The organism is Pseudomonas sp. 2 (genome assembly GCF_056627435.1).
The window spans coordinates 57672-114726 of record NZ_JBWXNG010000006.1 but is presented as its reverse complement, the minus strand read 5'-3'; the positions used below and the strand labels follow the sequence as shown (position 1 = coordinate 114726).

Here is a 57055-nt window from a genome sequence, read left to right as displayed (position 1 = left end):
AGTTTGAGGCGCTGGATGGCGCGTTTTTTCGGTTCAATCATGGTCAACCTTCCCGCTTTGGACGGTCCGCACTCCGCCGGTAATCATCGGCAACAGGGTCTTGGGCACCAGCAACACCAGCGCCAGGTGCACGACGACGAACGCGCCGATCGCCGCCATCGCGCCGAAATGCACGAAGCGCGCGAAGTCGTAGCCGCCGAACAGTGCAGTGAGCTCCTGCAGTTGAACCGGCTTCCAGATCGCCAGCCCTGATACGACGATCAGCACGCCCGCCGCCAGCACCAGCCAATACATCAAGCGCTGCACGGCGTTGTACACGCCCTTCTCGTGCTTGAGGCGAAAGCGCAGGGCGTCGAGCAGATCGCGCTTCACCGCCGTTGCGCTGACGGGCAACAGGTCGCGCTTGAAGTGTTTGCTCAACAGGCCGTACAGCACGTAGATCAGGCCGTTGATCACCAACAGCCACATCACCGCGAAATGCCAGGCCAGCGCCCCGCCGAGCCAGCCACCGAGGGTGAAATCCCGGGGGAAGGAAAAGCGAAACAAGGGCGAGGCGTTGTAGATGCCCCAGCCGCTCATGAACATGCAGACCATGCCAAAGGCGTTGATCCAGTGCGTGAGGCGGATGGGCCATGGGTGGATTCTGGTTTTTTTCATGTTTACCCCTTCACAGCGGAGCTGAGCTGGTATCAATCGCGGAATACGATGGTGCCTGACCGGACCTCTTCGCCAGCAAGCTGGCTCCCACAGGGTGCGGGGGCGTTCACAAAATCCGGAACAACCTCGCACCTGTGGGAGTCAGCTTGCTGGCGAATGCAGCGACGCGGTGCGACAGGTACACCGCAACACCTTACATCGGCGGCTGGAACCCGTCCTTGCCCACCGCAACACCCCGGGCGGTCTTGCCGTCTTCGGCCGGGAACACCACGACCTTGGCGCCTTTGACCAACTCATCGACCTTGCCCGCTTCGACATAGGCAATCGGCACGTCTTCCGGCACCACCAGCTGTTTCTCACCGCCCTTGTAGCTCACGCTCAGGGTACGGCCATTGGCGTTGGTCAGTTTGCCCACGGTGCCGTTGGTCATGGTACCGGTGCTGCCGTCGGCGTTCTGCCAGCCGTAGTGGCCCTCGCCGCTGCCTTTGAGGCTGGCTTCGAACACGGTGACTTCCAGCGCCTTGAGCGTGCCGTCAGCCTGGGGCGTGGCGGCCGAGCCGATGAAGCTGTCGGACTTGATCGAGGCGATGTCCGCCTTGGACACCAGGCGCACGCCGGTCTTGTCGGTCAGGCCGATGCTCTGGTGGGCGCCTGCGCGGGTGGTGAAGTTCAGGGTGTTGTTTTCGACGCTGTCGACCGTGCCGCGCAGCGGCTTGACCACCGGCATGTCGGCGGCCTGAGCCATGACCGCGGCGCTGAGCATCAGCAGGCCGAACGTGGTGGACAGTGCATGTTTGATCTTCATCGAAGCATTCCTTGAGACAGGTTTGAGAACGAAGGAGCGTTGCTGAGCACCATGGTTGACCGCCAACCGGCACTGGACCATGACCGGGGGATGACATTTTTGTCATTCGCTGTGCGCCTCGCCTTCGCCTGGTTCAATGACAAAAATGTAACCGACCGCGCACCGTCACTTGGTTAAACTCCAGGTTCGACGCGGCCTCGCGCCCTATTTCACGAGCAATTCCCTGCCATGCACATCCTGCTGATCGAAGACGACACCAAGACCGGCGAGTACCTGAAGAAAGGCCTGAGCGAGTCCGGCTACAAGGTCGACTGGGCGCAGCACGGCACCGACGGCCTGCACCTGGCGCTGGAGCAGCGCTACGACCTGCTGGTGCTGGATGTCATGCTGCCGGGTATCGACGGCTGGCAGATCATCGAGATTGTGCGGCGCAAGCAGGACGTGCCGGTGCTGTTTCTCACTGCCCGCGATCAGCTGCACGACCGCATTCGCGGGCTGGAACTGGGTGCCGACGACTATTTGATCAAGCCGTTTTCCTTCACCGAACTGCTGCTGCGCATCCGCACCATCCTGCGCCGAGGCGTGGTGCGCGAGGCCGATCACTTTCATCTGGCCGACCTGGAGCTGGACCTGCTGCGCCGCCGCGTCACTCGCCAGCAACAAGTCATCACCCTGACCAACAAGGAATTCGCCCTGCTGCATCTGCTGCTACGCCGCGAAGGCGATGTGCTGTCACGGGCGCAGATCGCCTCGGAAGTCTGGGACATGAATTTCGACAGCGACACCAACGTGGTGGACGTGGCGATCAAGCGCCTGCGCAGCAAGGTCGACCTGCCCTTTCCGGTCAAACTGATCCACACCGTGCGCGGCATCGGTTATGTCTGCGAGGTGCGGCCATGCGAGCCCGACGCCAGCCATCCCTGACCCTGCGCTCGACCCTGGCCTTTGCGGTGGTGGCGATGCTCGCCGTGGCCAGCGCCGGGATGTACCTGTACGAGACCATGAAAGCCTCGGTCATGACCCGCAGCGACCACGCGGTGCTGGCGCGGCTGGATCATTTTCGCAAACTCTTGCAGTACGACCTGACGCTGGAGACCCTGCGTGGCAGCCCGCAGTTGTTCGAAAACATGCTCGACAGCGAGGACGACATTTTCATCATCCAGGAGCCCGGCAAGCCTGCGGTGATCCTGGTCAACCCGCTCAAGGCGCCGCTGCCCGAAATGCCGGTGATCGGCGTCGATCAGCCCTTGAGCACCGACGACATGCGCAGCGCCAGCGTCGGCCCGGACGCCATCCCCATGCGCGCCGCCACGGCCCAGGCGATCTCCGGCGGCAAGTTGGTGCAGCTGACTGCCGCGCATCTGGCGGTCAAGGAAATGGCCACGCTGGCCAACTTTCGCAACCGTATCCTGTTTGCCGTGGCGCTGGCCTTTGCCTTGACTGCCCTGCTCGGCTACCTGCTGCTGCGCCGGGGCCTGCGCCCGCTGCGGCGCATGGCCGCCCACGCCACCGCCATCACCCCGGCGCGGCTGGACAGCCGCATGGACAGCCACGACACGCCGGTGGAACTGCAGCAATTGAGCGAGGCCTACAACGCCATGCTCGACCGGCTGGCCGACGGTTATCAGCGCCTGACCCAGTTTTCGGCAGACCTGGCCCATGAGATTCGCACGCCGGTGGGTTCGCTGATGGGGCACTGCCAGGTCGCGTTGCGCCAGCCGCGCAGCGCCGATGAATACCAGGCGCTGCTGGCGTCCAACCTGGAAGAGCTGGAACGCATCTCGAGGATGGTCGAAAGCATTCTGTTCCTCGCCCGCGCCGACGACGCCCAGGCGGCAGTGAATCGCCAGCCGCTGGATCTGCATGACGAGCTACAGCGGGTAACCGGGTATTTTGAGGGGCTGGCCGAAGAGCGGCAAATGACCCTGAACATCGCCGGTGACGGCCAGCTTGAGGCCGATCCGCTGCTGCTGCGCCGGGCCTTGAGCAATCTAGTGGCCAATGCGATTCGCTACGCCGATGAAGGCAGCCAGATCGATATCCGGGTGGTCGATGGGCGCGATCAGTGCCGCATCGAAGTGGAGAATCAGGGGCCGGTGCTCAGCGAGTCGGCCTTGAGCAAACTGTTCGACCGCTTCTACCGCGCCGACGCCTCGCGCCATCAACGCTCGGACTCCAACGGGCTGGGGTTGGCGATCGTCACGGCGATCATGCAGCTGCATGGGGGTGAGGCGACCGTCAGCCAGCCTGTCCCTGGCCGAATCTGTTTTGCCCTGGTTTTCAAAACCTCCGAAACCCCCTCGTAGCAGCACGGCTTGCCGGCAGCAGCGATCTTGAGGGCCACCCGCGGGCAAGCCCGGCTGCTACGAGATTTCCGGTGTGCCGGGAATCAGCAAACAACCGCGCCCTCGTAGCAGCACGGCTTGCCGGCGGCAGCGATCTGGTGGACGCCTCCTCCGGCAAGCCGGAGTGCTACGGGGCAGGTGTCGCGGCTCATCTTGTCGCTTGCAGCTTGCAGCTTGCCGCTGCTTTCACGCTTTCTTGTCGTGGGCGATCTGCAACTTGTAGAACGTCGCCGCGCCGCCTTCCGTCGCGTACCCGGTGTTGTCCTGGGTGTAGACCCCCGCCTTGAAATACAGCTGCTTGCCGTTCCAGCTCGGGTCCAGCTTGCTGCCCCACTGCATGTCGTAGGCGTTGACCGTCAGGTTGCCGGTGGGCGTGAGGTGGATGGTGTAGGTAAAGCGCTCCTTGAGCTTCACCCCAGTGGCGATCTGGATCACCTCAGGCTCTGAGGTCGGCGTCAGGCGAAACTTGGCGACGATGTTGCCGGTCGCGGTCTTCTCCTTGTACTGGTACTCAAGCTTGATCAAGGGCTCGGTGCTGCCGTAGCAGTGAATCTGGCCGATGACGATCTTGCCCGAAGAAGGCACCTGGTCGACCGTCAGGGCCGCGCGCAGGAAGTTGTCGGCCTGGTTGTAGGTCCAGTTGTGCACTGCGCCATTGGCGTAGGTCTCGCGCAGTTCGGTGCGCGGGTAGATGGCGTTGTCGGTCTTGGAACCGGTCACCGGTGCCCAGAAGAACAGCGTGTCGCCAGAACGGAAATACCCGTCCTGATAACCGCTGACCAGTTTGGCGGTGTCGACCGTGATGGCCGGCGTGCCGACGGGTACCGAAAGATTCCAGGTGGCGAGATCGATCATATTGCGCTCGTGGGTGCGACGTGCGCACCAGCAAAGGGAGGTGTCTGGAACAGTGCTTTGCGCGCTGTTTCCTGTCGCCTTTGCTATCGGCTGAAACGGTTGATCTTTAGCCCCCCTCCCCAGTCAAGAAACCGCCGGAATCACTCGAAAAACCCTATTGGCCATTATCTGGACATCATGTAATGCAAACGGAAAGTTGTGCATTTTTTGATCAAAGTGGCGCGAATTCGGCATTTGATTGGCGTCATTTTTTTGATGGATTTCTTCGGAATTTCTCCAAAATCCGCAGAAAACTCCGACAGCCGGTACGCCTGGATTCTCTGTAGGAGCGAATTCATTCGCGAAAATCGCTCAGGCGACAGAGATGCATCGTCTGTGCTGGCCATTCGCGAATAAATTCGCTCCTACAGGGACTCCACCTGTCTCGTTCATCCAATTTTCATTTGACGGCAGAACTTTGTTACTGGATATTAATAGTTAGCAAGCTAATAATACAGCGACTAATCATTCACAGCCTAACCAAAAGCTTTTTTCAATCGATCAACCAGTGGCACCTTCCATGACTCTAGACTCCCTGCAAATGCACATCACCGGCGGCGTGGTCGCAGCCTCCCGCCAATGGCGCCGGGTGTGTCAGACCACGCTGATGAACAGCGGCGTGTCCGAGGCCTGCGCGGGGCCCCTGCTGATGATCGCGCGTCTGGGTGAAGGCGTGCGTCAGGTCACCGTGGCCCAGGCCTGCGGCCTGGAAAGCCCGTCGCTGGTGCGCCTGCTCGATCAGTTGGGCAAGGCCAATCTGGTGCAGCGCACCGAAGACCCCACCGACCGCCGCGCCAAGGCCCTGAGCCTGACCGACGAAGGCCGTGCGCTGGCCAACTCCATCGAAGCCGAGCTGATCCGCCTGCGCCGCGAAGTCTTCGCCGACATCGACCCGGCCGACCTGGAAGCCACCCAACGGGTGTTCAAGGCCATCGCCCGGGCCACGTCGATCACGCCGGAGTCGTCATCTTGAGCGCACTGTTCAAAGGCTTTTTTCAAGGCGTACCGCCCTCGCGCGACTGGTTCTACGGCGTGCGTACCTTCGCCGCCTCGATGGTCGCGCTGTACCTGGCGCTGATCTTCGAACTGCCGCGCCCGTACTGGGCGATGGCCACGGTGTACATCGTTTCCAGCCCGTTCGTGGCGCCCACCAGCTCCAAAGCGCTGTATCGCGCGGCAGGCACCTTGCTCGGCGCCGCAGCCTCGGTGCTGGTGGTGCCGATGTTCGTGCAGACGCCGTTTCTGCTGGCAGTGGTCATTGCCCTGTGGACCGGCACCCTGCTCTTTCTGTCGCTGCACCTGCGCACCGCCAACAGCTACGCGCTGATGCTCGCCGGCTACACCATGCCGCTGATTTCCTTCCCGGTGGTGGACAACCCGCAGGCGGTGTTCGACATCGCCGTTTCGCGTACCGAAGAGATCTTCCTGGGCATCGTCTGCGCCGCGGTGATCGGCGCGATGTTCTGGCCGCGCCGGCTGGCGCCGGTACTGGTCGACTCCATGAGCAAATGGTTCAAGGACGCCTCGACCTACAGCGACCTGTTCCTCTCGCGCAGCGCCACGCCCGAGGCTGTCGGTGGGCTGCGTACATCGATGGTCGGCACCTTCAACACCCTGGAGCTGATGATCGGCCAGTTGCCCCACGAAGGCGCCCACCCGCAGACCATGCGCAACATCCGTGAACTGCGCGGGCGGATGATTCACCTGTTGCCGGTGATCGACGCGCTGGACGACGCACTCTGGGCACTGGAACGGCGCACCCCGGAACTGGTGGCCGACGTCGCGCCGCTGATCATCGAGTGCCGCGACTGGCTGGAAAAAACCGCAAACAGCGCCCCGGAGAAATACTGGCAGGCGCTGCACGCCGAACTTGATCGCCTGCAACCCACCGACGCGCAAGTGGACGACCGTCGCCAGTTGCTGCTGTCCACGGTGCTCTATCGCCTGCGCGAATTCATCGACCTGTGGCAGGACTGCCGCACGCTGCAACTGGCCATCGAAACCGACGACCACTCGCCGTGGCGAGCGGTGTATCGCCACTGGCGTCTGGGCCGACTGTCGCCGTACCTGGACAAGGGCATGATGCTGTACTCGGTGGCCACCTCGGTGGGCGCGATTATCGTCGCCTCGGTGCTGTGGATTCTGCTGGGCTGGCAGGACGGCGCCAGTGCCGTGGCGCTGGCGGCGGTGTCGTGCAGCTTCTTCGCCGCGATGGACGACCCGGCGCCGCAGATCTACCGGTTCTTCTTCTGGACCATGATGTCGGTGATCTTCGCCAGCCTCTATCTGTTCGTGGTGCTGCCCAACCTGCACGACTTCCCGATGCTGGTGCTGGCCTTCGCCGTGCCGTTCATCGTGGTCGGCACGCTGACCGTGCAACCGAAGTTCTATCTGGGCACGCTGCTGACCATCGTCAACACCTCGTCCTTCATCAGTATCCAGAGCGCCTACGACGCGGACTTCCTGAACTTCCTCAACTCGAACCTGGCGGGGCCTGCCGGGCTGGCCTTTGCGTTTGTCTGGACCCTGGTGGTGCGGCCGTTCGGCACCGAAGTGGCGTCCAAACGTCTGACCCGTTCGGCCTGGCGCGACATCGTCAGCCTGTGTGACGACGCCACCTTGGCCGAACACCGGCGCATGGGCGTGCGCATGCTCGACCGCCTGATGCAGCATCTGCCGCGCCTGACCATCACCGCCCAGGACACCAGTATCGCCGTGCGCGAAGTGCGCGTGGCGCTGAACATGCTCGATCTGCTGGCCTATATGCCGCGGGTGCAGGCCGTGCCGCATCAACTGTTGCGCCAGGTGATCACGGAAGTCGGTACGTATTTCCGCGCCTGCCTCAAGGCCGGTGAGCGTCTGCCCGCCCCCAAAGGCCTGTTGATGACCATGGACCGCGCCCGTCGCTCGCTGACCTTCGACTGGATGGGCGAGGACGAATCGCGCCTGCACCTGCTGCATGCCCTGAGCGGCCTGCGCCTGGCCCTGCTGCCGGGCGTGGAGATCGTCGACGTGCTCGCCGAGCAGGAAGAACAACCGCCGTACGGCATCGATGGAGCGCCATTGTGATTGGTGATCTGGACATCAGCGGGATTTTCCTGCCGACCTTTCTGGTGCTGATGGGCATCGCTTATGTGATTTTCCTGGTGGTCCACGCCGTGCTGTCGCGTGTCCACTTCTACCGCCTGGTCTGGCACCGGGCTTTGTTCAACGTCGGTCTGTACGCCCTGCTGCTCGGCGTTGTGGATACCCTCAGTCGCTACCTGATGAGCTGAAATGAAAAAACCTCTACTGACTTTGGGCCGAGTGGTCCTGACACTGCTGGTCGTCATCCTCGCCGCCGTCGTCGTCTGGCGCATGGTGATGTATTACATGTACGCGCCCTGGACCCGCGACGGCCACATCCGTGCCGACGTGATCCAGATCGCCCCGGACGTTTCCGGGCTGATCGAAAAGGTGGCGGTCACCGACAACCAGGCCATCAGCAAGGGCCAGGTGCTGTTCACCATCGACCAGGACCGTTTCCGTCTGGCGCTGCGCCAGGCCCAGGCGACCGTGGCCGAGCGCAAGGAAACCTGGGAGCAGGCCCAGCGCGAGAACAAGCGCAACCGTGGCCTGGGCAACCTGGTGGCCCGCGAGCAACTGGAAGAAAGCCAGTCCAAGGAAGCCCGCGCGCTGTCGGCGTTGAATGAAGCGCAGGTGGCGGTGGATGCCGCGCAACTGAACCTGAACCGCTCGGTGATCAGAAGCCCGGTCGATGGTTATCTGAACGACCGCGCCCCGCGTGATCGCGAGTTCGTCAGCGCCGGGCGCCCGGTGTTGTCGGTGGTGGACCGTGCGTCGTTCCACATCGATGGCTATTTCGAAGAAACCAAGCTGGACGGCATTCACATTGGCTCGAAGGTGGACATCCGCGTGATCGGCGACAACGCACGCCTGACCGGCCATGTGGTGAGCATCGTCGCCGGTATCGAAGACCGCGACCGCACCAGCGGCAACAACCTGCTGCCCAACGTCAACCCGGCGTTCAGCTGGGTGCGTCTGGCCCAGCGGATTCCGGTGCGCATCGCCTTCGACGAAGTGCCGGACGACTTCCGCATGATCGCCGGGCGCACCGCGACGGTGTCGATCATCGATAACGTCACCGCCCGCGATAAAGGAGCCGCGCAATGAAACGCCCTGCGCGTCTACTGAGCGTTGGTCTGCTTGCTGCGGGGACGGCCATGCTGCTTTCTGCGTGCACCGTGGTCGGGCCGGATTACAAGCTGCCCAAGGACGCTGCCGTCAACCGCCCCGACCTGCAGGGCGAGATCGCCGGGACGTCGTCCAACGTGGTCTCGGCGCCGGTCCCTGCCGACTGGTGGCGGCTGTACAACGACCCGAAACTCGATGAGCTGGTGGCCCAGGCGCTGGTGTCGAGCACCGACCTGAAAGTGGCCGCCGCCAACCTGCAGCGCGCTCGCTATCAGACCAACGAGGCCGAAGCGGCAGGCGGCTTCACCAACACCGCCAAGGCCGGTGTGCAGCGCCTGCAGGAAGCCGGGCAGGCATTCCTGTTGCCGGAAAAGGTGCCGGTGGCCAACATCGGCGACGCCAGCCTGACCACCTCCTATCAGTTCGACCTGTTCGGCGTGCTGCAACGCGGTATCGAAGCGGCCGAAGCCAACACCGATGCTGCCCAGGCGGCCGCCGATACCGCGCGCATCACCCTGGTGGCGGATGTCGTGCGTTCCTACACGCAAATCTGCGCCGCCAACGAAGAACGCGAGATCGCCGAGCATTCGCTGGCCCTGCAAAAACAAGGTGTCGACCTGGTTCAGCGCCTGCGCGACGCCGGGCGTGGTGACGAAACCCAGGTCACCCGCTCGCAGACCCAGTTCAAGTCGCTGCGCGCCGAATTGCCACGTTACGAGGCGGCGCGTCAGGCCGGCTTGTACAAGCTGTCGATGCTGCTGGCCCGTCCGCTCAATCAATTGCCCAAAGGCGTGGCCGAATGCGCCGAGCTGCCGCGCATCGCTCAGGTGATGCCGGTCGGAGATGGCACCGCGCTGCTCAAACGCCGCCCCGATGTGCGTCAGGCTGAACGCCGCCTGGCGGTGTCCAGCGCCGCCATCGGCGTGGCCACCGGCGAGCTGTACCCGGACATCAGCATCGGCGCCACCGTGGGCACGGTCGGTATCCTCAAGGAATTGGGCGAGCCGTCCACCAACCGCTGGGGCTTTGGCGGCGTGATCAACTGGACCATCCCGTCCAACGGCGCCCGCGCGCGCATTCACATGGCCGAAGCGTCGAATCAGGCGGCACTGGCGCATTTCGATGGCGTGGTTTTGAACGCCGTTCGTGAGGCCCAGACCAGCCTGTCGCAATACACCGCCCTGCTGGAGCGTCGCGACGCGTTGGCTGATGCCGAGCAATCGGCCAAGCAAGCCGCCGACCAGACCCATCGCTTCTTCATGGCCGGTCGCGAATCCTTCCTCGCCGACCTGCAGGCGACCCGCACCTACACCGACGTGACCGCGCAACTGGCCGCGGCCAACACCCAGGTGGCGATGGGGCAGATCGACCTGTTCCTGGCCTTGGGCGGCGGTTGGGAAGGTAGCCGCCCCGTAACAAGTAGCGCGGCGCAGACCAAAACCAAACCGTAACGCCAACCTCCTCCGCTGCACGGCTTCTGGCCGAAGGCCGTAGCAGCACGGCTTGCCGGCGAGGCGGTGTGTCAGTCAAAACATCTCTGGCTGGCATACCGCTACCTCCGGCAAGCCGTGCCGCTACAGAGGTCGGTTACTGGCCGGTCTGATAGACAAATGTCAGGTCATCGGCACCATCGGGCCGCTTGTTCGGGGCATTGCGTGTCACCTGCCCATCCCTCGTGATGTGTACGATCCTGGCTTTGGCACCGGCACCGAACGCCTTATCGGCAAATTGAGTGGACTCTCCCTTCTGTCCCAGCACTCCCACACAGGCATCGTCATCGATGTCGGGGAACTCACTCATCTCGGTTCCGGGCGGGTAATAACACAACTGTATCCGCTCATCTTTGTAGCCGGAATATCGCGTGGCCCGCCACTGGATTGTCTGCAAACGCATGACGGGAGCAGGCTGGCCGCTTGCCGCCTGATTCGTGAAATCGCTGGCTTGGACGATAAAGTCAGCAGATTCCACACCTGCATTGGCCAGAATCATCTCTGGAGGCACAACCTCCGGCACATCAAGCTGGTTCGACACAAGCGAGGTCTGTGGCGCGGGGTCCTGCGAAGAACCCGCATTTTCCGTGGAGGGTGCCAACGCGATGGCGGAGGCGGCAAAGCCGGACAGCGAAATCACGGCCAAAACGATCGGTAGCTGCTTTTTCATGTTCACATCCCTGAAAAATTCACGTCCATGGTCGCTTCCACATCATTGGACCTGACCTTCGGCGACCATCCTTGTGCGAGAGTCGATGCACTTCGCATGCATAACCCTTCGCAAAGCGCGCACCGGACAGGCAGGTATCAATCGACTGCAAAACGAATGGAATGGCCGTAATCCTTCGGCGTGAACACGTGGGTTGCGCATGAGCTCCCATTTCTCGGTATAGATCCGATTCGAGCCCCCGAGGCGCGCATCCGACGAATGCACAGGGAACCTGCCGCCATCTACACTGCCAGACCTTTACCCCCATCCCTCGGCAGGAGGCTCCCCATGCGCACACTGCAACTGGCAGACAACACCGTTCCCGTCATCGGCCAGGGCACCTGGCACATGGGTGAAGACCGTTCGCAGCGCCAAGCCGAAGTGGCGGCGCTGCAACAGGGCATCGAGCGGGGCCTGAGTCTGATCGACACCGCCGAGATGTACGGCGAAGGCGGCGCCGAGGAAGTGGTCGGCCAGGCCATCGCCGGCCGTCGCGATCAGGTCACGCTGGTGAGCAAGGTCTATCCGCACAACGCCAGCCGCAATGGCATCCCCGCCGCCTGCGAGCGCAGCCTGCAGCGCCTGAAGACCGATCATATCGACCTGTATCTGCTGCACTGGCCCGGCTCCTACCCGCTGAAGGAAACCGTTCAAGCCTTCGAAGGCCTGCGGGCGGCCGGCAAGATCGGGCGCTGGGGCGTGTCGAATTTCGACGTCGCGGATCTGCTGGAGCTCGAATCGGTGGCATCCCCCAGCGTCTGCGCCACCAATCAGGTGCTCTACAACCCGGCCAAACGAGGCATCGAGTACGACCTGCTGCCGTGGATGAACACCGCCCAGATGCCGCTCATGGCCTACTGCCCTATCGGCCAGGCCGGTGACTTGCTGATGAACCCTGCCCTGCTGCACATCGCCGAACAGCGCAACGCCACGCCGGCACAGATCGCATTGGCCTGGGTCATCCGCCAGCCAGGGGTGATCGCCATTCCCAAGGCCGTGGACCCGCTGCATATCCAGCTCAATGCCGCAGCGGCCGAGATCGAGCTGAGTGCCGAGGATGAACGGCTGATCGACCTGTCGTGGCCTGCGCCAATTCGCAAGCGGCATCTGGCGATGGTCTGAACGTTTCTCCGTCCCTATAGGAGTGAGCTTGCTCGCGAATGCGGTGTGTCAGACGAAATATTCGTAGCTGACACACCGCATTCGCGAGCAAGCTCTCTCCCACACCATGAAATCGTAATCTGCTGCTACAAACCGTCACAAAACTGTCAAAACCGCTTGCGATGATGCCGCTTTCAGCCCCGTGCCCACGCGGCACCTCTGGCCTGCGAGCGCCCATGAACCAAAGCATTGCCCGGCATCAGGATTCTGACCTTTTCGGTTTGCTGTATGGATTCCGCTTCCGCGCCGATGAACCGGGCCGTGAGATCGACGCCGCCACGGCCCTTGAATTTCTGCACAACCCCGCCGAGCCTGGCGAGTTCGTCTGGCTGCACCTGAACCTGGCCCACGCCAGCTGCGAGCGCTGGCTCAAGACCAACCTGGAACTGCCGGACGAGTTTCTCGAAGCCCTGCACGAGGGCTCGCGTTCGACCCGCATCGAGCACGTCGACTCTGCCCTGCTGGCGGTGGTCAACGACGTGGTGTTCGACTTCAACCGTGTGTCCACCGACATCGCCACGATGTGGGTCTGCGTGCGCAGCAACCTGATGATTTCGGCGCGCCATCAGCCGTTGCGCTCGGTGGACAAGCTGCGCTCGTCGGTCAAGCACGGCGAAACCTTCCGCTCGCCGCTGGAGCTGCTGGCCCACCTGCTGCGTGACCAGAGCGAAGTGCTGGCGCAGTTCATGCGCAAGACCAGCATCAGCGTCGACAAGATCGAAGACGAACTGCTGTCCCAGCGCCTGAGCAGCAACCGCACCGAACTGGGCACCATGCGCCGGGTGCTGGTGCGCCTGCAACGCCTGCTGGCACTGGAGCCTGGCTCGCTGATGCGCCTGCTGCACCGCCCGCCGCAATGGCTGCTGGAGGAAGACTTGCAGGAGCTGCGCCAGTCCACCGAAGAATCGGCACTGGTGATCAGCGACCTCACGGCCCTCGGCGAGCGGATCAAACTGCTGCAGGAAGAAATCGCCGCCAACCTCAACGAACAGAGCAGCCGCACGCTGTTCACCCTCACCGTGGTCACGGTACTGGCGTTGCCGATCAACATCGTGGCCGGTTTCTTCGGCATGAACGTGGGCGGCATTCCGCTTTCCACCGATCCCCATGGGTTCTGGATTCTGGTGGTGCTGGTGGCGACCTTTACCTTTCTGGCGGGGCGCTGGGCGTTTCGCAAGAGTCGGGATTACTGAGCCCTGCTTTTGATTCTGCCCGGAGGGCGTGGGAGCCCAGCTTGCTGGCGATCTGGCGCGCAGCGGCAGTAAACCCTGACAACTCCGTTTAACTGATCCCATCAGGTCGCCTGATTTTGCTGTCGCTTCGCGCCAGATCGTCAGCAAGCTGGACTCCCACGCCTTCGGCAGAATCAAAAGCAGTCTGCATTCTTCAAAGCAATTGTGCAGAAACCGATTTTGCCAATGCCATTAATCGCTTACAGCCAATAAATACGCGGCCTTGCTGATCTGCGTCGTATCTCTGTCACATTCTGTAATGAAAATGTGTGGGTCATCCCATCTCAACAGGTATGTGAATCATGGCGACCCCTTCACTGACTCAAGGCTCCTCGGGCCTGAGTTCTCAATTCGGGCGCAAGCCTGGTGTTCTGACGATGGTGATCTTCTTCGCCATTCTCGGCCTGGGCCTGCTCTACACGGCCTACAGCCTGAAATCGGACATGGATGATCTGGGCACGGTGGTCACCACCTGGGTGCCGTTTCTGCTGCTGGGCGTCGCGCTGCTGATCGCCCTGGGTTTCGAGTTCGTCAACGGCTTCCACGACACCGCCAACGCGGTGGCCACGGTCATCTACACCCACTCGCTGCCGCCGAACTTCGCGGTGGTCTGGTCGGGTGCGTTCAACTTCCTCGGCGTGCTGTTTTCCAGCGGTGCAGTGGCCTTCGGCATCATCGCCCTGCTGCCGGTCGAGCTGATCCTGCAGGTCGGTTCCTCGGCCGGTTACGCGATGATCTTCGCCCTGTTGATCGCGGCCATCCTGTGGAACCTGGGCACCTGGTGGCTGGGTTTGCCGGCGTCGTCCTCGCACACCCTGATCGGTTCGATCATCGGCGTGGGCGTGGCCAACGCGCTGATGCACGGCCGTGATGGCACCAGCGGTGTGGACTGGTCCCAGGCGACCAAGATCGGCTACTCGCTGCTGCTCTCGCCGCTGGTGGGTTTCACCTGCGCCGCGCTGTTGCTGCTGGCCCTGCGCGCCTTCGTGAAAAACCGTGCGCTGTACAAGGCGCCGGAAGGCAACACCCCGCCACCGCTGTGGATTCGCGGCCTGCTGATCCTGACCTGCACCGGCGTGTCCTTCGCCCACGGCTCCAACGACGGCCAGAAAGGCATGGGCCTGATCATGCTGATCCTGGTTGGCACCCTGCCGATGGCCTACGCGCTGAACCGCACCATGCCGGCCGATCAGTCGGTGCAATTCGCCGCGGTGGCTGAAGTCACCTCCCAGGCCCTGATGAAATCCGCGCCGCTGCCTGCGCCGGCGGACCCGCGCAAGACGCTCTCCGAATACATCCGCGACAAACAGCCGACGCCCGAGCTGGTACCGGCCGTGGCCGTGATGGCCAGCAAGATCGGCATCGACGTGGCCGGCTACGGCTCGCTGGCCAAGGTGCCGGCCGAGGCCACCGCCAACGTGCGTAACGACATGTACCTGACGTCCGAAGCCATTCGCCTGATGGACAAGAACAAGGTCGGCAACTTCGACGCCGACACCCAGGGCAAGGTGATGAAGTTCAAGCAGCAGATCGACGACGCCACCCGCTTCATCCCGCTGTGGGTGAAGATTTCCGTGGCCATCGCGCTGGGCCTGGGCACCATGGTGGGCTGGAAGCGCATCGTGGTCACGGTCGGTGAAAAGATCGGCAAGACCCACATGACCTACGCCCAGGGCGCCTCGGCCGAAGTGGTGGCCATGCTGACCATCGGCGCGGCCGACATGTACGGCCTGCCGGTGTCGACGACCCACGTGTTGTCCTCGGGCGTGGCCGGCAGCATGACCGCCAACGGCTCGGGCCTGCAAATGCGCACCCTGCGCAACCTGGCCATGGCCTGGGTGCTGACCCTGCCTGCGGCGATCCTGCTGTCGGGCGGGCTGTACTGGCTGTTCACCCAGATTTTCTGATGCTTTTGGAGTCTCCTGACTCTCCTTCACAGGCGCTCCGGCGCCTGTTTTTTTGCCCGGATTTCAGCCGCACCGCTCCCCCCGTAGCAGCACGGCTTGCCGGCGGGGACGCCCTCAAGATCGCTCCCGCCGGCAAGCCGTGCTGCTACGTTCGTGCAAAACCATATCACCCGATCAAACACGATCCATGTGCCAAGCCTTCACCGTTGCGCCGTTGATGGCCTGCGCCGCCTGCCTAAAGATGAGGCCACAACGAGCACAACCGTGAGCCTGCCATGACCAGACCCAGAACCCTCTACGACAAGCACATCGACTCGCACACCGTGTGCACCCTTGACGATCAGGGCCATGTGCTGCTGTACATCGATCGCCAGGTCATCAACGAATACACCAGTCCCCAGGCGTTCAGCGGCCTGCGCGAGGCCGGGCGTGAGGTGTGGCGGCCGGAAACCGCGCTGGCGGTGGTCGATCACGTCAACCCCACCGCACCGCAACGCGTAGCGGCGATGGCCGATCCGGGCGGTGCGCTGCAGGTCTCGTATCTGGCCGACAACTGCGAAAAATTCGGCATCGAGCTGTTCGATGTGCTCGACCAGCGTCAGGGCATCGAGCACGTGATCGCCCCCGAACAAGGGTTCATTCTGCCCGGCATGGTGATCGCCGCCGGTGACAGCCACACCACCACCTACGGCGCGCTGGGCGCGTTCGGTTTCGGCATCGGCACCTCGGAAATCGAGCACCTGCTGGCCTCGCAGACGCTGGTCTACAAGCGCCTGAAAACCCTGCGCGTGACCGTCGACGGCGGGCTTGCCAAGGGCCTGACCTCCAAGGACGTGATCATGGCCCTGATCGGCAAAATCGGCGCATCGGGCGCTACCGGTTACGCCATCGAGTTCACCGGCCAGACCATCGCGCAACTGAGCGTCGAAGCGCGCATGACCATCTGCAACATGGCCGTGGAGGCCGGTGCGCGAGGCGCGTTCATGGCGCCGGACGACAAGGTGTTCGCCTACCTCAAGGACAAACCCCGCGCACCGAAGGGCGAGCTGTGGGATCAGGCGCTGGCACGCTGGCAGCAGCTGCGCAGCGACGACGGCGCGCTGTTCGACCGGGAAATCCATCTCGACGCCAGCGACCTGCAACCCATGGTCACCTGGGGCACCAGCCCCGATCAGGCCGCCGCGATCAACGCCCATGTGCCGGACCCGGACAATATCGAAGACCCGATCCTGCGCCAGGACATGCGCCGCGCCCTGAGCTACATGGGGCTCACCGCCGGGATGCCGCTGAGCGACATCGTCATCAGCCATGCCTTCATTGGCTCTTGCACCAACGCCCGGATCGAGGATTTGCGTGACGCCGCGCAGGTGGTGCGGGGCAAGCACGTGGCCAACCATGTGCGAGCAATGATCGTCCCCGGCTCCACCGCCGTGCGCGATCAGGCCGAGGCCGAGGGGCTGGCGACGATATTCCGTGATGCCGGTTTCGAGTGGCGCCAGTCCGGCTGTTCGATGTGTCTTGCCATGAACGACGACGTGCTCGCCCCCGGCGATCGCTGCGCCTCCAGCACCAACCGCAATTTCGAAGGCCGCCAGGGCGCCGGTGCGCGCACCCACCTGATGAGCCCGGCGATGGTCGCCGCTGCCGCGATCACCGGCCGCCTGACCGACGTCCGCCGCCTGCAAGGGAGCCTGTGACATGCAACCGTTCAACACTGTCAGCGGCAAGGCCGCACCGATGCTCGCCGCCAACATCGACACCGACGTGATCATGCCCAAGCAGTTCCTCAAGGGCATCGACCGCGCCGGGCTGGATCGCGGGCTGTTTTTCGACCTGCGCTTTTTGCCGTCCGGCGAGCCGAACCCGGCATTCATCCTCAACCAGCCCGGCTGGCAGGGCGCGAAATTCCTGGTCACCGGGCCGAATTTCGGCTGCGGCTCGAGCCGCGAGCACGCGGTCTGGGGGCTCAAGCAAATGGGCATTCAGGCACTGATCGGCAGCAGCTTCGCGGGGATTTTCTACGACAACTGCCAGCGCAACGGCGTGCTGACCATCGTCCTGGAAGAAGAGCAGGTTCAGGAACTGGGGCGATTGATCAGCCAGCCTGACAGCGCGCAGATCGAAGTGGACCTGCCCGCGCAGGAAATCCGCCTGCACGACGGGCGAGTGATGCCGTTCAAGATCGACGCACTGCGCAAGGATGCGCTGCTGCTGGGGCTCGACGCGATTGGCAGTACCTTGCAGAAACGTGAGCAGATTCTGGCGTTTCAACAGCGGCATCTGGCCGAGAATCCGTGGCTGAGCTAATTCGCTGACGAAACGCGATCACACTGTAGGAGCGAATTCATTCGCGATTGGCCGGCATAGACGACATATCTGTTTCGCCTGTCCGATTTTCGCGAATGAATTCGCTCCTACAGGGTCTGCGCCACGCCGCTTACAACGCCATCCCCTGAAAATGCGCCTGCAAGAACTCCACGCAGGCACGCAGCTTGCCCGAGTTGGCCAAACGCGTCGGGTAGACCGCCCACACGTTCGCGCTCTCGGTGTACTCGGGCAGCACCTGCACCAGGCTGCCCGCTTGCAGGTACGGCCGCACATCCCACAGCGAACGCTGCAACACCCCGCGCCCGTCCAGCGCCCATTGCAGGACGATCTCGCCGCTGTTGGACGACAGCGGCCCGCTGACCCGCACCGTTTCCCGCACCCCGTCACGCTCGACGTGCCAGATGCCGAAGGCGTTGTCGCGCTCCTTGATCACCAGGCAATCGTGCTGTTCGAGATCGGCCAGTTGCGCAGGCGTGCCACGCCGGGCCAGATACTCCGGCGCGGCGCACAGCACCCGCTGGTTGCTCGCCAGTTGCCGGCCGATGTGCTGGCCGGGGATGTCGTCACCGACGCAGATTTCCAGGTCGAAGCCTTCGGCGACGATGTCCACCACGCGGTCGAAGACATCCAGCCGCACTTCCAGATCCGGGTAGGCCGCTGCCAGTTTCGAGATGGCCGGGGCGACGTGGTTACGCCCGAAACCGAAGGAGCTGCACAGGTGCAATTTGCCCCGTGGCGCCTGATGGGCCTCGGACAATTCGTCGTGCAATAACTGGAAGTCTTCGAGGATGCGCACCGCCCAGCGCTGCACCCGCTCGCCGTCCTCGGTCAGCGCGACCTTGCGGCTGGTGCGATGCAACAGCCGCGTGGCCAGGGTCGATTCGAGGATCTGGATGCGCTTGCTGACGTAGGCCGGCGACAGGCCGAGTTCTTCGGCCGCAGCGGCGAAACCGGCCTTGCGGATCACGGTGAGGAATACCCGCAGGTCTTCGGGCAGCGGGGCCACTTCTTTTTTTGAGGTCATGCAGGTTCTGTCATTCAAGCGTTAGACGACCTGTGGGAGCCGGCTTGCTGGCGAATGCGGTGTGTCATTCAACATCGTCGTATCCGCCATACCGCATTCGCCAGCAAGCCGGCTCCCACAACAGGAATGTGCACAACAATATCACCGCTTCCCCATCACCCGTTTCAAAAGGTAAAAACCCGCATATCCATTTAAGTTATAAAAATATGGAATTCGGTTCTTTTACGGAATAAATCACAACCTCTATAAATAGCCCCACTTATTCCAAAAGCCACTGATTCTGCGCGAAGGATTTCTCATGGATGTTTTCTGGTTCCTACCCACCCACGGCGACGGCCACTTTCTGGGCACCACCAAGGGCGCACGCCCGGTCACGCTCAATTACCTGAAGCAAGTGGCTCAGGCCGCCGACGATCTGGGTTACCACGGCGTGCTGATCCCCACCGGTCGCTCCTGCGAAGACTCCTGGGTGATCGCCTCGGCGCTGGTGCCGCTGACCGAGCGCCTGCGTTATCTGGTGGCGATTCGTCCGGGGATCATCTCGCCCACCGTTTCGGCGCGCATGGCCGCAACCCTGGATCGGCTGTCGGGCGGGCGCTTGCTGATCAACGTGGTGACCGGGGGCGATCCTGACGAAAACCGCGGCGACGGCAGCTTCCTCGATCACAGCGAGCGTTATGAGGTCACCGACGAATTCCTGAAAATCTGGCGCCGCGTGTTGCAGGGCGAAGCGGTGGACTTCGAAGGCAAGCACCTGAAAGTGCAAAACGCCAAGGCGCTGTACCCGCCGATCCAGAAGCCCTACCCGCCGCTGTATTTCGGTGGGTCGTCGCAAGCTGCCCACGAACTGGCCGCCGAGCAGGTGGACGTGTACCTGACCTGGGGCGAGCCGCCGGCCGCCGTGGCCGAGAAACTGGCCGACATCCGCGAGCGCGCCGCGCGCAATGGCCGCACCGTCAAGTTCGGCATTCGCCTGCATGTGATCGTGCGTGAAACCAGCGAAGAAGCCTGGAAAGCCGCCGACACCCTGATCGAACACATCAGCGACGACACCATCGCCGCCGCGCAGAAATCCTTCGCCCGCTTCGACTCCGAAGGCCAGCGGCGCATGGCCGCCTTGCATGACGGGCGCCGCGACAACCTGGAAATCGCCCCCAACCTGTGGGCCGGTGTCGGCCTGGTGCGTGGCGGTGCCGGCACGGCGCTGGTGGGCAACCCCGAAGAAGTCGCGGCGCGAATCAAGGAATACGCCGATCTTGGCATCGAGAGCTTTATCTTCTCCGGCTACCCGCATCTGGAAGAGGCCTACCGTTTCGCCGAGCTGGTGTTCCCGCTGCTGCCCGAGCCCTATCGCAGCCTGGCCGGACGCGGCATCACCAACCTGACCGGGCCGTTCGGCGAGATGATCGCCAATGATTTGCCGCCGCAGAAATAAGGCATCCCATGCAGCTACTGACCCTACCGCCCTCCCCGGCCCTGGCCACCTCGATCCGTGCCACCGCGCAGGTGTTCGAGGATCCCAAGTCGCGGGCTCTGCTGGCCCACGTGCAACAGGTCGCGCCCAGTGACGCCAGCGTGCTGATCATCGGCGAGACCGGCACCGGCAAGGAGCTGGTGGCGCGCCACATCCACAACCTCTCCGCCCGCCGGCACCAGCCGTTCGTGGCGGTGAACTGCGGCGCGTTCTCCGAATCGCTGGTGGAAGCCGAGCTGTTCGGCCACGAAAAAGGCGCCTTCACCGGCGCCCTGACCGCCAAGGCCGGCTGGTTCGAGGAAGCCAACGGCGGCACGCTGTTCCTCGACGAAATCGGCGACCTGCCGATGGCCATTCAGGTCAAGTTGCTGCGGGTCCTGCAGGAGCGCGAGGTGGTGCGCCTGGGGTCGCGCAAGAGCACGCCGATCAACGTGCGGGTGCTGGCGGCCACCAACGTGCAACTGGAGCAGGCGATCAACGCCGGGCATTTTCGTGAAGACCTGTTCTATCGCCTGAACGTGGTCAACCTGGTGCTGCACACCTTGCGTGAGCGACCGGGCGACATCATGCCGCTGACCCGGCACTTCATCGAGGTCTACAGCCAGCGTCTGGGCTGCGGGCCGATCCAGGTCAGCGAGGACGCCGAGCACAAGCTGCGCACCTACAGCTGGCCGGGCAATATCCGTGAGCTGGAAAACGTCATTCACCACACGCTGCTGATCTGCCGCAATGGCGTGATTCAACCGGCGGATCTGCGCTTGTCCAACCTGCGTCTGGAGCGCCAGGAGGACGCCGTGACCGCGCTGGACGACTCCACCGAAGCCTTGCTCGGCCGTGCGTTTCAGAAGTTGTTCGAGGAGCAGGCCGGCGCACTGCATGAAAAGGTCGAGGACACCTTGCTGCGGGCAGCCTATCGCTTCAGCCATTACAACCAGGTGCATACCGCGCAGCTGCTGGGGCTGAGCCGTAACGTGATTCGCGCGCGCCTGATCAAGATCGGTGAGCTGGCGGTGAACAAGCGTCGCCCCGGTGAACAGCTTCAGGGTGACCGCATGGTGCAGCTGTCGGTGTAAACCGCAAAAAAACAGGCCGCGTATTCAGCGCGGCCCGATGATTTCTCCCACCTGCTCATAGGCATTGAAGGCCATCGCCGTGGTCCGGTACGCCCGAATCAGATTCCACAGATCCCCCTCGCCCTTCTCGGCATTGGCAAAGGCGTTTTCACAGTCGCTGCGGGTTTGCCACAGCACATGGCTCAGGACCCGACGCTGGTCTTCGCTGACGTGCACGCTGGCGCGGATAAAGCCGGGATAGGTGCGGGTGAAGCGCTCGAAGTGCTCGTTCAAGGCGCTGATCAGCCCCTCATGGTGCGGTGGATTGACGGTGAACTCGACGAACTGGCTGAACGGAAGATTTGAGTCTTGTGACGTCATGAACGCTCTCCACTGATGACAAGATGTTGCCGGGCAGAATGCGCCACAGCCGGTTGTTGCGAACTACGTTTCTTGCGCTGCGTCTGTCGGGCTGCACACAGGTCGTAAAGGTTTGTTGCAAGCCGAGGCCCCGAAGGGTAAAACCTCCACTTAACTAGAGGTCAAGCAGCATTTGCTCATGAACATCGCTCAAGACGCCAATCACCTTGCCCGCGAACTGACCGTCGGCCAGCTCGCCGCCCGCAGCGGCGTGGCCATCACTGCGCTGCGCTTCTATGAAGCCAAAGGGCTGATCAGCAGCCAGCGCAATGCCGGCAATCAGCGCCGCTATTCAAGGGACGTGTTGCGCCGCGTGGCGCTGATCAAGACCGCGCAGCGGCTGGGCATTCCGCTGGCGAGCATCGAGCAGGCCTTCCAGAGCCTGCCCAAGGATCACCCGCCCACCCTGGAAGACTGGAACACCCTGTCCAACCGCTGGAAAGCCGACCTGAACGAGCGCATCCACCGCCTCACCGCCCTGCGCGACCAGCTCAACGGCTGCATCGGCTGTGGCTGCCTGTCGATGCAGGCCTGCCCGCTGCGCAACCACGGCGACACCCTGGGTGAAAGCGGCGTGGGCCCGGTGTTGCTGGATCAGGATTGAATATGCTGCGGGCCGACCAGGGTCGCGGCGAGCACCCGGTCGCTGTCTGACAGCTGGATCTGTTGCATGGCCTGATTGAGCTGGTTGGTGGCCTGGATCAGCGAGTTGTTCATGGCCATGATCTCCATCTGCAACTGACGAATCTTGGCTTCGCGTGCCCTTTTCGACAGCGAACGATCGTTCATGAACGCCTGCATGTCCTGCATGCGTTTGGCGATGCGCTCCTGCAACGCGCGGATCATCTTGAGCTGATCCTTGATCCGGTCCGGCAGATGGGTGGCGTCGATGTCGGCGTTCTTGTCGCCGGTTTTCGCCGCCTTCTGTGCTTCGGGAGACAGCAGCACCTCGACGCTCTGACGCATCATGTCGGCGGCCGTGGGCAAGGCGCCCGGGTCATCGTCGGGCTGCGGGTTGCGGGTGATCGTCTGCTGCAGCAGCGTGGCCGCATCGGCCGGGTTTCTGAAGTTCAGACTCAACATGGGTGCGCCTCCATAGCTCGATGTCACCCACGAGGTCCAGGCGGATTGAGCGGGTCATGCCGGGGTGTCGGCGCGTTCGGAGAGTGCTTTAGGGCCGCGCGGCGAAATTGTGTCGGAGTCGACACAATCTCAAGCCGCACACCCCTGTGGGAGCCGGCTTGCTGGCGAATGCGGTGGGTCATTCAAAATGATGGTGTCTGACACCCCGTATTCGCCAGCAAGCCGGCTCCCACAAGGATGTTCAGCCGAGCGAAGCCAACCGCGCCGCCAAGGCCTTGGCCTGCAGCGCCACGTCGGTCACTGCCGTGCTTTCCCACCACAGGCCGCGCAGTGGCGGGCCCATGGCGAACAGGCGGTCGCTGACCTGGCCTTGGGCATCCAGCACCGCGCCACCGGCATCGGCCGCGATGCCCAGCGCCAGAGGCCCCGGCTGCACCAGCCCACGGTCGAGCAGGTTACGCGGCAAGGCACGGTCGACGCGGCGCCAGTCGTATTGAATGCCGGTGGAATTGATCAGCGCCGCCCCCTCGATCAGGCTCGGCTGATCCTCCCCGCGCCTGCGCACGCGAATCCGCACCTGGCCTGCCTCGGCAGACTCGACACCGACCAGCGACGCCGCGTGAATGTTCAGCCTTCCCTCCTGCACCAGACGCTCCAGCAAGCGGGCGCTGGGCGGCGGCGAGCGGTGGTGATGGCTCTCCCACCAGGGCCGCACGTGGCGCACGAACTGGCGCCGCTGCAGATCACTGGCCTGGCTCCACAGCCGGCCGATGTGCACCCGCACGGTGTCCAGCGGCGCCTGCCAGTCGATCCCCTGGGCGACGGCCAGCGCGCACTGCTCACGCAAGGCGCGCACCAGTTGCCGCGTACTGCGAATGCTCTGATCGGCGCCGAGAAAGTCCGGCCAGGCCGGCGGCTGGCGTCGCACATGGGGCAGCAGGCCATGGCGGGAAAACACGTCGATGGGCCCGCGATGCCCGGCCTTTTCCAGCGACACCACGGCATCGACCATGGTCAGGCCCGAGCCGATGATCAGCACGCGGCCAGCCGGATCGAGCCGGGACATGGCCTGCACGTCCCAAGGGTCGACAGCGGCGGCGTTCAGGGCGTTGGAGTCGCGTTGCGGAGTGCGCGCGGCGGCGAACATGCCAGTGGCGAGCACGGCGAAATGCCCGCGCAGTTCGCGGCCATCGGCCAGGGTCACGCGCACGCCGCTCGCATCCTGCGCAAGGTCGCTGGCCTCGCCACGCACATGCTCGACCGTCGAGCCATGGCGCGCGCCTGTGGTCTGGGCCTCGGCCAGACGCTGCTGCACGTACAGCCCGAAGATTCCGCGCGGCGGGAACAACTCGGCCACCGGTACATGTTCGTCATCGGATTCAGGCCAGCCACCGGCGGCGATGAAATCGCTCAACCATTGGGTCAGGTCGTCGGCGTTGTCCGGGTCGACGCTCATGCGCGCCGCGTTACCGTTGAGGGTGTGGCCCAGCTCAGTGGCGCTGTAGGCCTCGCCACGCCCCAGTTCGCTGCGCGACTCGATGATCAGGATCCTGCGCCGCCCCGCAAGGCGCAGCAGTTGCACGGCCAGCATGGTGCCGCTCAGGCCACCGCCGATGATGAGAATGTCTGCGTCAGCTCGGCTGTTGTCTGCGGTCATTGTGGTTTCGCCTTTTTTCTTCGCCCGGTGGGCCCGCACGCCCGATTATGCAGAGCGTGCCAATGGATTCAAACAGGACATTGGTCGGCCTGTTGCGGTACGAAGGATGCAAGGCACGGCGCGTGCCGGGTTTGATCAGGCGCAGGTGGTGCGGATGTGCGCAAAGTGTTGATCCATTGTTGATGGATCAACACTTGAGGGATCAGGACACGACGTTTCTGACGAAGCGCAGCAAGGCGTCGCCCTCGTTGCGATAGGCGTGGGGCCGGTCGCTGGCGAACATGTAGAACTCCCCGGTCGCCACCTGCTGACGGGCGTCCGGCAGCGCGACGGTCAGACGCCCCTCGATCACATAGACCTGCTCGCTCCAGCCTTCGGGATCGGCCTCGGAAAGATAGGCCTCGCCCGGCGCCAGGCTGAACTCCCACAACTCGACGCCCTGACGCGCCGCCGCACGGGCCAGAAGCACGGCCTTGCTGCCCGCCGATTCGCCAGCCCAGGCCAACTCATTGATGCGGCTCGAATCGCGCAGGTCCGGCGCCTGGATCAGGTCGCTGAACGCCACCTCCAGCGCCTCGGCGACCCGGTCGAGGGTGGCCAGGCTGACGTTCTTCTCCCCGGCCTCGATGGCCACCAGCATGCGCCGGCTCACCCCCGAACGCTCCGAAAGCGCGGTCTGGCTAAACCCGGCGTCGTGACGCAGGCGGCGCACGTTGTGGCTGACGTGTTGCAGCACCGAGGCGCGTGGCGGTGTGTGTTTTTCCATTGGATCAGTCCCCTTCGCATCCTGCGCACTATATTGCCCTTTTTGCGAATGAGCACCTGCCGTTCGAGCGTGACGGCGTCGGTGCCCATGTGATCGCCATCGCCGGCAAGCCGTACCGCTACCTCACGCCTTGGGTTTGAGATCCAGCCGACGCAAGTGGCAGGTCACTTCCTCGCGGTCGTGGTACAGCTGTTTGCAGCCGATCGACACCTTGACCCCACGGGCCTTGAATCCTTCTTCGATGCGGTCGAGCAAACGCCGCACCTCGGCATACCGCTGCTTCATCGGCAACTTGAGGTTGACCACCGCCTCGCGGCACAGCCCTTCGCCCAGCCAGGTTTCCAGCAGCGCGGCGTTGCGTGCAGGCTTTTCGACGATGTCGCAGACCATCCAGTCCACGGTCTGGCGCGGCTTCCAGGTGAAACCGTCGGCCATCAGGTGCTGCACCAGGCCTGTGTCCATCAGGCTCTCGGCCATCGGGCCGTTGTCGATGGCGGTCACCAGCATGCCGCGCTTGACCAGCTGGTAGGTCCAGCCGCCGGGCGAGGCGCCCAGGTCGACGCCGGTCATGTCCTCGGACAGACGCTTGTCCCACTGATCGCGGGGAATGAAATGGTGCCAGGCCTCTTCCAGCTTCAGCGTCGAACGGCTGGGCGCCTCGCGGGGGAATTTCAGGCGCGGGATGCCCATCGGCCACATCGCCGAATTATCGGCATCGGCCAGGCCCAGGAACACTTCGCGACCGCTCTTGAAGGTCAGCAACAGGCGCGGCAATTTCGGGTTGTCCGCCAGCTTGCCGGCCTTTTCCAGCGCCTTGCGCAGCGGCGCTTCAAACTTGCGGCAGAAGGTCGAGACTTCCTTGCCGTCGTTGGTGTCGACCACTTCCAGCCACAGACTGCCGCACAGCGGAAATTCGGCCATGTGCTCGAGAATCACGCTGATGCGGTCGGTTTCCGGCAGGCTGACGAACACCCCGCGCGCCCACTGCCGGGGGAAGATCAGGTCCATGAAGCGCACGCCGTTCATCAGCCGCTCGGCGCCGTCAGGTTCGGTGCAGACGAATTCCGCGCAGGCCGTATCAGGCTTGGCCTTTGCGTAGCCGGAGACGTCCAGACGCGCGGCATGTTCACTGATCTCCGAACAGACCTCGCCTTCGAAACCGGGGCGGCAATGCATAAACAGGGTATTCACTGATTCTTCTCCGAGCACACCGGCGTCTGCGGCGCAACCATACCGAGGCGTAATTTCAACGTCTCAAAAACGGCGCATGATAGCTGAATCAGGAACCACGGGCGCAGCCTGGGGGTCCAGTAGTACTCAATGTTGATGAAAAGCGCCGATCAGAGCGCTCGACGAAACGTCTTACCAATCTGTCCGTTTCACCCGTCCGTAACCGTGCGGACCCGTCAAGGAGTGAACCAATGCCTTCCCTCGATAGCCTGAAAAGCCTCAAGACACTGGACATCGACAACAAAACCTACCACTACTTCAGCCTGCCCGATGCCGCGAAAACCCTGGGCGACCTGAGCAAACTGCCGATGTCGCTCAAGGTACTGCTGGAAAACCTGCTGCGCTGGGAAGACAACCAGACCGTCAGCGGCGATGACCTCAAGGCCCTGGCCGCTTGGCTGACCGAGCGCAAGTCGGACCGGGAAATCCAGTACCGCCCCGCCCGTGTCCTGATGCAGGACTTCACCGGGGTGCCTGCGGTGGTCGACCTGGCCGCCATGCGCGCCGCCGTGGCCAAGGCCGGAGGCGATCCGCAGCGGATCAACCCGCTCTCGCCGGTGGATCTGGTGATCGACCACTCGGTGATGGTCGACAAATTCGGCGACCAGCAGGCGTTCGGCGAGAACGTCGACATCGAAATGCAGCGCAACGGCGAGCGTTATGCGTTCCTGCGCTGGGGCCAGGGCGCGTTCGACAACTTCAGCGTAGTGCCGCCGGGCACCGGCATCTGTCACCAGGTCAACCTGGAATACCTGGGCCGCACAGTCTGGACCAAGGAAGAAGACGGCCGCACCTACGCCTTCCCCGACACCCTGGTGGGCACCGATTCGCACACCACCATGATCAACGGCCTGGGCGTGCTGGGCTGGGGCGTGGGCGGCATCGAAGCGGAAGCAGCCATGCTCGGCCAGCCGGTGTCGATGCTGATTCCGGAGGTGATCGGCTTCAAGCTCACCGGCAAGCTCAAGGAAGGCATCACCGCCACCGACCTGGTGCTGACCGTGACCCAGATGCTGCGCAAGAAAGGCGTGGTGGGCAAGTTCGTCGAATTCTACGGCGATGGCCTGGCCGATCTGCCGCTGGCCGACCGCGCCACCATCGCCAACATGGCCCCGGAATACGGCGCCACCTGCGGCTTCTTTCCGGTCGATGAAGTGACCCTGGAATACCTGCGCCTGTCGGGCCGCCCGGATGACACCGTGAAACTGGTCGAAGCTTATTGCAAGGCTCAGGGTTTGTGGCGCCTGCCCGGCCAGGAGCCGGTGTTCACCGACGCGCTGGAGCTGGACATGGGCTCGGTGGTCGCCAGCCTCGCCGGGCCGAAACGCCCGCAGGATCGCGTCGCACTGCCGGACGTTTCCCAGGCCTTCAGCGATTTTCTCGGCCTGGCGCTCAAACCAAGCAAACACGAAGAAGGTCGCCTGGAGAGTGAAGGCGGTGGTGGCGTGGCGGTGGGCAATGCCGAGCAGGTGGGCGAAGCGGAATACACCTACGAGGGCAACACCTATCGCCTGAAAAACGGCGCCGTGGTGATCGCCGCGATCACTTCCTGCACCAATACGTCTAACCCCAGCGTGATGATGGCCGCCGGGCTGCTGGCGAAAAAAGCGGTCGAGAAAGGCCTGCAGCGCAAGCCGTGGGTCAAGAGTTCGCTGGCGCCCGGCTCCAAGGTGGTCACGGATTATTACAAGGCCGCAGGGCTGACCGAATACCTCGACGCACTCGGCTTCGATCTGGTGGGCTACGGCTGCACCACCTGCATCGGCAACTCGGGCCCGCTGCGTGATCCGATTGAAAAAGCCATTCAGCAGTCGGATCTGACCGTGGCCTCGGTGTTGTCGGGCAACCGCAACTTCGAAGGCCGGGTGCACCCGCTGGTGAAAACCAACTGGCTGGCCTCGCCGCCGCTGGTGGTGGCCTATGCCCTGGCCGGCAGCGTGCGCGTGGACCTTTCCAGCGAACCGCTGGGCGAAGGCAAGGATGGCCAGCCGGTGTATTTGCGCGACATCTGGCCGACCCAGCAGGAAATCGCCGACGCGGTGCTGAAAGTCAGCACCGGCATGTTCCACAAGGAATACGCCGAGGTGTTCGCCGGTGACGAGCAGTGGCAGGCGATCCAGGTCTCGAAAGACCCGACTTACGTCTGGCAGGACGACTCGACCTACATTCAGCATCCGCCGTTCTTCGACGACGTGGCAGGCCCGCTGCCGGTCATCGCCGACGTGCAGAAGGCACGGGTGCTGGCGATCCTCGGCGACTCGGTGACCACCGACCACATCTCCCCCGCCGGCAACATCAAGGCCGACAGCCCGGCCGGCCGCTACCTGCGCAGCAAGGGCGTGGAGCCCAAGGACTTCAACTCCTACGGTTCGCGGCGCGGTAACCATGAAGTGATGATGCGCGGCACCTTCGCCAACATCCGCATTCGCAACGAGATGCTCGGCAATGAAGAAGGCGGCTACACCCTGCACGTGCCTACCGATGAAAAACTGCCGATCTACGACGCGGCCATGCGCTATCAGCAGGAAGGCACGCCGCTGGTGGTGATCGCCGGGCAGGAATACGGCACCGGCTCCAGCCGCGACTGGGCGGCCAAGGGCACCAACCTGCTGGGGGTCAAGGCGGTGATCGCCGAGAGCTTCGAACGCATCCACCGCTCCAACCTGGTGGGCATGGGCGTGCTGCCGCTGCAGTTCAAAAGCGGTCAGAACCGCAAGACTCTGGCGTTGACCGGCAAAGAAGTGCTGAACATCACCGGGCTGACCGGCGCCACCCTGCAACCGGGCATGAGCCTGACCCTGCAGATCACCCGGGAAGACGGCAAGCAGGAAAACGTCGATGTGCTGTGCAGGATCGATACCCTGAACGAGGTTGAATATTTCAAGGCCGGGGGGATCCTGCACTACGTGTTGCGGCAGTTGATTGCCTCATGACGTAGATTCCCTGTGGGAGCGAATTCATTCGCGAAAATCGGACAGGCGCTGCAAATGCATTGCCTGTACCGGCCAATCGCGAATGAATTCGCTCCTACAGGGTTGTGTTGCACCTCGTCCCTACACCGGCAACTTTCATCCTCTTCCTACATACGCTCACGTTTAATCGACGCTAGAATCCCCGGCCTTATCCCACGCTCAAGGACGACAACATGCCAGCGTTTCGCTGGACGGCGCTTGCGCTGCTCACTCTGGGTTATTGCATTGCCCTGGCCTACGGCCAACTGACCCTGCCGGTCGCGGTCACCTTCGGCCTGCTGATCATGGCGGGTATCTGCGTCAGCCACTTCCACCACCAAGCGATCCGCCTGTTCGGCCACGCCCTGTTCATCGCCCTCGCGGCAGGCCTCGCCAGCCACTGGCTGCCCGGCTTCATCAATGCGCGGGTCATCGCCGCCGTGCGCTTCACTCAGGAAGCGGCGCCGTTTTCCATGTTTCTCAACCTGGACAAGCCCCTGATCGGCTTCTGGATCGCCCTGGCCTGCCCCTGGGTGTTCAGCGCCATCAGCGTGCGCCGCTCGTTGACCGTCGCAAGCTTCACCCTGCCGGTGACCACGCTGGTCTGCCTGACCGGCGCCGTGGGGCTGGGGATCGTCGGCTGGGCACCGAAATGGCCCGAGCAAGGCCTGATCTGGGCGCTCAACAACCTGCTGCTGGTCACCCTCACCGAAGAGCTGCTGTTTCGTGGCTACATTCAGGGCGGCCTGGCGCGACTGCTGCATCGGATGCCGTATCACCAGGCGCTGGCGATCGCACTGGCCTCGCTGGCCTTCGGCGTTGCGCACCTCGGCGCGGGCTGGGAGTGGACAGTGCTGGCAGGCGTGGCGGGCGTCGGCTACGGCATCGCCTACCGGTTCGGCGGGCTGCCGGCGGCGTTGATCACCCATTTCGGGCTCAATCTTGCGCATTTCGCGCTGTTCACCTACCCCATGTTCAACCGCTGAGCCTTGATCTGCGACAAAGCGTCCCATGACGCAGTTCACAAAATGCTTAATTTCCGGCTGGCGCCGCCGATAACTGCTCAAAGCCTTCCCGGATTGAACAGCTTATGCGCAATAACCAGCCCATCACCCAACGCGAACGGACCTTCCCGGCGCAGCAACGGTTGATCTCGACCACCGATGCGCGCGGCGTGATCACCTACTGCAACGACGCCTTCGTCGACATCAGCGGCTTCTCCCGCGACGAACTGATCAAGGCGCCCCACAACACCGTGCGCCACCCCGACGTGCCGTCGGCCGTGTTCGAGCACATGTGGGCCACGCTCAAGCAGGGACTGCCGTGGATGGGCATCGTCAAGAACCGCTGCAAGAACGGCGACCATTACTGGGTCAACGCCTACGTCACGCCGATCTTCGAGAGCAATCAGGTGGTGGGTTTCGAGTCGGTGCGCATCAAGCCCACGGCCGAGCAGATCCGCCGCGCCGAAGCGCTGTATCAGCGCCTCAATACCGGCAAGAGTGCCGTGCCGAGCCGCGACAAGTGGCTGCCGGTGCTGCAGGACTGGCTGCCGTTCATCCTGGTCAGCCAGCTGAGCTTCTTGATCGGCATCTGGCTCAATTCCGAGTGGGGCTTCGCGCTGGCCGCCGCACTTTCAGTGCCGCTGGGCCTGTTGGGCCTGAGCTGGCAACAGCGCGGCATCAAGCGCCTGCTGCGCCTGGCCGAACAGACCACCTCCGACCCGCTGATCGCCCAGATGTACACCGACAGCCGCGGCCCGCAAGCGCGCCTGGAAATGTCCATCCTCAGCCAGGAAGCGCGCCTGAAAACCTGCCTGACCCGCCTGCAGGACACCGCCGAGCATCTCAATTCGCAGGCCAAACAGTCCGACAGCTTGGCCCAGGCCAGCTCCCTGGGCCTGGAACGCCAGCGCGTGGAAACCGATCAGGTGGCCACCGCCATCAACCAGATGGCCTCCACCACCCAGGAAGTCGCGACCCACGTGCAGCGCACCGCCGACGCCACCCAGCAGGCCAACGAACTGACCCGCCGTGGCCGCGACATCGCCAGCGAAACCCGCGAAGCCATCGAGCGCCTCTCGGCCTCGGTGGGCGACACCGGCCTCACCGTGACCCAACTGGCCAAGGACAGCGATGAAATCGGTGGCGTAGTCGACGTCATCAAAGGCATCGCCGACCAGACCAACCTGCTGGCCCTGAACGCCGCCATCGAAGCCGCCCGTGCCGGAGAGATGGGCCGTGGCTTTGCGGTGGTGGCCGACGAAGTCCGCCAACTGGCACAGCGCACCGCCGAATCCACCGGGCAGATCCACGCCCTGATCGCCAAGCTGCAGCAGACCGCCAACAACGCCGTGCAGACCATGGAGCACGGCCGCCGCCAGGCCGAAGAAGGCGTCGAGCAAGTGCTCGAAGCCGACCGCGCGCTGGTGGGCATCAGCGACGCCGTGGCCAACATCACCGACATGGCCACCCAGATAGCCGCCGCCACCGAGGAGCAAAGCTCGGTGGCCGAGGAAGTCAGCCGCAACATCCGCAACATCGCCGAACTGGCCGACCAGACCTCCGACGAAGCCCGCCGCTCCGCCAACCTCAGCGCCGAACTGACCAGCACCGCCCACAGCCAGTACTCGCTGGTGGAACGCTTCAACCGCTAACACACGCTCTGCACGACCCCAAAGCCCCGGCAGCGAAACTGCCGGGGCTTTTTTATTGGGGCGAATATGTAGGAAGTTTCTGAAGTTTCGGTTTTTTTGGGGGGGCTGCGGATGAGTGGATTGACAGCGAGAGCGAATCGCTATTACGTGATTTTCCAGGTAGGTGATAAATAATTAATACCACGATGGTATTTGAGTCTATCTACAAAACTTAACTAAACGAGCGCTCGTTCGGCCCAAGAATTCGGATTAGTGCCTCAAGGAAAATATTATGAACATGCGAGAACCAATTCCCTTCCAACCTCCTTTTGTCGGCATCGCAGATCCAACAGATGGATTGCTTAAAACCGCCGATCTGGAAACACCTATTACCGTCCAAATTCATGTATGGGAAGGGTCGGATATCGGCTATGAATGCCAACTAATCCTTGATGGCAAAACCGTTGGGGACGTTCGTGTAATCACCGCAGACGACCAAGTTGGTGACATAATGATCTTTCACCTAAATGCAACTCTGCTAGATAGAAACGGGATCTATCTGCTGAGTTACGGAACGCATAGCCCAATCACTGGGGTTCGTGACTTCTCTCCCACCACACCTTTGAAAGTCGACCGCACCCCACCCGGCGCAACCCTCCTCGCCCCGATGATCTTCCCCAGCGCAAGCTTCGGCGATCAGCTCATCGGCCTGGTCCCGGGTTACGCCGGCATGGAATCGGGTGACGTGATCCAGACCCTGTGCAACGGCATTCACGGACCCGCGCACACCGTGCAGGCCGATGAACTGACCCTGCGCCCCGTCGAAATCGCCTTTGAACGGGCGTTTCTACAGGACCTGGCCACCGACAGCGTGGTCATCGAGTACGTGGTGACAGACCGTGCCGGCAATCCGTCGGTGACCTCGCTGCCGGTGCTGATGACCGTTAAATTGTAACTGCATACTATGCAATTCGTTTGAATACACAGCCAGCAAGTTCTCCATGCATATGCATGGAGAACTTGTGATATTCAATACTTTCAGCCCAGTGGAAAAATTATTTTTCCCGGCTTATTTCCTCTATTCCTACAACATTTTCAGAAGCGCGTCAGACACTAGCAAAAGTCATCCTCCCCGGCGCAATACATATGTAGTCACAAATGCGAAAAAACAGCGGAAAATCCGACAGATTCACAATTACCCACTTTTTTCAAGGGCCGGATTTTCTCGGAACGCCATGCATAACCGCTGCAACCCCGATGATTGACATCTGCCACTTTCAACTCGAACATAGCCGCCCCAAAACATCGGCACCTGCCGCAACCGCTGTATCGCCCGATGCTTTAAACGCTGCAAATCGCCAATACTTCAAGGAGCTTCCATGGAAGACGACAAGGATATCTCGCCGCTCGACAGTTCTGCTCAAGGCACTGTCAAAGTCGATAATAAACAGACGGCACATCCGATAATGGCTGACAGTGAAGCGTTCGATCCCTCTACGCTGGATTATTCGTCCGTGCCATTGTTCGAAGGCTTACAGGCAAGCCGTTCCAGAGAAGATATAACCCGGGAAGTCATCGCCCATTATTCGCCCTTCGTACGGTATGTTCCGCAGTTGATCTGCCAGAGCGCCGAAGACATGGAAGTCGATCCGATCTTCGCCGCGCCGTCCGTGATGCAGGCAGAGGGTCAGTTTCTGGCCCGGGAACATCTGTTGTCCGGGGTGCGCATCAACATTCCGCGCTCGTCGAAACTCTGGACGGGCGACCAGCTGCGACTGCGCTGGGGCTCCGGCACCTATTGCAGCCCGGTGGGCGAACCGAAAAGCCGCAAGGGCCCGCGGGAAATCCGCTGGCTCAGCGGCCGGCACCTGAGCCGCAGCCACAACGGCCTGATCGAAGTGAGCTACGAGGTGTTCCGTCGCTCGCGGCTGGTGGGCATCTCCGAGTCCCTGACCCTGATGCTGATCGGCGAAATGAAAGTCGATCATCTCTCAAAGGAACAAGCGCGGCTCCGTGCAATTCGCCGGCGCCAGCGCTTCCAATAAGCCCGGCACTGATCTCGTCCACATCGGCATGAAAAAGCCCCGGCGACAAGGCTGTCGCCGGGGCTCGTCACGCAGTCAATCAGCGCTTCGCGGTATCAGAACGTCAACCGCAAGCCCAGATTGGCCCCCCACGGCTGCTCCACATGCTCGCCCTTCATGTAATCGAAGTCGGCGTGCAGCTGCAGGCGCTCGGACAGCGACACCGAAACGCCAGCGCCGAGTTCGGCCCGCGAGCCGAACAGGTCGTTGTCGAAGCGCTGGTCGTTGACCTTCACGTCATTGCTGCGGGAGAACTCGTGGGCAGCCGCCACGCGCACATAAGGCTGCACCACACCGCCATCCTTGAGGGTGAACTGCCGCCCGACAGAGGTGCCGAGCTTGCCGAGGATCGACTGGGTCTGCGCGGTTTTCGCCTGCAGGCCGTTGTCCAGCCGGTAGCTGTCGCCATCGATCCACACGCTCGACAGCTGCGCATAGGGCTCGACGAAATAGTCATCCGCTAGCTTGATGTGCTTGCCGAACTCCAGCGAACCGCCCACGGCCATGTTGCTGTAGTCACCCTTGGCCTTCTCGCCGTCGCTCATTGCCACCTTGGAGGTGTTGTGGAACTGGTTGACCTTGAGCACGCCGTCCAGATAGTAGCCCTCCTCCGACAGCCAGGTGCCATACGCGCCCAGGTAGTAGCTGTCGACCTCACCGGAACTGCCCCGGCTCAGGTCCAGGCTCGACTTGCTGTAACCGCCCATCAGGCCGACCAGCAGATGCCCGGCACTGACCGGCACCGGCGCATCGGCACCGAACGACAGCCCGTGCTGCTTCTGCTGATAATCCACCCCGGCATCCAGCGACGCCTTGAAGCGGCTGCCATAGCTGCGCATCCAGCCACCGCCCTCCTCGCGCCCACGCACCTCGCCCATGCGGCTGCGCAGGGTGGTCAGCTCGCTGTTCCAGATCGTCGGCCCGACATTGAACAGCGCCAGCGCGCTTTGGGTCGAAGGGCTGATGGTCTTGCCGGAACCGACGATGAACCAGTCGTTGCCTTGTTGTTCAAGGGCGTAGGAATAAACGCCCAGATCGGCGCGGCCACCCCTAAGGCCGAACTGCGCATCGCCGCCTTCGGTGTGCACCACTCGCAAGCCTTCGAACTCGGCGGGCACCACTTCCTGCCCGGTGTTGCGGACATTCAGCAGATGCCGGCCAGAAGCTTGCCCCGCTACATTCAGCAAGTCGCCCGTACCGTTATCGAGGTTGATGCCCATGTGGAACAAGCCGCGACCGGACAACTGCCCGACCGTCAAGGTATGGAAGCCGTCTTCAGCGAACCCGACACTGCCGCCATCCATCGCCAGCGAATTGACCGAATTGTCGCCCGCCAGTTGCCAGTGCCCACTGGAATCGATCACCACGGCGTTGCCGTTGATGATGTTGCCATCCAGGCGGGCGTGATTGCGCAGGGCAATGTTCAGGGTGCTGGTGTCATCGGCGACCATATCGCCGGTCAGGCGGCTGTCGTTGACTTCTACAGTCGCAGTACTTTCCTGCATGACATCGATCAGACGGCCGTTACCCGCTTCAAGAGTAGAGCCATTGGCGATCAGAATGTCTGCAAAGGTCTTGTACTCCAAGCCCTCTATCTCCCGTCGGACTTCGATTGCTGCGCCCGATCTGGCAGTGATAGTGGAGTCATCGATGTGCAGGCGATTGATCAGATCCAGCGCCTTTTCCCCGTGATGAATGATACGAACTCCTTTCTCATCGCCAACGACGTGGCTCTTGTCCAGGACGTGCGCAATTCCACCCGCCAGGTTCAAGCCTCCATTATCACTGGTAGAGGTTGGCCTTCCGCTGCCTTCAACGTACGAACGCACCAACCATATCTCCCCTGTAGCCCCCACACCGACTCCAAATCCCCTCCCTTTGATAAGGCTGTCTTCAACGCGGGCTGTTGAGCGGGCGACCGGATCAGTTGACCTCGTAATCAACCGTAGGCCACTTTCATTTTCGTTGAGAATGGTTGCCTGTTTTAATCGGGCCTCACCAATACTGATACTAACCCTCCCGCGCACTTCACCCGAATCGATATTCACGCTGGAGCTTGATACATCAATGTTCTTGACGACAGCTCCCTCAACCACATTCAGCGTGCCGTTATTTGAAACCCGATAATTGAATGCCTCTGTAGAGGCGCTCACGGTATGCGAAATACCGTCGACATCGACTGTGTCGGAGTCGCGGTTATCGGGTGCGTGACTTTCTACAACAGCGTCAGCCTCAATTAACCCCGTGCCCTCATCTCTCCCGAGCACCGCCTGCTTGGCTGATAGCAACGGCGAGAACAACCCAATAGATAATGCAAGCAGGCTTCTCTTGCACTGGCTTGATATGACTTTCTTCGTAGACACCTTATCCCCTCCTGTACATGGGGGCGCCATGTTGAAGACCAGTCAAAAAAAATTCAGAAAAATTGAAAAAAAATAAAAGTAGGAATTTTCCCCACTGCCTGCAAGTTTCGTCCTACTCAAAAATCGCGAAAAACCGAGGTTTTGCTGGGGTTGATCGAGAAAAGCATGCAGCACTTGCTGCTCGAATTTTTTTACAACTTCCTACATACCTAAAATATTCCTACAACCGGCCAGAAATCACGGCATTGACCGGCCGCAAAATTTGCGATTAGTTTGAATGAGAACTGGAAAACACCTGTTCAGCACGACGCGCAGGGGTTTACCGAACGCCCCCGCTCGTGGAAATCGGATACACTCAAAGGACTTGTCATGAACGACATCAAGCAAACACCTGTCATCATTCGCAGCCGTAAGAATCAGGCACTCGCTCCTCTCGAAGCGCCAGATATCGCGGTTGCATTTCATGATGAAGACAGCATGGGACTGATTCCAGTATCGGCACTTGGCGCTCCCATCGTCGTGGATTTGAAAGTATGGGAAGCGGCTGAAAAAGATTACCTGTACCAGTTAGCCTGGAATGGAAGTGGTTATGGAGAAGAAAAAGTCATTCTGGAAACCGATAAACCAGGAGACCCTCTGACACTTGAACTTCCGGTGGAACTGCAGACCGAAGGGCGTCATATCCTGGCTTACCGTGTTTATAGTCCAAACACGGAAATTGAAACTTTCTCCGAGCCGTTTCCGGTGATCATTGACCGAACCGCACCTGGCAAACCGCAACTCTCGGCCATTCACTTTCCGGTCGAAGTACAGAACGGACTGACGCTCGCCGAACTGGAACAATTGGGCAATAAGCTGCCTGCTCAAATTGCGGGCTACACCGGCATGGCGAAGCACGACACCGTCCGGACGTACTGGGGCGAGATCGAAGGTCCGACCGCCACCGTGGACGAAGACGACATGGGCCTGAACAAGGTGACGTTCGACTTCTCCAGAGAGTTTCTGGAGTCCATTGCGAACGGCCCCCACCCTGTCAAATACACAGTAACCGATCGTGCGGGGAACGTATCGGACGATTCGCTGGCCGCGGATATCCTGCTGTTGCTAGAAGAAATCCCGGCTAACTATCCAGCGCCGATCATCGATCCGACACTGGGCGAATTGATTGACTATGCCGAAGCGAAGCCGGGTGTCCAGGTTGATATTCCTCATTACCCCGGTGCGAAGGAGTTTGACCAGATCACCCTTTACTGGGGCGCAGAAACTCCGATGTTTCCGGTGCAACTGCCACCAGGAAACGAGAACGAGGACATCGTACTGTCATTACGAGTCCCCTATGAAACCATTGCACTCAAACCGATTGGTGAAGTCTCCGTCAGCTACACCGTCACTCGCCAGAACCAATTGAACGGTACGTCACTGCCCTCGGCGATTGATGTATATATTACGTTGCCTATTCCAGAGCCGATGACAGCGCCCGTCATCCAGGGCACCAGTCTTGAAAACCCGGACGTCACCGACAACTTCATTGACGAGGATGACTACGAGCTCAATAGCCGCGCGATTGTCGCCTGGAGCGACGCGTTCCGACTAAACGATGATATCAATCTGTATTGGGGAGACCAGCAACGGCTGCAGTGGCATCAGATCAATGAACAGGACATGGCTGCAAAAAAAGATCTGATTATCCCGATCGCCAATTCCATCATGAAGACCCAGGGAACAGGAGCACAGATCCCCGTTCGCTATACCGTGATCCGACTCGGCAACCCAAATCCGGCGACCTCACCTTCGCAAAATGTCACTGTTCGCTCTAAAGAGGAACTGCCAGGAGGTACGGAAGGCATCGACGGTCCGGTATTCAAACTCACTGCTAACGGATATATCTCCCTCGCCGTGGCGCCTGATGGAACTAGCGGTCTTGTAGCACCCTATGTGAACATCGCCGAAAACCAGAGGCTTCTTTTCACATTTAAAGGCTTCGATCTGGGCAACAATCCTATTGAGGCCGCGACACTCACGGCCACCCGCGAACTGGATGACGTGGACATTGTCAACGGCTACAGCTTTAAAGTTCCGCATAACAACCTCAGCACCATCTGCACGGGTTTCTGCGAGGCGTACGTCCGAATTGAACCCGCGCCAGGCAGTAACCAAAGTGCAGTCACCTCGCGAATTACTCGAGTCCGTGTTGACATGCGAGACCCAAGCGAGAATTTCTGCAGACTTCGTCCATAACAAAGACCAGCAACCCGGCAGGCGCGACAGTTGTCGCCCTGCCCTCTTTAAAGCCGAAGGAAAATAAAATGAAACAACAAGATGACGGAACACTTAACAACATGCAATTGGATCGCCCCACTGTTCCCGTTGCACAGGAAGGCGGATTGATTCCAATCGAGCACTATGCTTCTCCCATCACGGTAAACTTCCTCGTCTGGCCTGCTGCTGAGCCTGGGTATACGTATCAATTGGTATTTGATGGTCAACCTGTGCCACCGGAAAAAGATATTCTGGATTCGCATAAACCGGGAGACCCACTGGAGGTGGAAATTCCAGTCGAGCTTGTGACCGAGGGCTTTCATTCTGTTGCGTATCGCGTCTTCAGTCCAAATACCGAGATTGAGGTTTTTTCAGAAAGTACTCCCATCCAAATCGACAAAACCGCCCCCGGCGCCCCCGACCTCGGACCTATCCTCCTCCCCCCGGAAGTCCAGGACGGTCTGACCTCGGACGAACTGGAAGCGATGAACAACGTCCTGCCAGGCCGCATCGCCGGGTACACCGGTATGACAGCAGGCGACGTGATCCGTACCTATTGGGGCGTGGTGGAAGGTCCGCTAGTCGTGGTCGACGCCAATGACATGGGGTTGCAGCGAGTAATGGTGGATTTCCCCCGCGCTTTGCTGGAACAGATCGGTGACGGGCAGCAGGCGGTGCATTACACCGTGACTGACCTCGCGGGCAATGTGTCGAAGGAGGCTGAGGTTACAGCCGTCGATTTAAAGCTGTCCGTCCTCACGCCCCTCCCCAACCCCACCATCAAGGAAGCCCCGGCCAACATCCTCGACCCGGCCAACGCCCTGAACGGCGCAACGCTGGTGGTCCAGGCGTCGGCCAATTTGCGTGAGGGTGAGAAACTCTCCGCGCGTTGGGACGGGCCCAAGGGCAGTGATGTGAAAGAGCTGACGGTGTCGGCCGAGCAGGCAGGTACAGAAGTTTCGCTGGTGTTTGCCAGTGCGCTGGTGACGGTCAATGATGGGCAGACGGTCGAGGTGGGGTACAGCGTGATCCGGCGCAGCGGCGTGGTGCAGGATTCGGAGACGGTGGCGGTGCGCATCATGAGTGCGACGCTGGACTTGCCAGCGCCGACCGTGGACACCGTGGGGCCTGACGGCGTGCTGCGGCCTTCGCTGATCATCGGCCCGCAAGCCACTGCCCGGGCCAGCTATCGCGGCATGGCGCCAGAGGACACGGCGCGCATTCGTTGGGTGGGTAAAACCACTTACGACGGCCCGCCGCAGACCGTTGGCGACAGCAGCCATCTGCAGTTCGCCATCCCCAGAAACTACATCGACGAGGCCGAAGGTGGCGACGCGACGGTGACCTATCGGGTGACGCGCAATGGCAGCGAATCCGAATCGCAACCCTTGCAGTTGACCGTTCGCGAGGGCATGAAGCTGGACACCTCGCCAGCGGCGCTGAACGGCAAGGTCTACCTGTTGCCGGGTTCTCCCGAGCTGCTGCCGGCGTTTCCCAGCGGCACCACGGTCAGGCGAACAGCCACTGGCGGCCGCCCTCCTTATACCTACGCCAGCAGTAACCCGCAGGTGGCGCAGGTCGATGCCGAGGGGCTGACCTCGGTACGAAGCAATGGCAGCGCGACGATTACGGTGACCGACGCTTCGGGCGAGAGCAAAAGCTACACGGTGTCGGTCACGGGGGTCATCGAATGCCACGGCGTAGGCTCGGGCAGCCTGACCCAGGTGTCGAACGCCGCTTCGGGGATCGGCGGGCGTGTACCGACGATTCAGGAGCTGATCGAGATCTACAACACCTACGGCAACCGCTGGCCGATGGGCAATGGCAACTATTGGTCGTCGACGGTGGCCAAGAACGTGCTCGGCGCCAAGTGGTATTACGTGAAGAACCTCAACACCGGCAAGGACTTCATGTTGCTGCACCACAACGCCAGCCTGGGCGTCGCGATTCGTTGATGTTCGCCTGCACCAGCCGATGCCCGGCTGGCCAGATCACACCTGAAGGCGTCTGCGTGGTGGCGGCGCCTTCACTCAGGTTTTTTCATATTTCCCACGGACTGGAATGACCATGACTGACGTTACTCATTCGACACCTGATCACCCATCGAGCCTGCAGGCCATGATCAGCGGCAAGCCTTTCGTACTGTCTCAATTGTCGGCAGTGGCGTGCCTGCGCTCGGAACTGGAAGCGCCCGGCACCCGCCCCATCTGGAAGATTCATGCGGTGGGCAAGGTTGCACACCACCGCACGGTGCTGGGGTTGTTCATCGATCAGACCCTGGCGCCCGGCACGTATGACCTGGTGCACGACGAGCGTCTGGCCATGGTCTATCACGTCACCCCTGCGCAGTTTTTCCAGCTGTATCACGCCCGGGATCTGCAAAGCGGCAGCGTGACCCTGCTCGAATGCGATGTACAAAGCGGCCGGTTGCGCGGCACCTTTGCGATGAGCATGCCCCATGCAGGACTCGAGATCACCGATGGCGGGTTCGATCTGTTTTGCGCGCAGGTTGCGCCGCCCGCCTCGTCACCCCAGTAGTCGGCGGGCGATGCACTCGGCGGTGTCCTGCAGACACTGCTCATAACTCACGCCCGCCGCTTTCAACGGCTTGAGGTCATGGTTGGCGGTGGGCAGCCAATGCACCTCGATGGCGGGTGATAGCGTATAGCCTTCGACGGTCTCGCGATTGCCCAGCGCATCGCGCTCGCCCTGGACGATAAGCGTGGGCGTGCGCAATTCGGCCAGGTGCTCGACCCGGGGCTTCTCCGGCTTGCCGGCGGCGTAGAACGGATAGCCCAGGCAGATCAGCGCGTCGGCCCCCAGTTCATCGGCCGAGATACTGGCCATGCGCCCGCCCATGGATTTGCCACCGATGGCCAGGCGGCCTTTGACCACCGGCCGCACGGCCTCGTACACCTCGCGCCAGCTTTCCAGCAACTTGGCCTTGGGATTGGGCGGGCGTTTGCCGCCATCGATGCGGCGCTGGGCCATGTAGGGGAATTCGAAACGCAGCACGCCAACGCCCAGTGCAGCCAGGCGCCGGGCGATGTCGTTCATGAAGTCGCTGTCCATCGGCGCGCCTGCGCCGTGGGCCAGAATCAGTGTTGCCGCCTGATCGGCCACGGTGGCCGGGGCGTTCCACAACCAGCCATGCAAGTGCGCCAGTTGCGCACATTGATCGGCATCAATACGCGCCGGGTGTTCTTTGCTCATGCTGGTCTCAGTCCAGAAAAGTCCTTGCGGGACGCCATTATGCCCAAGCACTGCTGGCACAACAGCCCTCTCTCAATAGCCCGCCCGACAGCCGCGGTTCAGGATGGCGACTCTACCCTGCCAGAGCTTTCGGAGAAAACCAGCGATACCCTGAGCGCCCCAACCCGCACGCAACCGGGCGGTTTCAGTGACCGAACAGGACTTTTTTCCGGCGCCGGCCGATCAACCGCGACGATCGCCGGCCTCATTTGCCAGCTCGGGCCAAATTTCTGGGCAGTTGAAAAGCGCAATCGTCAGCGGATTTTGTATACAACTTTCGGCGTAAAAACACTCTACCGAAGTACAGGGAAAGTAGGGAGAGAATCGTTTCAGCCCATGCCGGAAATCGATGTGCGCCGCACCCTGCAACGGGGTGCGGCGGTTAACTCCTTGCACAGCGCGAGGTGTCAAACTTCTCTCTCTTGGGGCTTTCATCGCGAGCCGTTCGCGTCTAAGCTTGCGTCCACGGTGGTCCGGCGACAGCTGGCCACAGGATCAGTGAAAGGATTGTGCACGACCTCCACACCCTCTTGCAGGCAGACCGCAGGGCCCGGTTTGTCACCCGCAGGGTTGTATACAACTAACGGCATTCACGCGCGCCGCCTCACTCGACCTGTTTCCCCGCCCTTTCGGCCCACTCCGGCAACTCCGCCTGTCGCCCTATTGCGCAGCGAGTCGCAGAAATACCGCATCCCGTCTTTGCGTAGCCCCCGTCTCGCGCTTGTTGCGCGGCAAAACGTCTACGCTTTAGTCGATGTTGCGGCCGTTACCACTCTAATAAAATACCCAAACCGTGGAACCTTAGAATGAGCACAGCAATCAGTCCGACTGCTTATAACTATAAGGTAGTCCGCCAGTTCGCCATCATGACGGTGGTCTGGGGCATCCTTGGCATGGGGCTCGGTGTCTTCATCGCCTCACAACTCGTGTGGCCTGACCTGAACTTCGGTCTTCCCTGGACCACGTTCGGACGCCTTCGCCCGCTGCATACCAACCTTGTGATCTTCGCCTTCGGCGGCTGCGCGCTGTTCGCCACCTCTTATTACGTGGTGCAGCGAACCTGCCAGACGCGGCTGATCAGCGACGGCATGGCGGCCTTTCACTTCTGGGGCTGGCAGGCGGTGATCATCGGCGCGCTCGTCACCCTGCCGATGGGTTACACCACCACCAAGGAATACGCCGAGCTTGAGTGGCCGATCGCCATTTTGCTGGCCATCGTCTGGATCACCTACGCGATGGTGTTCTTCGGCACCATCGTCAAGCGCAAGACCAAGCACATCTATGTCGGCAACTGGTTCTACGGTGCGTTCATCGTGGTGACAGCGATGCTGCACATCGTCAACCACATGTCGCTGCCGGTGAGCCTGTTCAAGTCCTATTCGGCCTACTCGGGCGCCACCGACGCGATGATCCAGTGGTGGTACGGGCACAACGCCGTAGGTTTTTTCCTCACCACGGGCTTTCTGGGGATGATGTACTACTTCGTGCCCAAGCAGGCCGAGCGGCCGATCTACTCCTATCGCCTGTCAATCGTGCACTTCTGGGCGCTGATTACCCTGTACATCTGGGCCGGCCCGCACCACCTGCATTACACCGCGCTGCCGGACTGGGCGCAGTCGCTGGGCATGGTGATGTCGATCATCCTGCTGGCGCCCAGCTGGGGCGGCATGATCAACGGCATGATGACCCTCTCCGGTGCCTGGCATAAATTGCGCACCGACCCGATCCTGCGCTTTCTCGTGGTGTCGCTGGCGTTCTACGGCATGTCAACCTTCGAAGGGCCGATGATGGCGATCAAGACCGTCAACTCGCTCTCGCACTACACCGACTGGACCATCGGCCACGTTCACGCAGGCGCTTTGGGCTGGGTGGCGATGATTTCCATCGGCGCGGTGTACCACATGATCCCGCGCCTGTATGGCCGGCCGCAGATGCACAGCATTGCGCTGATCAACGCACACTTCTGGCTGGCGACCATCGGTACCGTCCTTTATATCGCCTCGATGTGGGTCAACGGCATCACGCAGGGCCTGATGTGGCGTGCGATCAACGATGACGGCACCCTCACCTATTCCTTCGTCGAAGCGCTGCAAGCCAGCCATCCGGGCTACATCGTCCGCGCCCTGGGCGGTGCGTTCTTTGCCAGCGGCATGCTGTTCATGGCCTACAACGTGTTCCGCACCGTGCGTGCGTCCAACGTTGAAGAAGCCGAAGAAGCCGCCCAGATCGCTGTCATGGGAGCGCACTGATGATCAAGCACGAATCACTCGAAAAGAACATCGGCCTGCTGTCGATCTTCATGGTCATCGCCGTGGCGGTGGGTGGCCTGACCCAGATCGTCCCGCTGTTCTTCCAGGACGTCACCAACAAGCCGGTCGAAGGCATGAAGCCGCGCACGGCACTGGAGCTCGAAGGCCGCGACGTGTTCATCGCCAACGGCTGCGTGGGCTGCCACTCGCAGATGATCCGGCCGTTCCGCGCCGAAACCGAACGTTACGGCCATTACTCGGTGGCCGGTGAAAGCGTCTGGGATCACCCGTTCCTGTGGGGTTCCAAGCGCACCGGGCCGGACCTGGCCCGGGTCGGCGGACGCTACTCGGACGACTGGCACCGCGCGCACCTGTACAACCCGCGCAACGTGGTACCGGAATCGATCATGCCGGCCTATCCGTTCCTGGTGGAGAACAAGCTCGACGGCAAGCTGACCGGACGCAAGATGGAAGTGCTGCGCAATCTGGGCGTGCCCTACACCGACGCCGACATCGCCGGCGCCGGCGACGCCGTCAAGGGCAAGACCGAGATGGACGCACTGGTGGCCTACCTTCAGGGCCTGGGCACCATCATCAAGAGCAAACGGTGATCGCCATGGATATCGGGATGATTCGCGGCCTGGGCACCGTCGTGGTGATGGTGGCCTTTATCGGTCTGGCGTTGTGGGTGTTCAGCCCCAAGCGCAAGGCCGAGTTCGACGATGCGACCCTGCTGCCCTTTGCCGATGACCCCGAGGCCATCAAGCACCTCGAGCAAGATTCCGGGAGCCACAAAGAATGACTACGTTTTGGAGCCTGTACGTCACCGTACTGTCGCTGGGCACGATCTTCTGCCTGACCTGGCTGCTGCTGGCGACCCGCAAGGGCCAGCGCGCCGACACCACCGACGAGACCGTCGGCCACTCCTTCGACGGCATCGAGGAGTACGACAACCCGTTGCCCAAATGGTGGTTCATGCTGTTCATCGCCACCATCATCTTCGCCCTGGGTTATCTGGCGTTGTACCCGGGCCTGGGCAACTGGAAAGGCCTGCTGCCGGGTTACGACTACGTCGACAACGACAAGAAGATCGCCTTCTCCAACGGCCAGACCGGCTGGACCGGCGTGCATGAGTGGGAGAAAGAGATGGCCCGTTCGGACGCGCGTTTCGGTCCGATCTTCGCCAAATTCGCGGCCATGCCCATCGAAGAAGTGGCCAAAGATCCGCAAGCGCTGAAAATGGGCGGCCGCCTGTTCGCCTCCAACTGCTCGGTCTGCCACGGCTCCGACGCCAAGGGCGCCTACGGCTTCCCCAACCTGACCGACCAGGACTGGCGCTGGGGCGGCGATCCGCAGACCATCAAGACCACCATCATGGGCGGCCGCCACGCGGTGATGCCGGCCTGGGGTGAAGTGGTCGGTGATCAGGGTGTGCGGGATGTGGCGGCGTTCGTGCTGACTCAACTGGACGGGCGCAAGCTGCCGGAAGACGCCAAGGCGGACCCTGCCAACGGCCAGAAAATCTTCGCCGCCAACTGCGTCGCCTGCCACGGCCCCGAAGGCAAGGGCACCGCCGCTCTGGGCGCGCCGAACCTGACCCACCCGGCAGCGTTCATCTATGGATCGAGCTTTGCGCAGTTGCAGCAGACCATCCGCTACGGCCGCCAGGGCCAGATGCCTGCGCAGGAATTGCTGCAAGGGAACGACAAGGTGCATTTGCTGGCGGCGTATGTGTATAGCCTGTCGCAGGGGGACAAAGGGGCGGATGCGCAGTGACAGGAGCGAGGGGTTACAGCCTCTCGCTGCGACAAGAGAACGGCGCTTTCCCTGGTTACATTTTCGACGTTGAGAGATGGTCGTAACAGCGATAGGATCCCTCTTCATTCACGAAGTAGAAACATTGCTACATGCATGAGGAGGAAATGCCGATGATAACGACGATCTCCAGCCGCGAGTTCAACCAGGACACGAGCGGCGCCAAGAAAGCCACCAAGGAAGGCCCGGTGTTTATTACAGACCGAGGACGCCCAGCCCACGTGCTGTTGACCATAGAGGATTATCAAAAGCTTGCGGGCGGGTCGGTCAGCATTGTCGACATGCTCGCCATGCCGGGCATCGAAGACATCGATTTCGAGCCAGAGCGGACCATTGTCGTATCTCGTGAAGTGGATCTCTTCTGATGTATCTGCTCGATACCAACGTGGTTTCTGAACTGCGAAAAAGCCACAAGGCAGAGCCCAGTGTACTGAGATGGGCCAGACAGATCCCAACTCCCAGCCTTTATATCAGCGCCATTACGGTGCTGGAGCTGGAGACCGGGATTCTCAGGGTGGAGCGACGCGATTCGGCTCAGTCGAAGTTACTCAGAAGATGGATGGAGCACAGTCTGCTACCGGCGTTCGCGGGGCGAATCCTGCCGGTCGACGCCGCTGTCGCCATCCGCTGCGCTGGCCTTCATGTGCCAGATCCGCGCAGTGAATATGACGCGATGATTGCGGCGACGGCGTTGGTACATGGCATGGCGGTTGTGACCCGCAATACTGCTGACTTTGTGGAAAGCGGCGTTGAGGTGATCAATCCCTGGTTCAGCCAGTTGAACGAAGATCGCGCGCCCTACGTAGTTGAGGCTTCGCAGTAACGTCAGCGCCTGCGGATCCATTGAGCGCAGCCCTGAGATTTAAAGTTTCACCCCGCCGATACTCCAAGGGACCGACTAAAGTCACAGGGGTATCATGAGCGGTAACACAACCATCACTGACCCGGATCGGCACGTACTGGCCCGGGCACACGTCCACTGCCGTGTGACGCATGAATGAGCACGCTTGAATGAGCACGCTGCGATGAGCAAGCAAATACCGGTGCACAACGTCACCCCACCGACCAAACAAGAGAGTGACACGGTCGATCTCTACGCGTCACGGGAGAAGATCTACACCCGGGCGTTCACCGGGATCTTCCGCAATCTGCGGATCGGCGGCGGGATCGTGCTGTTCTTGCTGTACTTCGGCACGGTCTGGCTCGACTGGGGTGGCCATCAGGCGGTCTGGTGGAATCTGCCCGAGCGCAAGTTCTACATCTTCGGCGCCACCTTCTGGCCGCAGGATTTCATCCTGCTGTCGGGCATTCTGATCGTGGCGGCCTTCGGCCTGTTCTTCATCACGGTCTACGCCGGACGCGTCTGGTGTGGTTATACCTGCCCGCAAAGCGTGTGGACCTGGGTGTTCATGTGGTGCGAGAAGGTCACAGAAGGCGATCGCAACCAGCGCATGAAACTGGACAAGGCGCCCATGAGCGCCAACAAGTTCGCACGCAAGTTCGCCAAGCACAGCCTGTGGCTGCTGATCGGGCTGGTGACCGGGCTGACCTTCGTCGGCTACTTCTCGCCGATCCGCGAACTGGTCATCGATTTCTTCACAGGGCAAGCCGATGGCTGGGCCTATTTCTGGGTCGGCTTCTTCACCCTGGCCACCTACGGCAACGCCGGCTGGCTGCGCGAGCAGGTGTGCATCTACATGTGCCCTTATGCGCGGTTCCAGAGCGTGATGTTCGACAAGGACACCATGATCGTCTCCTACGACCCACGTCGTGGCGAGCAACGCGGCCCGCGCAAAAAGGATCTGGACTACAAGGCTCAGGGGCTGGGCGACTGCATCGACTGCACCATGTGCGTACAGGTCTGCCCCACCGGCATCGACATCCGCGACGGCCTGCAAATTGAGTGCATCGGCTGCGCGGCCTGCATCGACGCCTGTGACACCATCATGGACAAGATGAATTACCCGCGCGGCCTGATCAGCTACACCACCGAGCACAACCTGTCAGGGCAGAAGACCCACAAGCTGCGCCCGCGCCTGATCGGCTACGCGGCGGTGCTGCTGGTGATGATCGGCGTGCTGACCAGCGCGTTCTTCATGCGCTCGCTGGTGGGCTTCGACGTCAGCAAGGACCGCGTGCTGTACCGGGAAAACGCCGAGGGCCGGATCGAAAACGTCTACAGCCTCAAGGTGATGAACAAGGATCAGGTCGACCACACCTACGTCCTTGACGCCACCGGCCTGCCGGACCTCAAGCTGCAAGGACGGCGCGAGATCAAGGTGGCTGCGGGCGAGATTTTCACCATGCCGGTGGAGCTGTCGGTGTCGCCGGAGCAACTGCCGTCCAGCACCAACGAGATTCATTTTATCCTCAAGGATATCGAGAACAGCGGCACCGAAGTCCAGGCCAAGAGCCGGTTCATCGGGCCGCAGGTTCGTTGAGCCCTTTATGTTCAAGAGCAACCCGACATGAGTGCAGTCACCGCTTCGAGCCCCTGGTACCGCCACCGCTGGCCCTGGATCATCATCGGCATGCTGGCCTGCTCGGTCAGCCTGACCGTGGCCATGGTGACCATCGCCGTGGACAACCCGGACAATCTGGTCAACGACAACTATTACGAGGCCGGCAAAGGCATCAACCGCTCGCTGGACCGCGAGCTGCTGGCACAAAGCCTGAAACTGCGCGCCACCGTGAGCCTGGATGACGTGACCGGCGAGACCGACCTGCGCCTGACCGGCAACAGCCAGCCGGAGACCCTGATCCTCAATCTGATCAGCCCGACCCAGCCGGAAAAGGACCGCAAGATCATCCTGGCGCGCAACCCGGCACAACCGGGGCGGTATGTCGGGCAAATGAGCGACCGGGTCGAAGGCCGCCGCTTCGTCGAGTTGCTGGGCGTGGAGAACAGCCAGACCTGGCGCCTGTTTGAAGAAGAAGCCATCAGCCGCGACAAGGACCTGATCCTGGGTGACGAGCCGCTTCAGGGTGCCGAAAAGAAGTGATGACGTGAACGCTCCGATCCTCTGCTTTCATTGCGCCCTGCCCGTTCCACCCGGTGATCGTTTCAAGGCCGTCGTGCTCGGTGAATCCCGTTCGTTCTGTTGCCTGGGCTGCCAGGCGGTGGCGCAGGCCATTGTCGATGGCGGCCTGGAAAGCTACTACCGCCATCGCAGCGAAGCCTCGATCAATCCTGGCGCCTTGCCCGCGCAATTGCTCGACGAGCAGGCGTTGTATGACCGCCCCGATGTGCAGGCGCCTTTCGTCAGCCATGCAAGCGATCTGGCCGAAACCACGCTGCTGATCGAAGGCGTCAGCTGCGCGGCCTGCGGCTGGCTGATCGAGCGTCATCTGAGAACCTTGCCCGCCGTGGCTGAAGCGCGCCTGAACCTGTCCAACCATCGGCTTTACCTGCGCTGGGACGACGCAGCGCTGCCCTTGAGCCAGGTGCTGCGCGAACTGCGGAGCATCGGTTATGCCGCCCACCCCTGGCAGGCCGATAAGGCCACCGAGCAATTGGCCGCCGAAAACCGCCGCAGCCTGCGCCAGTTGGGCGTTGCCGGCCTGCTTTGGTTTCAGGCGATGATGGCGACCATGGCCACCTGGCCGGAATTCAACATCGACCTGAGCCCGGAAATGCACACCATCCTGCGCTGGGTGGCGATGTTTCTGACCACACCCATCGTGTTCTACAGCTGCGCGCCGTTTTTCAAGGGTGCGCTGCGTGACCTGCGCACGCGACAACTGACCATGGACGTCTCGGTGTCGCTGGCGATCGGCCTGGCTTATGTGGCCGGGATCTGGACTGCGATCACAGGCAACGGTGAGTTGTATTTCGATGCGGTGGGCATGTTCGCGTTGTTCCTTTTGACCGGGCGCTATCTGGAGCGCCGCGCCCGACAACGCACCGCCGCGGCCACCGCGCAACTGGTCAACCTGCTGCCGGCCTCGTGCCTGCGCCTGAACGAGGATGGCCAGAGCGAGCGCATCCTGCTCAGTGAACTGCGTCTGAATGATCGAGTGCTGGTGCATCCCGGCTCGGTATTGCCCGCAGATGGCAGGATCATCGCGGGCCAATCGAGCATCGACGAATCGGTGCTGACCGGCGAATACCTGCCTCAGCCCCGAGAAACCGGCGATGCGGTGACCGCCGGGACGCTCAACGTCGACAGCGTGCTGACCATTGAAGTCCTGGCCCTGGGTGAGAGTACCCGCCTGTCGGCCATCGTGCGCCTGCTGGAGCGAGCACAGTCGGAAAAGCCCAGGTTGGCGCAGATCGCCGACCGCGCCGCGCAATGGTTTCTGCTGATATCGCTGAGTGCGGCGTTGGTGGTTGGCGTGGTCTGGTGGCAGATCGACCCGGCCCGGGCATTCTGGATCGTGCTGGCGATGCTGGTCGCCACCTGCCCTTGCGCGCTGTCTTTGGCGACGCCAGCGGCCCTGACCACTGCGACGGGCACCCTGCATGGGCTGGGTCTGCTGCTGACCCGCGGCCATGTGCTCGAAGGCCTGAACCAGATCGACACGGTGATTTTCGACAAGACCGGCACGCTGACCGAAGGCCGCCTGACCCTGCGCGCCATCCGCCCGCTGAATTCGCTGCACAGTGACCAGTGCCTGGCCCTTGCCGCCGCGCTGGAACAGCGCTCCGAACACCCCGTCGCCCGCGCGTTCGGCCACACGCCGCTGACGGCTGAAGTGGTGAGCAACACGCCGGGACTGGGCCTTGAAGGGCGCGTCGACGGGCGACAGCTGCGCATCGGCCAACCGGCTTTTGTCTGCGAACTGAGCAAAAGCCCGGTTCCAGAGATGCCAAACGAACCCGGCCAGTGGCTGCTCCTGGGCGACGAACAGCACCTGCTGGCCTGGCTGATGCTCGATGACCGCCTGCGCGATGACGCAGCGGCCCTGATCGACGCCTGCCAACAACGTGGCTGGAAAACCCTCCTGCTCTCGGGCGACAGCTCACCCATGGTGGCAAGCGTGGCCGCACAGTTGGGCATCAATGAGGCGAAAGGTAGTTTGCGCCCGGATGACAAACTGCAGATCCTCCAGCAACTGCGGGCTGAGGGCCGCAAGGTGCTGATGCTCGGCGACGGCGTCAACGACGTGCCGGTACTGGCCGCCGCAGACATCAGCGTGGCGATGGGCTCGGCCACCGACCTTGCCAAGACCAGCGCCGACGCGGTGCTGCTGTCCAATCGCCTGCAGGCGCTGGTTCAGGCCTTCACCCTCGCCCGCCGGACCCGGCGCATCATCAATCAGAACCTGGCCTGGGCAGGCCTGTACAATGGCGTCATGTTGCCGTTTGCTGCGCTGGGCTGGGTCACGCCGTTGTGGGCAGCGGCGGGCATGTCGGTCAGTTCGTTGATCGTGGTGCTCAATGCCCTGCGCCTGGCCCGCACGCCGGGTGAGCCTGCCGCTGTTGCCACGCAAGCGGCCCCACGCCCCTTGCCCGCATAAAGACTCCGGAGGTTCGATGCCCGCGCTCTACATCATGATTCCGGTGGCCCTGCTGATCGTGGCGGTGGCGATCTATGTGTTTTTCTGGGCGGTGGACAGCGGCCAGTACGACGACATGGACAGCCCGGCTCACAGCATTCTGTTCGACGATCAGGACCCTGCGCACAAGGCCGGGGTGGATGAGGCGTCGGGCAGGGAAATGCAAACACCCGAAGAGAAGAAAATCGGGTGACTGACTGGGTTATCGCATCGCTCCCGCCGACGCCTTCGCGAGCAAGCTCGCTCCCACAAGTCCCCGGCACGGCAGAATTTTGTGACTCTACGCAAATCCACTGTGGGAGCGAGCTTGCTCGCGAATACGTCGGAACATTCACCCGCAAAACCCTGGACCACCCCCATGCCTGACCTCCTCCCCCAACTCCTCTCGGCCCTGATCCTCGGCCTGCTTGGCGGCGGGCATTGCCTGGGCATGTGCGGCGGGTTGATGGGCGCGCTGACCATGGCGATCCCCCAGGAGCAACGCAGCCGCAGATTCCGCCTGCTGCTGGCCTACAACCTGGGGCGCATTTTCAGCTATGCCTGCGCCGGGCTTTTGATCGGTCTGGCCGGCTGGGCGGTGGCCAACAGCCCCGGCGCCATGCTGCTGCGGGTGGTCGCGGCGCTGCTGTTGATCTGCATGGGCCTGTATCTGGCGGGCTGGTGGAGCGGCCTGACGCGCATCGAAGGGCTCGGGCGCTGGCTGTGGCGCTACATCCAGCCGTTCGCCAGCCGCCTGCTGCCGGTGTCGAGCCTGCCTCGCGCGCTGTTGCTGGGCACCTTGTGGGGCTGGCTGCCGTGCGGGTTGGTCTACAGCACGCTGCTGTGGGCCGCGAGCCAGGGCAATGCGCTGCACAGTGGGTTGCTGATGCTGGCGTTCGGGGTCGGCACCTGGCCGGTGCTGATCGCCACAGGGCTGGCGGCTGAACGCACCACGGCGCTGCTGCGCAAACGCGGGGTTCGGGTGGCGGGCGGTTTGTTGGTGATTCTGTTCGGGCTATGGACGCTGCCGGGGCCCCACCAGCACTGGCTGATGGGGCACTGAACGGCGATCACTCGTAGCGCAGCGCCTGGGCCGGCTCGATCTGCGAAGCACGGTACGCCGGGTAGATGGTCGCGAGGAAGCTGAGGATCAGCCCCGCCGCGCAGATCATCACCACGTCGCTGCCTTCCAGTTGCGAAGGCAGGTTGCTGATGAAATACACGTCCGAGGTGAAGATGTGCTGCCCGGTGACGCGCTCGATCCAGCCCACCAGCTGGCTGACGTTGATCGCCGCGATCACCCCCAGCACGCCGCCGATGATGGTGCCAACCACGCCGATCACCGTGCCCTGCACCATGAAGATGGTCATGATCTGCCGGGGCGTCGCGCCGATGGTGCGCAGGATCGCGATGTCGGCGCCCTTGTCGTTCACCACCATGATCAGCGTGGCGATGATGTTGAAGGCCGCCACCGCGACAATCATCAGCAACAGCAGGCCGATCATGGTCTTTTCCATTTTCATGGCGCTGAACAGGCTGCCCTGGGTGTGGGTCCAGTCATCGGCCTTGTAGTCCGCGCCCAGCTGGCCGGCGATGGCGCTCGAGACTTGCGGCGCGGCGTACAGGTCGGTCAGGGCCAGACGCACGCCCTGCACCTGATTGGGCTGCCAGCGCTTGATGGTGGCGGCATCGGCCACGTTCACCAGCGCCATCGAGCCGTCCAGCTCGGCACCGACCTTGAACACGCCGACCACGGTCAGGCGTTGCAGGCGCGGCGTGATGCCGCCCGGTTCGTTGCTGATTTCCGGGACGATCAGGGTGATTTTGTCGCCCACGTTCAGGCGAAAGCGTCGCGCGGTGATCTCGCCGATGACCACGCCGAACTCACCGGCCTTCAAGTCCTGCAAACGGCCCTGCACGATGTGCTGAGTGACGATGGACACTTGGGATTCCAGTGCCGGATCGACGCCATTGATTTCGATGGGCTGCATCGAGCCCTTGAACGACAGCATGCCGTCCATTTGCGTGAACGGCACTGCAGCGGTGACCTGCGGGTTCTTCAAAGCGGCATCGGCGGCCGGCTTCCAGTCGTCCAGCGGCTTGACGCCGTCGATCACCGCATGAGGGACCATGCCCAAGATGCGCGAACTCATTTCCTTCTGGAAGCCGTTCATCACCGACAGCACCACGATCATCGCCAGAACGCCTAGCGCAAGGCCGATCATCGAGGTCATCGAAATGAACGAGATGAAATGGTTGCGCCGCTTGGCCCGGGTGTAGCGCGCGCCGATAAAGAGGGATAACGGTCTGAACATGGGTGAAGCACCGTAGCTAAAAATGAAGGCCCCTCTACGGAGCCGAAAACATCACGCCTCGACCAGACGGCCTTCTTCCAGACGCCACACGCGGTCCATCTGGCGCGCCAGATTCAGGTCGTGGGTCACCACCAGAAATGCGGTGCGCGACGAGGTGCTCAGCTCCAGCATCAGGTCTTGAATGCCTTGGGCGGTGTGCGAGTCGAGGTTGCCGGTGGGCTCGTCGAGCATCACCAAACCCGGCTGGTTCACCAGTGCCCGGGCAATGGCCACCCGCTGGCGTTCGCCGCCGGACAGTTCCGCCGGCTTGTGCGCCAGGCGGTGCGACAGGCCCACCCGTTCCAGCAATGCCGTAGCGCGCTGGCGGGCTTCGGGGATCGGCGTCTTGCCGATCAGCAGCGGCATGCAGACGTTTTCCAGCGCCGTGAACTCCGGCAGCAGGTGGTGAAACTGATAGACGAAGCCCAGCGCGCGGTTGCGCAGCAGGCCGCGGGCTTTCTCGTTCAGCGCAGACAGCTCTTCACCGGCCAGCCAGACGCTGCCTTCGGTGGGCGTGTCCAGGCCGCCCAGCAGGTTGAGCAAGGTGCTTTTGCCCGAGCCGGAACTGCCGACGATCGCCACGCGCTCGCCCGGGTGCAACTCCAGCTGCAGACCGGACAGCACCACCACCGATTCCGGGCCTTCCTCGTAGGACTTGCCCAGGTTGCGGCAACTCAGAACAGCTTTATCACTCATGCCCGACTCACTCATAACGTAGCGCCTCTGCCGGCTGGGTGCGCGCGGCACGCCAGGCTGGATACAGGGTGGCGAGGAAACTCAGGACCAGCGCCGCGCCGCACACCAGCAGCACGTCTTCGGTCATCAATTGCGATGGCAGATAGTCGATGAAATAGACATCCGAATTGAGAAACTTGTGGCCGATCAGGCCTTCGAGGGCCGAGATCGCAGCGCTGACATTGAGCGCCGCGAGGATGCCGACACCGGCACCGACCAGCGTGCCGACCACGCCGATCACCGTGCCCTGGACCATGAAGATGCGCATGATCTGCCCCGGCGTCGCGCCCAGCGTACGCAGGATCGCGATGTCGCCGCGCTTGTCGTTGACCACCATCACCAGCGTGGAAATGATGTTGAACGCCGCCACCGCCACGATCAGCAACAGCAGCAGGCCGATGATGGATTTCTCCATGCCAATGGCCTGATACAGGTTGCCGTGGGTGCGGGTCCAGTCGCGGGAGTAGTACTGGTGATCGCCCAGGTTCTGGGCGATTTCATAGGCGGTGCGCGGCGCCTTGAACAGGTCAGTGAACTTCAGGCGCAGGCCCTGCACCTGATCCGGCTTCCAGCGCTGCAGCCGGGCCAGGTCCTGCAGGTTGGTCACGCCCAGATAGCCGTCCAGCTCACCGGCGCCGACGTGGAAGATACCGACCACGGTGAAGCGCTTCATGCGCGGAAACATGCCCGCCGGGGTCACGGTGACTTCAGGCGACACGAAGGTCACCTTGTCGCCGATCTTCACCCCCAGCTTGGTCGCGGCCTTGTCGCCGATGACCACGCCAAAGCCGCCGGGCGCCAAATCATCCAGGCTGCCCTGCTTCATGAAGCCGTCGATAATTGAAACCTTGCGCTCCAACGCCGGGTCGATGGCATTGAGCAGGATTTTCTGCACGTTGCCATTGTTGGTCAGAAGGCCCTGCATCTGGGTGAAGGGAGCGATGGCCTCGACCTGCGGGTTTTGTTTGACCCGGGCGGCCAGGCTCTGCCAGTCGCTGATTGGCTCGCCGGATTCGATGGTGGCGTGGGGCACCATGCCGAGAACGCGGGTGCGCATCTCGTGATCGAAACCGTTCATGACCGATAACACGACTATCATCACCACTACGCCGAGGGCGAGCCCGATCATCGACGTCAGGGAAATGAAGGAGACAAAATGGTTACGGCGTTTTGCACGGGTGTAACGCGTGCCGATAAATACAAAAAGAGGTCTGAACATGTAAGGGCTTGTTCAAGGGAATGGGAACGTCCTTGTGGCGGGCCTGGGCCTGCGGCTTTACACTCGATTCACCGTCGCGATTCAAGCGCAATCACTCTGACAACCGCCGCTACCATGGGTTCGCCATGCCGACATTAGATGAAGAAGAACGCCGCGAATACTACCGTATCGAGGACAGCGTCGCACTGGAAATTCAACGCATTCCAGCCTCCGGCGCCCTGGACGAGCACGCCCACAACGAGAGTGCCACGCTGTTCGATCTGTTGAGCGAACTGCACGTTGCCGAGTTCGAATCCCAGCACTTGCTGCGCCAGCTCGATGACCGTGACCGCACCACCAACAGCTTTCTGCGGGCCATGAGCAAGCGCATCGACCTGCTCGGCCAGGTGGTCGCCCAGACCGTACTGGGCAAGCTGGGCGCGCCGCAGAAAGTGATCATGTCCGAGGGCGGCCTGCAGTTCGAATCCCACCGCCCCTTCCCCGTCGACACCCTGCTGTCGGTGAAGATGGTGTTGATGCCACAAGCGTCGGGCATGATGCTGCGGGCCAAGGTCACCCAGTGCCACGCGCGAACCATCGGCGATTTCGAAGTGGGCACCGAATGGGTCGACCTCTCCGACGCCCAGCGCCAGTTGCTCGCCCGCCATATCCTGCAACGCCAGGCTGCCCAACGACGGCAGGCTCGCGAACAGAACAACCCTGATTCAGCCTGAATTTCTGCCTTTAGCGCGTTATCAAAGGAGCATTTGTGACCTTAATCTACGGCCACCGCGGCGCCAAAGGCGAAGCACCGGAAAACACCCTGACCAGCTTTCAGGAATGCCTCAAACACGGGGTCAAGCGTTGCGAACTGGACCTGCACCTGTCCCGCGACGGCGACTTGATGGTGATCCACGACCCGACCCTCAAACGCACCACCGACCGGCGCGGCAAGGTGGTCGAGCACGATGCCGCCGACCTTGTGACGTACGACGCGCGCAAGGGTGGCCCGGGCTGGGTGCAGCCGTGCCCGATTCCGCGTCTGGAAGAACTGTTCGAAAAATGCGACTTCGATCACTGGCAGCTGGAAGTCAAAAGCGCCTCACGTACCCGCTCGGCGACCACTGTACTGGCGATTCGGGAAATGGCCCAGCGTCATGGCCTGCTGGACAAGGTCACCATTACCTCGAGTTCGCGAGAAGTGCTGTCGGCGGCCCAGGAGCTGGTGCCGGATGTGTCGCGCGGGCTGGTGGC

The 57055-nt window shown here is 62.1% G+C and carries 52 protein-coding genes (2 of these 52 only partly in view); 36 read left to right on the top strand and 16 right to left on the bottom strand.

Annotation, left to right across the window (positions count from 1 at the left end; genetic code table 11):
• The 3 genes from AC1MEK_RS12080 to AC1MEK_RS12070 form a co-directional block, all read right to left on the bottom strand.
• Window positions 1-41 carry the start of a molybdopterin-dependent oxidoreductase gene (locus tag AC1MEK_RS12080; protein WP_480396515.1) on the bottom strand. It extends 730 nt beyond the left edge of the window, so only the first 41 of its 771 coding nucleotides appear in the window; the start codon lies at window positions 39-41; its stop codon lies beyond the left edge, outside the window.
• Window positions 34-657, bottom strand: a complete 624-nt coding sequence (locus tag AC1MEK_RS12075; protein ID WP_480396514.1) for a cytochrome b/b6 domain-containing protein — start codon at window positions 655-657, stop codon at window positions 34-36. Before AC1MEK_RS12075 ends, AC1MEK_RS12080 begins: the two co-directional genes overlap by 8 nt.
• A gap of 193 nt (window positions 658-850) precedes the next feature.
• Window positions 851-1456 carry a hypothetical protein gene (locus AC1MEK_RS12070; RefSeq protein WP_480396712.1) on the bottom strand — a complete coding sequence of 202 codons (606 nt, stop codon included), beginning with the start codon at window positions 1454-1456 and terminating at the stop codon, window positions 851-853.
• Between the two features lie 234 nt (window positions 1457-1690).
• Between AC1MEK_RS12070 and AC1MEK_RS12065 the strand changes: the two genes are divergently transcribed.
• A complete protein-coding gene (locus AC1MEK_RS12065) occupies window positions 1691-2386 on the top strand; it encodes a heavy metal response regulator transcription factor (protein WP_480396513.1) in 696 nt (231 codons plus the stop codon).
• Window positions 2359-3768 carry a heavy metal sensor histidine kinase gene (locus tag AC1MEK_RS12060; RefSeq protein ID WP_480396512.1) on the top strand — a complete coding sequence of 470 codons (1410 nt, stop codon included), beginning with the start codon at window positions 2359-2361 and terminating at the stop codon, window positions 3766-3768. Before AC1MEK_RS12065 ends, AC1MEK_RS12060 begins: the two co-directional genes overlap by 28 nt.
• 225 nt (window positions 3769-3993) lie before the next feature.
• On the opposite strand, the gene AC1MEK_RS12055 is transcribed toward AC1MEK_RS12060, so the two are convergent.
• Complete coding sequence (locus tag AC1MEK_RS12055) at window positions 3994-4662, bottom strand: polysaccharide lyase family 7 protein (protein ID WP_480396511.1); 669 nt, start codon at window positions 4660-4662, stop codon at window positions 3994-3996.
• A gap of 559 nt (window positions 4663-5221) precedes the next feature.
• On the opposite strand from AC1MEK_RS12055, the gene AC1MEK_RS12050 reads away from it, so the two are divergent.
• Genes AC1MEK_RS12050 through AC1MEK_RS12030 form a run of 5 tightly spaced genes read left to right on the top strand, consistent with a single transcriptional unit; the run spans window position 5222 to window position 10346 of the window.
• Window positions 5222-5674, top strand: a complete 453-nt coding sequence (locus AC1MEK_RS12050; RefSeq protein WP_480396510.1) for a MarR family winged helix-turn-helix transcriptional regulator — start codon at window positions 5222-5224, stop codon at window positions 5672-5674.
• Window positions 5675-5679: 5 nt separating this feature from the next.
• The gene (locus AC1MEK_RS12045; protein WP_480396711.1) at window positions 5680-7770 is read left to right on the top strand and encodes an FUSC family protein; all 2091 of its coding nucleotides are present in this window, start codon (window positions 5680-5682) and stop codon (window positions 7768-7770) included.
• Window positions 7767-7976 (top strand): DUF1656 domain-containing protein, encoded by a 210-nt coding sequence (locus AC1MEK_RS12040; RefSeq protein WP_274131970.1) that lies wholly within the window; start codon window positions 7767-7769, stop codon window positions 7974-7976. The genes AC1MEK_RS12045 and AC1MEK_RS12040 overlap by 4 nt, the downstream gene beginning before the upstream one ends.
• A 1-nt stretch (window position 7977) precedes the next feature.
• A complete protein-coding gene (locus AC1MEK_RS12035; RefSeq protein ID WP_480396509.1) occupies window positions 7978-8874 on the top strand; it encodes an efflux RND transporter periplasmic adaptor subunit in 897 nt (298 codons plus the stop codon).
• Window positions 8871-10346 carry an efflux transporter outer membrane subunit gene (locus AC1MEK_RS12030; RefSeq protein ID WP_480396508.1) on the top strand — a complete coding sequence of 492 codons (1476 nt, stop codon included), beginning with the start codon at window positions 8871-8873 and terminating at the stop codon, window positions 10344-10346. The genes AC1MEK_RS12035 and AC1MEK_RS12030 overlap by 4 nt, the downstream gene beginning before the upstream one ends.
• Before the next feature lie 136 nt (window positions 10347-10482).
• On the opposite strand, the gene AC1MEK_RS12025 is transcribed toward AC1MEK_RS12030, so the two are convergent.
• Window positions 10483-11055, bottom strand: a complete 573-nt coding sequence (locus tag AC1MEK_RS12025) for a hypothetical protein (RefSeq protein ID WP_480396507.1) — start codon at window positions 11053-11055, stop codon at window positions 10483-10485.
• 327 nt (window positions 11056-11382) lie between these two features.
• Between AC1MEK_RS12025 and AC1MEK_RS12020 the strand changes: the two genes are divergently transcribed.
• From AC1MEK_RS12020 to leuD, 5 genes are all read left to right on the top strand, one after another.
• Window positions 11383-12216, top strand: coding sequence for an aldo/keto reductase (locus AC1MEK_RS12020; RefSeq protein ID WP_480396506.1), 834 nt, complete (start codon window positions 11383-11385; stop codon window positions 12214-12216).
• Between the two features lie 215 nt (window positions 12217-12431).
• Window positions 12432-13448 carry a transporter gene (locus AC1MEK_RS12015; protein ID WP_480396505.1) on the top strand — a complete coding sequence of 339 codons (1017 nt, stop codon included), beginning with the start codon at window positions 12432-12434 and terminating at the stop codon, window positions 13446-13448.
• A gap of 341 nt (window positions 13449-13789) precedes the next feature.
• Window positions 13790-15394 (top strand): inorganic phosphate transporter, encoded by a 1605-nt coding sequence (locus AC1MEK_RS12010; RefSeq protein WP_480396504.1) that lies wholly within the window; start codon window positions 13790-13792, stop codon window positions 15392-15394.
• A 275-nt stretch (window positions 15395-15669) separates the two neighbouring features.
• A complete protein-coding gene (gene leuC / locus AC1MEK_RS12005) occupies window positions 15670-17091 on the top strand; it encodes a 3-isopropylmalate dehydratase large subunit (protein WP_480396503.1) in 1422 nt (473 codons plus the stop codon).
• Window position 17092: 1 nt separating this feature from the next.
• Window positions 17093-17701, top strand: coding sequence for a 3-isopropylmalate dehydratase small subunit (gene leuD, locus AC1MEK_RS12000; RefSeq protein ID WP_480396502.1), 609 nt, complete (start codon window positions 17093-17095; stop codon window positions 17699-17701).
• A 130-nt stretch (window positions 17702-17831) separates the two neighbouring features.
• Here the strand turns inward: leuD and AC1MEK_RS11995 are convergent, their stop codons facing one another.
• Complete coding sequence (locus AC1MEK_RS11995) at window positions 17832-18746, bottom strand: LysR substrate-binding domain-containing protein (RefSeq protein WP_480396501.1); 915 nt, start codon at window positions 18744-18746, stop codon at window positions 17832-17834.
• A gap of 298 nt (window positions 18747-19044) precedes the next feature.
• On the opposite strand from AC1MEK_RS11995, the gene ssuD reads away from it, so the two are divergent.
• Together ssuD and AC1MEK_RS11985 are read left to right on the top strand one after the other, a co-directional pair.
• On the top strand, window positions 19045-20181 hold the full coding sequence (ssuD, locus tag AC1MEK_RS11990) for an FMNH2-dependent alkanesulfonate monooxygenase (protein WP_480396500.1): 1137 nt from the start codon (window positions 19045-19047) through the stop codon (window positions 20179-20181).
• A gap of 8 nt (window positions 20182-20189) precedes the next feature.
• Window positions 20190-21293: a sigma-54 interaction domain-containing protein gene (locus tag AC1MEK_RS11985; protein ID WP_480396499.1), complete on the top strand. Its 1104-nt coding sequence runs from the start codon at window positions 20190-20192 to the stop codon at window positions 21291-21293.
• A 24-nt stretch (window positions 21294-21317) separates the two neighbouring features.
• Here the strand turns inward: AC1MEK_RS11985 and AC1MEK_RS11980 are convergent, their stop codons facing one another.
• Window positions 21318-21653: an antibiotic biosynthesis monooxygenase gene (locus AC1MEK_RS11980; RefSeq protein WP_480396498.1), complete on the bottom strand. Its 336-nt coding sequence runs from the start codon at window positions 21651-21653 to the stop codon at window positions 21318-21320.
• A gap of 178 nt (window positions 21654-21831) precedes the next feature.
• On the opposite strand from AC1MEK_RS11980, the gene soxR reads away from it, so the two are divergent.
• Window positions 21832-22296, top strand: coding sequence for a redox-sensitive transcriptional activator SoxR (soxR, locus tag AC1MEK_RS11975; RefSeq protein WP_480396497.1), 465 nt, complete (start codon window positions 21832-21834; stop codon window positions 22294-22296).
• On the opposite strand, the gene AC1MEK_RS11970 is transcribed toward soxR, so the two are convergent.
• From AC1MEK_RS11970 to rlmM, 4 genes are all read right to left on the bottom strand, one after another.
• On the bottom strand, window positions 22287-22775 hold the full coding sequence (locus AC1MEK_RS11970; protein WP_480396496.1) for a hypothetical protein: 489 nt from the start codon (window positions 22773-22775) through the stop codon (window positions 22287-22289). The genes soxR and AC1MEK_RS11970 overlap by 10 nt on opposite strands.
• Window positions 22776-23016: 241 nt before the next feature.
• A complete protein-coding gene (locus AC1MEK_RS11965) occupies window positions 23017-24432 on the bottom strand; it encodes an FAD/NAD(P)-binding protein (RefSeq protein WP_480396495.1) in 1416 nt (471 codons plus the stop codon).
• A 202-nt stretch (window positions 24433-24634) separates the two neighbouring features.
• Window positions 24635-25198: a helix-turn-helix domain-containing protein gene (locus AC1MEK_RS11960; protein WP_480396494.1), complete on the bottom strand. Its 564-nt coding sequence runs from the start codon at window positions 25196-25198 to the stop codon at window positions 24635-24637.
• A 123-nt stretch (window positions 25199-25321) separates the two neighbouring features.
• Complete coding sequence (rlmM, locus tag AC1MEK_RS11955) at window positions 25322-26389, bottom strand: 23S rRNA (cytidine(2498)-2'-O)-methyltransferase RlmM (protein WP_480396493.1); 1068 nt, start codon at window positions 26387-26389, stop codon at window positions 25322-25324.
• Between the two features lie 230 nt (window positions 26390-26619).
• Between rlmM and acnA the strand changes: the two genes are divergently transcribed.
• From acnA to AC1MEK_RS11930, 5 genes are all read left to right on the top strand, one after another.
• Window positions 26620-29361 carry an aconitate hydratase AcnA gene (gene acnA, locus AC1MEK_RS11950; protein ID WP_480396492.1) on the top strand — a complete coding sequence of 914 codons (2742 nt, stop codon included), beginning with the start codon at window positions 26620-26622 and terminating at the stop codon, window positions 29359-29361.
• 212 nt (window positions 29362-29573) lie between these two features.
• Window positions 29574-30365 (top strand): CPBP family glutamic-type intramembrane protease, encoded by a 792-nt coding sequence (locus AC1MEK_RS11945; RefSeq protein ID WP_480396491.1) that lies wholly within the window; start codon window positions 29574-29576, stop codon window positions 30363-30365.
• Between the two features lie 104 nt (window positions 30366-30469).
• Window positions 30470-32035 (top strand): methyl-accepting chemotaxis protein, encoded by a 1566-nt coding sequence (locus AC1MEK_RS11940; protein WP_480396490.1) that lies wholly within the window; start codon window positions 30470-30472, stop codon window positions 32033-32035.
• A 271-nt stretch (window positions 32036-32306) separates the two neighbouring features.
• Window positions 32307-32969, top strand: a complete 663-nt coding sequence (locus AC1MEK_RS11935) for a hypothetical protein (RefSeq protein WP_480396489.1) — start codon at window positions 32307-32309, stop codon at window positions 32967-32969.
• A gap of 424 nt (window positions 32970-33393) precedes the next feature.
• Window positions 33394-34059, top strand: a complete 666-nt coding sequence (locus tag AC1MEK_RS11930; protein ID WP_480396488.1) for a hypothetical protein — start codon at window positions 33394-33396, stop codon at window positions 34057-34059.
• Between the two features lie 95 nt (window positions 34060-34154).
• Here AC1MEK_RS11930 and AC1MEK_RS11925 read toward each other — a convergent pair whose 3' ends face one another.
• Entirely contained in the window at window positions 34155-36491 is a 2337-nt protein-coding gene (locus AC1MEK_RS11925) for an autotransporter outer membrane beta-barrel domain-containing protein (protein WP_480396487.1), read from the bottom strand.
• A gap of 339 nt (window positions 36492-36830) precedes the next feature.
• Here AC1MEK_RS11925 and AC1MEK_RS11920 point away from each other — a divergent pair, with 339 nt between their 5' ends.
• The 3 genes from AC1MEK_RS11920 to AC1MEK_RS11910 all read left to right on the top strand — a co-directional run bounded on the left by AC1MEK_RS11920 (window position 36831) and on the right by AC1MEK_RS11910 (window position 41258).
• A complete protein-coding gene (locus tag AC1MEK_RS11920) occupies window positions 36831-38699 on the top strand; it encodes a hypothetical protein (RefSeq protein ID WP_480396486.1) in 1869 nt (622 codons plus the stop codon).
• Window positions 38700-38800: 101 nt separating this feature from the next.
• Complete coding sequence (locus AC1MEK_RS11915) at window positions 38801-40675, top strand: Ig-like domain-containing protein (protein ID WP_480396710.1); 1875 nt, start codon at window positions 38801-38803, stop codon at window positions 40673-40675.
• A gap of 112 nt (window positions 40676-40787) precedes the next feature.
• Complete coding sequence (locus AC1MEK_RS11910) at window positions 40788-41258, top strand: hypothetical protein (protein ID WP_480396485.1); 471 nt, start codon at window positions 40788-40790, stop codon at window positions 41256-41258.
• Here the strand turns inward: AC1MEK_RS11910 and AC1MEK_RS11905 are convergent.
• Window positions 41247-41933, bottom strand: a complete 687-nt coding sequence (locus AC1MEK_RS11905; protein WP_480396484.1) for an alpha/beta family hydrolase — start codon at window positions 41931-41933, stop codon at window positions 41247-41249. The two genes, AC1MEK_RS11910 and AC1MEK_RS11905, sit on opposite strands and share 12 nt — an antisense overlap.
• Window positions 41934-42778: 845 nt before the next feature.
• Between AC1MEK_RS11905 and ccoN the strand changes: the two genes are divergently transcribed.
• The 11 genes from ccoN (at window position 42779) to AC1MEK_RS11850 (ending at window position 52577) form a co-directional block, all read left to right on the top strand.
• A complete protein-coding gene (gene ccoN / locus AC1MEK_RS11900; protein ID WP_480396483.1) occupies window positions 42779-44221 on the top strand; it encodes a cytochrome-c oxidase, cbb3-type subunit I in 1443 nt (480 codons plus the stop codon).
• The gene (ccoO, locus tag AC1MEK_RS11895) at window positions 44221-44832 is read left to right on the top strand and encodes a cytochrome-c oxidase, cbb3-type subunit II (RefSeq protein WP_480396482.1); all 612 of its coding nucleotides are present in this window, start codon (window positions 44221-44223) and stop codon (window positions 44830-44832) included. The genes ccoN and ccoO overlap by 1 nt, the downstream gene beginning before the upstream one ends.
• 5 nt (window positions 44833-44837) lie before the next feature.
• On the top strand, window positions 44838-45023 hold the full coding sequence (locus AC1MEK_RS11890) for a cbb3-type cytochrome oxidase subunit 3 (RefSeq protein ID WP_480396481.1): 186 nt from the start codon (window positions 44838-44840) through the stop codon (window positions 45021-45023).
• The gene (gene ccoP, locus AC1MEK_RS11885) at window positions 45020-45997 is read left to right on the top strand and encodes a cytochrome-c oxidase, cbb3-type subunit III (protein ID WP_480396480.1); all 978 of its coding nucleotides are present in this window, start codon (window positions 45020-45022) and stop codon (window positions 45995-45997) included. The genes AC1MEK_RS11890 and ccoP overlap by 4 nt, the downstream gene beginning before the upstream one ends.
• 152 nt (window positions 45998-46149) lie before the next feature.
• The gene (locus AC1MEK_RS11880; RefSeq protein WP_480396479.1) at window positions 46150-46401 is read left to right on the top strand and encodes a type II toxin-antitoxin system Phd/YefM family antitoxin; all 252 of its coding nucleotides are present in this window, start codon (window positions 46150-46152) and stop codon (window positions 46399-46401) included.
• Entirely contained in the window at window positions 46401-46859 is a 459-nt protein-coding gene (locus tag AC1MEK_RS11875) for a PIN domain-containing protein (RefSeq protein WP_480396478.1), read from the top strand. The genes AC1MEK_RS11880 and AC1MEK_RS11875 overlap by 1 nt, the downstream gene beginning before the upstream one ends.
• A 202-nt stretch (window positions 46860-47061) precedes the next feature.
• Entirely contained in the window at window positions 47062-48477 is a 1416-nt protein-coding gene (ccoG, locus tag AC1MEK_RS11870) for a cytochrome c oxidase accessory protein CcoG (RefSeq protein ID WP_480396477.1), read from the top strand.
• Window positions 48478-48504: 27 nt separating this feature from the next.
• The gene (locus tag AC1MEK_RS11865; protein WP_480396476.1) at window positions 48505-49038 is read left to right on the top strand and encodes a FixH family protein; all 534 of its coding nucleotides are present in this window, start codon (window positions 48505-48507) and stop codon (window positions 49036-49038) included.
• A 4-nt stretch (window positions 49039-49042) separates the two neighbouring features.
• The gene (locus tag AC1MEK_RS11860) at window positions 49043-51496 is read left to right on the top strand and encodes a heavy metal translocating P-type ATPase (RefSeq protein ID WP_480396475.1); all 2454 of its coding nucleotides are present in this window, start codon (window positions 49043-49045) and stop codon (window positions 51494-51496) included.
• Between the two features lie 16 nt (window positions 51497-51512).
• On the top strand, window positions 51513-51728 hold the full coding sequence (gene ccoS, locus AC1MEK_RS11855) for a cbb3-type cytochrome oxidase assembly protein CcoS (protein WP_480396474.1): 216 nt from the start codon (window positions 51513-51515) through the stop codon (window positions 51726-51728).
• A 165-nt stretch (window positions 51729-51893) separates the two neighbouring features.
• Window positions 51894-52577: a sulfite exporter TauE/SafE family protein gene (locus AC1MEK_RS11850; RefSeq protein ID WP_480396473.1), complete on the top strand. Its 684-nt coding sequence runs from the start codon at window positions 51894-51896 to the stop codon at window positions 52575-52577.
• A gap of 7 nt (window positions 52578-52584) precedes the next feature.
• Here the strand turns inward: AC1MEK_RS11850 and AC1MEK_RS11845 are convergent, their stop codons facing one another.
• Genes AC1MEK_RS11845 through AC1MEK_RS11835 form a run of 3 tightly spaced genes read right to left on the bottom strand, consistent with a single transcriptional unit; the run spans window position 52585 to window position 55822 of the window.
• Complete coding sequence (locus AC1MEK_RS11845) at window positions 52585-53829, bottom strand: lipoprotein-releasing ABC transporter permease subunit (protein ID WP_480396472.1); 1245 nt, start codon at window positions 53827-53829, stop codon at window positions 52585-52587.
• Window positions 53830-53880: 51 nt separating this feature from the next.
• The gene (lolD, locus tag AC1MEK_RS11840) at window positions 53881-54564 is read right to left on the bottom strand and encodes a lipoprotein-releasing ABC transporter ATP-binding protein LolD (protein ID WP_480396471.1); all 684 of its coding nucleotides are present in this window, start codon (window positions 54562-54564) and stop codon (window positions 53881-53883) included.
• 7 nt (window positions 54565-54571) lie between these two features.
• On the bottom strand, window positions 54572-55822 hold the full coding sequence (locus AC1MEK_RS11835) for a lipoprotein-releasing ABC transporter permease subunit (RefSeq protein WP_480396470.1): 1251 nt from the start codon (window positions 55820-55822) through the stop codon (window positions 54572-54574).
• 125 nt (window positions 55823-55947) lie between these two features.
• Between AC1MEK_RS11835 and AC1MEK_RS11830 the strand changes: the two genes are divergently transcribed.
• Both AC1MEK_RS11830 and AC1MEK_RS11825 read left to right on the top strand, forming a co-directional pair.
• On the top strand, window positions 55948-56535 hold the full coding sequence (locus AC1MEK_RS11830) for a PilZ domain-containing protein (protein WP_480396469.1): 588 nt from the start codon (window positions 55948-55950) through the stop codon (window positions 56533-56535).
• Window positions 56536-56570: 35 nt separating this feature from the next.
• Window positions 56571-57055, top strand: partial view of a glycerophosphodiester phosphodiesterase gene (locus AC1MEK_RS11825; protein WP_480396468.1) — the 5' portion only. 238 nt of this gene lie beyond the right edge of the window; 485 of the gene's 723 nt are visible here — the first part of the coding sequence; its start codon is at window positions 56571-56573; its stop codon lies beyond the right edge, outside the window.

Coding starts and splice junctions, on each gene's coding strand:
- AC1MEK_RS12050 (WP_480396510.1), top strand. CDS start 5,222: ATGACTCTAGACTCCCTGCAAATGCACATCACCGGCGGCGTGGTCGCA.
- ccoG (WP_480396477.1), top strand. CDS start 47,062: ATGAGCAAGCAAATACCGGTGCACAACGTCACCCCACCGACCAAACAA.
- AC1MEK_RS11915 (WP_480396710.1), top strand. CDS start 38,801: ATGCAATTGGATCGCCCCACTGTTCCCGTTGCACAGGAAGGCGGATTG.
- AC1MEK_RS11945 (WP_480396491.1), top strand. CDS start 29,574: ATGCCAGCGTTTCGCTGGACGGCGCTTGCGCTGCTCACTCTGGGTTAT.
- AC1MEK_RS11960 (WP_480396494.1), bottom strand. CDS start 25,198: ATGGAAAAACACACACCGCCACGCGCCTCGGTGCTGCAACACGTCAGC.
- ccoO (WP_480396482.1), top strand. CDS start 44,221: ATGATCAAGCACGAATCACTCGAAAAGAACATCGGCCTGCTGTCGATC.
- AC1MEK_RS11965 (WP_480396495.1), bottom strand. CDS start 24,432: ATGACCGCAGACAACAGCCGAGCTGACGCAGACATTCTCATCATCGGC.
- ccoS (WP_480396474.1), top strand. CDS start 51,513: ATGCCCGCGCTCTACATCATGATTCCGGTGGCCCTGCTGATCGTGGCG.
- AC1MEK_RS12075 (WP_480396514.1), bottom strand. CDS start 657: ATGAAAAAAACCAGAATCCACCCATGGCCCATCCGCCTCACGCACTGG.
- AC1MEK_RS11930 (WP_480396488.1), top strand. CDS start 33,394: ATGGAAGACGACAAGGATATCTCGCCGCTCGACAGTTCTGCTCAAGGC.
- acnA (WP_480396492.1), top strand. CDS start 26,620: ATGCCTTCCCTCGATAGCCTGAAAAGCCTCAAGACACTGGACATCGAC.
- AC1MEK_RS11985 (WP_480396499.1), top strand. CDS start 20,190: ATGCAGCTACTGACCCTACCGCCCTCCCCGGCCCTGGCCACCTCGATC.
- ccoP (WP_480396480.1), top strand. CDS start 45,020: ATGACTACGTTTTGGAGCCTGTACGTCACCGTACTGTCGCTGGGCACG.
- AC1MEK_RS11875 (WP_480396478.1), top strand. CDS start 46,401: ATGTATCTGCTCGATACCAACGTGGTTTCTGAACTGCGAAAAAGCCAC.
- AC1MEK_RS11920 (WP_480396486.1), top strand. CDS start 36,831: ATGAACGACATCAAGCAAACACCTGTCATCATTCGCAGCCGTAAGAAT.
- AC1MEK_RS12060 (WP_480396512.1), top strand. CDS start 2,359: ATGCGAGCCCGACGCCAGCCATCCCTGACCCTGCGCTCGACCCTGGCC.
- AC1MEK_RS11865 (WP_480396476.1), top strand. CDS start 48,505: ATGAGTGCAGTCACCGCTTCGAGCCCCTGGTACCGCCACCGCTGGCCC.
- AC1MEK_RS12010 (WP_480396504.1), top strand. CDS start 13,790: ATGGCGACCCCTTCACTGACTCAAGGCTCCTCGGGCCTGAGTTCTCAA.
- AC1MEK_RS11835 (WP_480396470.1), bottom strand. CDS start 55,822: ATGTTCAGACCTCTTTTTGTATTTATCGGCACGCGTTACACCCGTGCA.
- AC1MEK_RS11850 (WP_480396473.1), top strand. CDS start 51,894: ATGCCTGACCTCCTCCCCCAACTCCTCTCGGCCCTGATCCTCGGCCTG.
- AC1MEK_RS11970 (WP_480396496.1), bottom strand. CDS start 22,775: ATGTTGAGTCTGAACTTCAGAAACCCGGCCGATGCGGCCACGCTGCTG.
- leuD (WP_480396502.1), top strand. CDS start 17,093: ATGCAACCGTTCAACACTGTCAGCGGCAAGGCCGCACCGATGCTCGCC.
- AC1MEK_RS12015 (WP_480396505.1), top strand. CDS start 12,432: ATGAACCAAAGCATTGCCCGGCATCAGGATTCTGACCTTTTCGGTTTG.
- AC1MEK_RS11940 (WP_480396490.1), top strand. CDS start 30,470: ATGCGCAATAACCAGCCCATCACCCAACGCGAACGGACCTTCCCGGCG.
- AC1MEK_RS11995 (WP_480396501.1), bottom strand. CDS start 18,746: ATGACCTCAAAAAAAGAAGTGGCCCCGCTGCCCGAAGACCTGCGGGTA.
- AC1MEK_RS11980 (WP_480396498.1), bottom strand. CDS start 21,653: ATGACGTCACAAGACTCAAATCTTCCGTTCAGCCAGTTCGTCGAGTTC.
- ccoN (WP_480396483.1), top strand. CDS start 42,779: ATGAGCACAGCAATCAGTCCGACTGCTTATAACTATAAGGTAGTCCGC.
- lolD (WP_480396471.1), bottom strand. CDS start 54,564: ATGAGTGATAAAGCTGTTCTGAGTTGCCGCAACCTGGGCAAGTCCTAC.
- ssuD (WP_480396500.1), top strand. CDS start 19,045: ATGGATGTTTTCTGGTTCCTACCCACCCACGGCGACGGCCACTTTCTG.
- AC1MEK_RS12025 (WP_480396507.1), bottom strand. CDS start 11,055: ATGAAAAAGCAGCTACCGATCGTTTTGGCCGTGATTTCGCTGTCCGGC.
- AC1MEK_RS11830 (WP_480396469.1), top strand. CDS start 55,948: ATGCCGACATTAGATGAAGAAGAACGCCGCGAATACTACCGTATCGAG.
- AC1MEK_RS11890 (WP_480396481.1), top strand. CDS start 44,838: ATGGATATCGGGATGATTCGCGGCCTGGGCACCGTCGTGGTGATGGTG.
- soxR (WP_480396497.1), top strand. CDS start 21,832: ATGAACATCGCTCAAGACGCCAATCACCTTGCCCGCGAACTGACCGTC.
- AC1MEK_RS12030 (WP_480396508.1), top strand. CDS start 8,871: ATGAAACGCCCTGCGCGTCTACTGAGCGTTGGTCTGCTTGCTGCGGGG.
- leuC (WP_480396503.1), top strand. CDS start 15,670: ATGACCAGACCCAGAACCCTCTACGACAAGCACATCGACTCGCACACC.
- AC1MEK_RS12065 (WP_480396513.1), top strand. CDS start 1,691: ATGCACATCCTGCTGATCGAAGACGACACCAAGACCGGCGAGTACCTG.
- AC1MEK_RS11880 (WP_480396479.1), top strand. CDS start 46,150: ATGATAACGACGATCTCCAGCCGCGAGTTCAACCAGGACACGAGCGGC.
- AC1MEK_RS11925 (WP_480396487.1), bottom strand. CDS start 36,491: ATGGCGCCCCCATGTACAGGAGGGGATAAGGTGTCTACGAAGAAAGTC.
- AC1MEK_RS12055 (WP_480396511.1), bottom strand. CDS start 4,662: ATGATCGATCTCGCCACCTGGAATCTTTCGGTACCCGTCGGCACGCCG.
- AC1MEK_RS12035 (WP_480396509.1), top strand. CDS start 7,978: ATGAAAAAACCTCTACTGACTTTGGGCCGAGTGGTCCTGACACTGCTG.
- AC1MEK_RS12020 (WP_480396506.1), top strand. CDS start 11,383: ATGCGCACACTGCAACTGGCAGACAACACCGTTCCCGTCATCGGCCAG.
- AC1MEK_RS11910 (WP_480396485.1), top strand. CDS start 40,788: ATGACTGACGTTACTCATTCGACACCTGATCACCCATCGAGCCTGCAG.
- AC1MEK_RS11935 (WP_480396489.1), top strand. CDS start 32,307: ATGAACATGCGAGAACCAATTCCCTTCCAACCTCCTTTTGTCGGCATC.
- AC1MEK_RS11905 (WP_480396484.1), bottom strand. CDS start 41,933: ATGAGCAAAGAACACCCGGCGCGTATTGATGCCGATCAATGTGCGCAA.
- AC1MEK_RS11845 (WP_480396472.1), bottom strand. CDS start 53,829: ATGTTCAGACCGTTATCCCTCTTTATCGGCGCGCGCTACACCCGGGCC.